The organism is Azorhizobium doebereinerae UFLA1-100, from assembly GCF_000473085.1.
Taxonomy (GTDB): domain Bacteria; phylum Pseudomonadota; class Alphaproteobacteria; order Rhizobiales; family Xanthobacteraceae; genus Azorhizobium; species Azorhizobium doebereinerae.
Genome location: NZ_AXBA01000032.1, coordinates 1 through 56422, shown reverse-complemented (window position 1 = coordinate 56422; position 56422 = coordinate 1). Strand labels below are relative to the sequence as shown.

Sequence of the window (56422 nt, the reverse complement as noted above, 5' to 3'; positions counted from 1 at the left end):
GCGGCGGGGATATCTTCCGCATCGGCCGGATGCTGGCCCAGGGCGACCTCAAGCTGCTCGCCCTCGCGCTGATCGCCGAGCAGCCGCGCCACGGCTACGAGATCATCAAGCTGATCGAGGAGAAGACCGCCGGCTGGTATTCGCCGAGCCCGGGCGTCGTCTATCCCACCCTGACCTTCCTGGAGGAGGCGGGCTATGTGACGGCCGAGCCGGACGGCGCCAAGAAGCGCTTCACCATCACCGACGAGGGCCGGTCCTATCTCGACGCCAACCGCGATTTCGCGGACGCGCTGATCGGCCGGCTGTCGGAGATCGGGCTCAAGATGGGCAAGATGCGCCGCTGGATGGGCCGGGGCGAGGACGCCGGCGAACAGTCCGAGCCGTCGGGCCTGCCGCGCCTGGTGGATGCGGCGCTGGAAAACCTGAAGGACGTGGCCAAGGCGAAGCTCGCCGAGAACCCGCGTGCGGAAACCCGCATCGTCGAGATCCTGGCCGGCGTCGCCAACGATCTGCGCGAAGTCTGATCGCGCGCGACGCCGGACGGGCCGGACGCGGCCCGCCCGGCGCCTGATCTTCAGACCGCTCAGGCGGCGGAGAACACCGCCGCCGCCAGCAGCAGCACGATGCCGAAGGTGGACAGCGACCACACCGCCGAGCGCACGTAGGGCAGGCCGCTGGCATAGAGCGGCACATAGAGCACCCGGCCCCAGAAATAGAGATGCGCCCCGCCGATGGTCAGGCCGTTGTGCACGCCGGTCGCCTGGGCGATCAGCACCGCCGCCGCGAACAGCGGGAAGGTCTCCATCAAATTCTTGAACGCCCGGTCGAGCCGCCCGGCATAGGTGCCGAGCGGCGGCACCGCCTTGTCGCGGGGGCCGGCGTTCCACGCCATGCCCCGCTCGCGCGTGGCGAGGCGCGCGGCCAGCATGAGCTGGAACAGCGCCAGCAGGATCGTGGCGGCGAGCAGAGCGAGTTCGTGGGTCACGTTGGGCTCCCGGTGGTGGCGAAGCCCGCCCGCTTCAGCCGCACGATGGCCAGATCCAGGGCGGACAGGAAAGCGGAACGGTCGCGCGGCGAGAACGGCCTCGGCCCGGACGTGACCTGCCCGGCCGAGCGCAGCTCGTCCATCAGGTTGCGGGTGGCGAGCGCGGGGCCGATGGTGGCTTCCGTATAGGCCCGGCCGTTGGGCGCGATCACGTCGGCGCCGGCCTTCACGCAGCGGGCGGCGAGCGGAATGTCGGCGGTGACCACCACGTCGCCGCGCGAGACCCGCTCGGCGATCCAGTCGTCGGCCACGTCCGGCCCGCTCGGCACCACCACGCGGTGGATCTTCTCCGAGCGGGGCAGGGCGATGGGCTGGTTGGACACCACATGCACGTCCAGCCCGTGCCGCTCGGCCACCTTGTACACCTCCGCCTTCACCGGGCAGGCGTCGGCATCGACATAAAGGGTGATGGGCTCGGGGCGCGGGGACATGCCTGCTGAATGGCAGGCCCACGCTCCGGCCGCAAGAGCGCGCAGGCCGCGTGGCCTGCCGTCGGCGGCCGAAAGCGGGGTTGACGGCTCGGGCGCGGCCATGCGGAGCTTGCCGCATGACCTTCCTCAGCCACTGCCACCGTCTTCTCTCCGGCATTCCCGGCGTCGGGAACCTGCTCAACCGGGTCAGCCGCATGGAGCGCGACACGCTGGTCGTGCTCGCGCTGACCGCCGGCGCCTTCTATTTGTTCCTCACCCTGGCGGACGAGGTGATGGAGGGCGACACCCGCAGCCTCGACGAGCGCATCCTGCTCGCCCTGCGGGTGCCGGGCGATCTCTCCAACCCCATCGGCCCGCGCTGGCTGGAGGAGAGCATGCGCGACCTCACCGCGCTGGGCGGCACCACCGTCCTCACGCTGATGACGCTCGCCGTGCTCTGCTTCCTGCTGATGGTCCGCAAGCACCAGACCGCCATCCTGCTGGCGGTCTCCGTGGCCGGCGGAGCCGTGCTGTCGTCGCTGCTGAAATGGGGCTATTCCCGCCCCCGGCCGGAGCTCGTGCCGCACGGCATGGATGTCTATTCGGCCAGCTTCCCGAGCGGCCATTCCATGATGTCGGCGGTGGTCTACCTCACCCTCGGCGCCATCCTGGCGCGCACCCAGGCGCGCTGGCGGGTGAAGGCCTTCCTGTTCGGCCTCGCCATCGCGCTCACATTGCTGGTGGGGGCCAGCCGGCTCTATCTCGGCGTCCATTGGCCGACCGACGTGCTCGGCGGCTGGACGCTGGGCGCCGGCTGGGCGGCGCTGTGCTGGCTGGTGATGCTCTATCTCCAGTCGCAGGGCGAGGTGGAGCCGGAGGAACCGGCTCCGGACCCCGCCGCCTGAACGGCGCCGCGCCCCCGAACGAAAACGGCCGGCCTCAAGGGCCGGCCGTTCGCAAACCGCAAGGTCGCGGCAGGTTCAGTCGAACAGGCTGGAGACCGATTCCTCGTGCGCGGTGCGCGCGATGGCTTCGCCGATCAGCGTGGCGATGGGCAGCACGCGGATGTTGCGGGCGACCCGCACGGCCTCGGTGGGCTGGATGGAATCGGTGATCACCAGTTCCTTCAGCTTGGAGGCGGTGATGCGGGCGACCGCGCCGCCGGACAGCACGCCGTGGGTGATGTAGGCGTGCACTTCCTTGGCGCCGCGCGCCAAAAGGGCGTCCGCCGCATTCACCAGCGTGCCACCGGAATCGACGATGTCGTCCACCAGGATGCAGGAGCGGCCGGAGACGTCGCCGATGACGTTCATCACCTCGCTCTCGCCGGGGCGCTCGCGGCGCTTGTCGACGATGGCGAGCTGGGCGTCGATGCGCTTGGCCAGCGCTCGGGCGCGCACCACGCCGCCGACGTCGGGGGAGACCACCATGGTGTTATTGAGCTCGAACCGCTCCTTGATGTCGCGCACCATCACCGGGGCCGAATAGAGATTGTCGGTCGGGATGTCGAAGAAGCCCTGGATCTGGCCGGCGTGCAGGTCCAGCGTCATCACCCGGTCGGCGCCGGCATGGGTGATGAGGTTGGCCACCAGCTTGGCCGAGATGGGCGTGCGCGGGCCGGGCTTGCGGTCCTGCCGGGCGTAGCCGAAATAGGGCAGCACGGCGGTAATGCGCTTGGCCGAGGCGCGGCGCAGCGCATCGATGATGATGAGCACTTCCATGAGGTGATCGTTGGTCGGGAACGAGGTGGACTGCACCACGAACACGTCCTCGCCGCGCACATTCTCCTGGATCTCGACGAAGATCTCCATGTCGGCGAAGCGCCGCACCACCGCCTTGGTCAGCGGCGTTTCCAGATAGGCCGCGATCGTCTCCGCGAGCGCGCGATTGGAGTTTCCCGCGACCAGTTTCATAGATGCGTTCTCATAGGGTATTCGGCGCTCCGCCGGGGACGGGGCCCAGAGGTCTTCTCGGATGTCCTGATAGGCGTGCCCGTCGCGTCTTGTAAAGCCGCAGATTCAGCGGGACGCGTATGCGAGCGCCGAGGTGTCCGCGCTCGCGGCGCCAAAGGGCGCGGCGCTCGCCACCGGGACGCCGCCATTGTCCAGCGGGCCGGGGCCGGGGGCCGCGGCGGGCGCCGGGTCGGCAGGCTGCTGGGCGACCGGGGCCGAGACCTCGGCCGGGCCGGCCGGTGCGGCCGCCGCCGTCGCGCCGGCAGCGCCCGTCGCGCCCACGCTGAGGGTTTCCGAAAGGCTGGCGATGGTGGTGTTGGCGATGCGGGTCAGCATCTGCTCGTCGCAGGCGGCCCAGGCGCCGCCCTTCACCGACTTGGTGGTTTCCTCGCCGGTGATGCGGGCCACGCGCTGCTTGTCGGCGTCGAACACGTCCCAGGCATAGGCCACCATGGTCTTGCCCTTCTCCGTATGCACGGAGAGATAGCCGCGGATGCGATAATTGGCCGGCTGGGCGCGGGAGACCACCGCCACCTGCTTGGTCTCGGCCTCGGTAGCGAGGCGGGTGACCAGCCGGTCGAACGTGTCCTTGGGCGGGCCGTCGATGGATTCGAAGGCGAGGGCGCGGCTCGCGGAACCGCCGTTGGAGGCGACGCCGGTGCCGTCCGTCTGGCATCCCGCCAGGGCCAGCCCGGTGCCGAGCAGCGCAAAACGGGCAACCCATCCCAGGATGGCGCCCCATCTCACGTAGCCCGTCGCGTCCGTCATGCCGGTGCCCCTGTTCACTCTTCGTTAAGAAGAAGGGGTACCGTGCTTCCGGCTTGAGGTCTAGGAGAACGGTTAAGGTATCGTTAATTGTGATCGGGACAGGCTTTGCGGGGCCTATTCCAGCACGATCGCCGCCACCATCCGGCCATAATCCGGCTCGTTGCGGTGGGTCGAGCGGCGGAAGCTGAAGAAGCGGGCCGGATCGGCATAGGTGTCGAGGCCGAGATCCTCCACGCTGTCGATGCCCGCGTCCCGCAGCCGGTGGGCGATGAAGCCCGGCAGGTCGAACAGCGCATGGTGCGGCCGGTCGGCCGGGGCGAAGAAGCGGGCGAAGCCACGATCCTCCGCCAGGAAGCGGCCGATGAAGTCCTCGCCCACCTCGTAGCTCGGCTGGCGGATGAGCGGGCCGATGGCGGCGCGGATGTCCGCCCGGCGGGCGCCCAGGCTCTCCATGCGGGCGACGGTGGCCTCGATGACGCCGCCGAAGGCGCCCTTCCAGCCGGAATGCGCCGCCGCCACCACCCGCGCCACGGGATCGGCGAACAGCACCGGGCCGCAGTCGGCCACCGTAATGGTGGCCACGAGGCCCGGAACGGCGGTGGCCACGGCATCCGCCTGCGGGGCGGTCTCGCGGGTCCACGGCGTCTCCAGCGCCACGCAGGTGGCCGAATGCACCTGCCAGCAGGCGACCACGTTGCCCGGGTCGGCCCCCAGCTCACGGGCCATGCGGGCGCGGTTCTCCAGCACGTTGGCGGGATCGTCCTTCGAGCCCAGCCCGCCGTTCAGGCTGTCGTAGAGCCCGGTGGAGACGCCGCCCCGCCGGGTGAAGAAGGCGTGGCGGATGCCCGGCAGCGCCGCAAGCGAGGAAGCCTCAACCTTCATGCCGTCCATTCCTCTTCCGCTGCGAAGCCCGGCGGCGGCCCGAGGCCCGGACCGCCGAGCGCCAGAACCTTGAACAGGGCGCCCATCTGGCCCTCCCCGCTGCCGGCAAGGCGGGCCTGCGCGGCGGCGATGGCCGTGCGCTGTGCCGCATCCGCCGCCTGCGTCAGCCGCGCGGCGCGGGCGTCCAGCCCCAGCCGGTTCAGGAAATCACCCTGGGTGAGCGGGCCGAAAGCCCGCGCCCCGACCGCCCGGGCCGCGTCCGCCAGCGCGGCGAAATCCACGTGCGCGGTGAGGTCGGCCTCGCCGGGCGCCGCCAGCGGATCGACGAAGCGATGGTCCTTCATGGCCTGGAGCGTATCCCCGAACCCGTGCCGGGCATGACCATAATCGATCACCAGCGCCCCGCCACCCTGCGCGGCGAGACGCCCCGCCAGGGCATGAACGGGGCCGCTCTCCAGCCGTTCCAGCACCGCCCCGTCGTGCGGGCGGGGAAAGTGCGCGGCCAGCGCCGCCAGGGCCGGGAAGGGGCGCGGATCGAGGCCGAAGGCGAGGCGGCCTTCCCCGTCGAGGCCCACGCGGCGCTCGTGCCAGCCGTCCGGCCCGCGCACGAACTGGTCGATGGGCAAGGCGTCGAAGAATTCGTTGGCGATGACGATGGCGGGGCCGTCCGGCACGTCCTCCAGCCGGTCGTGCCACCGCGGCGCGACGGCCTTGAGGGTGTCCGCCTGCCGTGCCCGCAGCACCGGGCTCATCTCGACGAGATGCAGGCTGGCGGCGGCGCCGAAGGCCGGCACGAGGCCCGCCGCGCGCAGCGCGTCGGCCATCAGCGTGCCGCGGCCGGGGCCGAGCTCGACCAGGCGGAAGGCGGCGGGCGCGCCCATCTGCTGCCAGGTGGCCACCGCCCACAGGCCGATCAGCTCGCCGAACATCTGGCTGATCTCGGGCGCGGTGGTGAAATCGCCCCGCGCGCCCAGGGGATCGCGGGTCATGTAATAGCCGTGCCGGGGATGGCCGAGGCAGAGCGCCATGTAGCGCCCGACCGGCATCGGCCCGTCAGTGGCGATCAGCGCCTTGATCTCGGCTGCGAGCGGCGTGGTCACGGGCGGGGGCGGCGCAGGGCGTAGACGACGAGGCCGGCGCCGGCCAGCACCAGCGGCAGCGACAGCAGCATGCCCATGGTGGTGCCGAGGAACAGGTAGCCCAGCTGCGGGTCCGGCTCGCGGAAGAATTCGCCGAAGATGCGGCCGAAGCCGTAGCCCATGCCGAAGATCCCCGCCGCCAGCGCCGGGCGCCGGAGCACGCCGAGCCGCACTGCCACCAGCATGACGATGAACAGCAGCAGCCCCTCGACGCCGGCCTCGTAGAGCTGGCTGGGATGGCGCGGGATGTCGCCGCCGGTGGGGAAGACCACGGCCCACGGCACGTCGGCGGGGCGGCCCCACAGCTCGCCGTTGATGAAATTGGCGAGGCGGCCGAAGAACAGGCCGACGGGGGCCACGACGCCGGCCACGTCCAGCAGCGAGAACACCGGGATGCGGCGGGCACGGGCGAACAGCACCAGCGCCAGGATGGTGCCGGCGAGGCCGCCGTGGAACGACATGCCGCCGTGCCAGAGCATGAAGATCTCGGCCGGGTGCTGGAGGAAATAGGCGGGGTTGTAGAACAGCACGTAGCCGGTGCGCCCGCCGAGGATGACGCCGAAGGTGGCCCAGAACAGCGCGTCGTCCAGGTCCTGCGGCTTCATCGGCGAGACGCCGCCCCACAGCGCCGGGCGGCTCACCAGGACGCGGGCGAGCTGCCAGCCGATCAGCAGGCCGGCGATATAAGCGAGCGCGTACCAGCGCACCGCGAACGGTCCCACCGCGAACAGCACCGGATCGATGGCCGGGAAGGGCAAGGCGAACTGGATCATCGGATCTCCGGACGCGGGCGGCGGCCCGGGGGACGGGAAGACGGGCCCGGCCGGCGGACGGTCGCGAGGTTCTAATACGCCGGCCGTGAATGCGCCTTTAAGACGCAAGGCGCCGAGGGCGGAACACGGCGGGCCATGTGCGCCGGGGCGTGCGGCGCGTCAAGCCGGAATGCGGGCCGGGCGGCCGGACCGTCCGTCCCCAGGAAATCGCGCCGCGCCGTGAGCGGGACGCGGCGCCTCCGGAGCCGGCCTTGCGGGCGCCATACAAGATGCCCATTGTGATTTGCGCGGGCGTGTTGCATTGCGCACGTCATCTCACACCCGGCGCGGAGGCCGACGACCATGACCCAGACCACGGGCCGTCTGTTCGACGAAATGTCCCGCTTCATGAACGACGCCGCGGGCGTGGCGCAGGGCGTGCGCCGCGAGGCGGAGACGGTCATGAAGGCCCAGATGGAGCGCTTCCTGCGCGACATGGACCTCGTAAAGCGCGAGGAGTTCGACGTGGTCAAGGACCTCGCCGCCGCCGCGCGCCTGGAGAACGAGCGCCTCGCCGCCCGGCTCGCCGAGCTGGAGGCCAAGGTGGCGGCGCTGTCCGGCCATGCGGCCGGCGACACCGGCTTCACCGGCACCCCCGGCGCGGGTCCCGGCCCGGTCTGAGCCGCAAGGCCCGGGACAGGCGGGCGATACAATCTGTCGTAGCGGCGCGATGCCGCGCCGCGATATAGTGGGTCCAGTGGCGATTCGTAGCCGGATCGTCGCGCGTAGCGCGACGGGGCGCAGCCTCGCCATGGCACGCCGTCCACGTTGGCCGGCGGAGCCGCCGGCACGCTGCGTCGCGAAATTGGCTGGCTTTAAGATCCGGGCTGGCTTTGAGTGCCGTGAGTGCCGAGTTCGACCGTCTCCGCGCCCCTCAAACCGCGAGGTCGAGGCATGTCTCTGATCGAAATCGAAACCGAATCGTCGGCCAATCCCGTCGATCTGGTCGAACAGCTCGCCGCCCTGCGCGACTGGTCCTTCGAGCGTTCCGCCGAGGACGAGATCACGCTCTCCCTCAACAATCGCTGGACCGACTGCCACGTCTCCTTCCAGTGGATGGATGAGATCGAGGCGCTGCATCTGGCCTGTGCTTTCGACGTCAAGGTGCCCGACAACCGCCGCGGGGAGGTGCTGAAGCTTCTGGCCCTGGTCAATGAGCAGATGTGGCTCGGTCATTTCGACATCTGGCCGCAGGAAGGCGTCATCATGTTCCGCCACGCCCTCGTGCTGGCCGGCGGCGCCACCGCCAGCGACCGGCAGTGCGAGGCGATCCTCGACGCGGCCATGGATGCGGTGGATCGCTACTATCCCGCGTTCCAGTTCGTGGTCTGGGCCGGCAAGACGGCGCGGGAGGCGATGGACTCCGCGCTTTTCGAGACTGCCGGAGAAGCTTAAGACAACGGAACTCCCTCGCGAGGAGCCCGGCCGCAGGGCAGGGCTCCTCCCCTTGCGTGCAGGTGTGCCGATGTCGCTGGATGTGTTGAAGAAGCTGGACGGCCCCGTGGTCCTCGTGGGCGCCGGCAAGATGGGCGGCGCGCTGCTCGACGGCTGGCTCGCCCTGGGGGTGGATCCCGCCCGCCTCGTCGTCCTCGATCCCAATCTTCCGGCCGATGCCGCCGCCGCGCTCGCGGCCAAGGGCGTCTCCGCCAATCCCGCCTATGACACCATTCCCTCCGCCGCCGTGCTGATCCTGGCGGTCAAGCCGCAGGTGGCGCCGGCGGTCATCGCCAGCGTGCGCGGCATCGTCGGCCCGCATTCCGTGGTGGTGTCCATCATGGCCGGCCGGACGCTGGGCTTCCTGCAGGAGGCCTTCCCGCGCGGCACCGCCGTGGTGCGCACCATTCCCAACACGCCGGCCGCCATTGGCCAGGGCATCACGGTCGCGGTGGCCAACGGCGGCGTCTCCGCCGACGCGCGCGAGGCGACCGCCGCTCTGCTGGGCGCGGTCGGCCCGGTGGAATGGGTGGAGGACGAGGCGCTGATCGACGCCGCCACCGCCGTGTCCGGCTCCGGCCCGGCCTATGTCTTCCTGCTCGCCGAGGCGCTGGCCCAGGCCGGCGCGGCCATCGGCCTGCCGGCCGACCTCGCCGACCGCCTGGCGCGGGCCACCGTGTCCGGCTCGGGCGCCTTGCTGGCCCAGTCCGGCATCGCCCCCGCCACGCTGCGCCAGAACGTGACCTCGCCCGGCGGCACCACCGCCGCCGCTTTGGCGGTGCTGATGGACGGGGCCACCGGCTTCGGCCCGCTGCTGGCCAAGGCCGTGGCCGAGGCCGACCGCCGCTCGCGCGAACTGGCCGGCTGAGGCGCGCGGCCTCCCGCACTTGTAGGGGCGCCGCGGCGCCCCTACGTCTGAAGGACTGTCAGCAGACGTCGGCGGGAGGATGCATGACCTCGGAAACCAGCCGTGATGCCGCGCTCCGCGCCTTCCTCCAGCTCCTGGAGGAGATGCCGTTCGAGCGGATCGACCTCGCCGACGTGGCGGAACGGGCCGGGCTGCCGCTGTCCGAGCTGCGGGCGGAATGCGCCTCCACGCGCGATCTGCTGGCCGCCTTCATGCGCGCCACGGACCGTCAGGTGCTGGCGGCAGGTCCCGCCGGCGAGGACATCACCGAGGAGCCGCCGCAGGAGCGCCTGCTCGAGGTGCTGATGCGCCGGCTGGATGCGCTGGAGCCGCATCGCGCGGCGGTGCGGTCGCTGTCGCGCTCCGCCCGGCGCAATCCGCTGCTGGCGCTGAAGCTGCTCGATCTCGGCACGCGCTCGCAGACCTGGATGCTGGCGGCCGCTGGGGTGCCGTCCACCGGGCTGGCCGGCGCGGTGCGCGCCCGGGGGCTCGCGGTGCTGTTCGCCCGCATCCTCGCCATCTGGCTCGACGACGAGGACCCCGGCCTGTCGCGCACCATGGCCGCTCTCGACCGGGAGCTGGCCAACGGCGGCAAGCTGCTGGGGATGATGGACGACCTCGCCTATATCGCCATCCCCGGCCGCACCCGCCGCCGCGCCGCCGCGACGGAGCGGCCGGACGCGGAGCCGGCGCGCGCGGATGCTTGACCCTGCCGGCCCCGGCCGCTTGAGTGGCGGCCGTTCAATCCAAGGAGATGGGCCATGGCGTCGGCTGTCCTGAGCGGCCAGATCGGGATCGAGGACTTCCTGAAGGTGGACGTGCGGGTGGGCACCATCCTGGAAGCCGAGGCGTTTCCGGAGGCGCGCAAGGCCGCCTACAAGCTCACCATCGATTTCGGCCCGCACATCGGCGTCAAGCGCTCCTCGGCGCAGATCACCGAGCATTACGCGCTGGAGGACCTGGTGGGGCGGCAGGTGGCGGGCGTGGTGAACCTTCCGCCGCGCCGCATCGGCCCCTTCCTGTCGGAAGTGCTGACCCTGGGCTTTCCCGACGCGGACGGCGCCGTGGTGCTGGTGACGCCGGGGGCGCAGGTGCCGAACGGCGCCCGCCTGTTCTGAAGGCCATCGCCGTCCGGGTGGCGGGGCTCACATCCGGGGCGAGGTCCATTTGTAATAGATGATGACGATGCGCGTGCCGAGGACGCCGAAGAAGGCGCCGATCAGCAGGTGGCGCACGGTGGCCGGGTCGGAATCCGGCGGCAGCGTCAGCAGCAGGGCGGTGACGGCAAAGCCCCAGATCAACGCGACCTCGGCGTAGAAGGAAGTTTTCAGCAGCGGGTTCTTCGCCTCCGGCCGCATCATGTCGCGGATGATGCCGCCGCCCGACGCGGACATGGCCGCGAACACCGGCCCCCAGAGCAGCAGGGGCTCCGGCGCGAAGTTGAAGGCCACGCTGACGCCGGTGAGGGTGAAGGCGGCGAGGCCGACGGCATCGGTCACCTGGAGCATCACCCGCGCCTTGATGCGCGAGGTCAGGCGCACATAGACGTGCACCAGATCGAAGAACAGCAGCGAGCGCCCGGCCAGTTGCTCTCCCAGCCGCAGCAGGACGAAGCCGCCGAGCACCACCCCGATCACCAGCAGCATGTACAGCGGGCTGGCGACGGCCACCGGCAGCGGGCGGTTGAGGATCACGTCGCGCATGATGCCGCCGCCCATGGCCGGCAGCGCGGCGAGGACGAAGGCGCCGTAGACCGAATAATGCTCCGTATGGGCGATGATGACGCCGGAGATGGAGAAGGAGATGATGCCGATGATCGCCACGGTCTGGAACCAGGGGGCGACCAGCAGCGTACCGAACGCTTCCTCCAAGGCTATCGACTGCATGTCGCCCCGTTCCCCGCGTCGCCCGTTGTTCCGCAGCATGCCGGAGTGCTGAGCGGCGGCCGCAAGAGTGCCGGTCCGGTCCCGTCGCGTCCACCGTTTTGAGGGCTTGAAACGACGCCGCGCCGGACCCGCCGGCGCCCGCGGATTCAGACCGGCAGGCGGATGGTGGCGCGGAGCCCGCCCAGCGGGCTGTCCGCCAGGATGACGTCGCCGCCATGGGCGCGGGCGATGTCGCGGGCGATGGACAGGCCGAGGCCCGAGCCGCCGGCATCCTGGTTGCGGGCGTCGTCGAGCCGCAGGAACGGCCGGAACACGTCCTCGCGCTTGTCCTCGGGAATGCCGGGGCCGTTGTCGTCCACCGTCACCACCAGCCAGCGCGCGTCGCGGGTGCCGGTGATCTCCAGGCGCCGGGCGTAGCGCACCGCATTGCCCACCAGATTGCCGATGCAGCGCTTCAGCGAATCGGCCTTCACCTGCACCAGGGGCGGGCCCATGAAGCTGGCGCTGGCCTCCGCGCCGGAGCGCTGGGCACCGACGCACAGGTCCTCGATCAATTGCGCCATGTCGGTGAGGGCGGTCTGCTCGCCGCCGTCGCCGCGGGCGAAGGCGAGATAGGCTTCCAGCATGCCCTGGAGTTCATCCACGTCCTTGCGCAGGGCATCCACCTCCGGCCCCTCGGGCAGGAAGGCCAGCTCCAGCTTGAAGCGGGTGAGGATGGTGCGCATGTCGTGCGACACGCCCGCCAGCATGGCGGTGCGCTGCTCGATCTGGCGCTCGATGCGCCGCTTCATCTCCAGGAAGGCCACCGCCGCGCGGCGCACCTCGCGGGCCCCGCGCGGGCGGAAGTTCTCCACGTCGCGGCCCTTGCCGAAGGCCTCGGCGGCGTCGGCGAGGTTCTCGATCGGGCGGATCTGGTTGCGCAGGAACAGGATGGCCACCGCCAGCAGGACCAGCGAGGTGCCGACCATCCACAGCAGGAAGATGTGGGAATTGGAGGCATAGGCGGCGCTGCGGCGGGCGAAGATGCGCAGCACCGTGTCCGGCATCTTCACCCGCACCTCGATGAGGTTCGAGCGGCCGACCGTGTCGATCCAGTAGGGCTGCTTCAGCTTCCGGCCGATCTCCCGCGACAGGGCGCTGTCGAGGATGGAGAAGAAGGGCCGCGGGCCCTGGGCGGGCAGCGGGTCCGGCGGCAGCAGGTCGATGGACAGCTCCAGGCTCTGCCAGGCGATGCGCCGGAGGGTGGCGAAGTCCTTCTCCTGCGGGAAGGCGGCGTAGAGGTCCACCACCGCCGCGATGTCCTGGCTCACCGCCGCCGAGAGGCGCCGGGTGACGGTGTTGTAGTGGCGCTCCATGAACACGAAGGCGACCACCGACTGGAGGATCACCATCGGCACCACGATGATCAGCAGCGAGCGCGGGAACAGGCCCTTGGGCGTGACGCGGTTGAACCAGGCGCCGATGCGGGCATTGGCCTCGGCCAGGAAATCCCCGACGCTGCGCAGGCCCGCCCGGCTCGCTTCCATGAAGGTCACGGCGTCACCACCAGCCGATAGCCGAGCCCGCGCACGGTCTGCACGAAGGAGGGATTGGCCGGATCGCGCTCCACCTTGCGGCGCAGGCGGTTGACCTGCACGTCCACCGCCCGCTCGCTGGCCGCGCCGCCGCCGGCGAGCGCGAGGCGCGGCACGGTCTCGCCCGGCTGCTCGGCCAGCGCGCGCAGCATGTCGCGCTCGCGCTCGGTGATGCGCACCGGCTCGCCCAGCCGGGTCAGCTCGCCGCGCCCGAGATGGAAGGTGAAGTCGCCGAAACGCACGGCCTCGATCGCCTTCTGCACCGGCGCTGCGCTACGCTTGAGGATGGAGCCGATGCGCAGCAGCAGTTCGCGCGGCTCGAACGGCTTGGCCACATAGTCGTCCACGCCCGCCTCCAGCCCGGTGATGCGGTCCACCGTCTCGGACCGGGCGGTGAGCATGAGGATGGGCACGGCGGAGGTGGTGCGCAGCCAGCGGGCGAAGTCGACGCCGGATTCCCCCGGCATCATCACGTCCAGCACCAGCAGGTCGAACTCCAGCCCGACCATGCTGCTGCGCGCTTCCAGCGCCGAGGCGGCGGTGGTGACGCGATAGCCGTGCTCGCTGAGGAAGCGCGAGAGCAGGGTGCGGATGCGGTTGTCGTCGTCCACCACGAGAAGATGCGGGGCATCGTCCGGCAGAACGGGCGGCGCGGGACGCGGAGCGGTCTCTGTCATGACGATCCTTCAGGCGGACGGAGCGCGGGCAGCCTGCGCCCGCTGGACCAGCCGTTCCACCGCCGCGCGATCCTCCCGGTCGATCATGGCGACAAGAAAGCGGCGGGCCGCCTCCTCGGCGCCGGGGCCGCATTCGGACAGCGCGCCGGCGATGCGCCGGCTCTGGATGGCGACGAAATCGCGGGCCAGGGCCTCGCCCTTGGCGGTGGGGTAGAGCAGCCGCTGGCGCCGGTCGGAGGCGCCCGCCCGGCTGTCCACGAAGCCCTCGTCCACCAGCTCTCGCAGCACCCGGCCGAGGCTTTGCTTGGTGATGCGCAGGATGTCCAGGAGCTCCGTCACACGCATGCCTGGGTTGCGGTTCACGAAATGCAGGACGCGATGGTGCGCCCGGCCGAAGCCGAAGGGGGTGAGGATTTCGTCGGGGTCGCCGACGAAGTCACGGTAAGCAAAGAAGAAAAGCTCGATGAGCTCGACGAATGTCTGGTCCGGGGCGGGCGTCGCCGCCGGTCCCGCCGCGCGAGCGGGCGCCGGATCCATGAGGTGATTTATGTCAGTCATGTTGACTTTTTTCGGTCCGATCGTTACTCACGGGGCGTCAGCGACGAAATGATCGGTCTCGAACGCGACCTCGGGTGTTCGATCATTGCGCTTTCTGAGAGCTCAGCCCATATCCTTGGGTGTTGAAAATATCGATAACCTTACGTCCCTGCAAAGCGGAGACGCAAAGGGAGCAAGGGCCGCCTGGAAGACGTGCCCAACCAGGAGTGAAGATCATGAGTGGAGAGCCTTTCGACAAACGTGACGGCTGGATCTGGTACGACGGCGCGCTGGTGCCGTGGCAGGATGCCAAGCTGCACGTACTCTCCCATGGTCTGCATTATGCCAGCTGTGTGTTCGAGGGCGAGCGCGCCTATGGCGGCGAGATCTTCAAGACCTCGGAGCATTCCGAGCGCCTGCGCCTCTCCGCCGAGATGCTGGACTTCACCATTCCCTATTCGATCGCCGAGATCGATGCGGCCAAGCGCCTGACGTTGGAGAAGAACAATCTCGTCGATGCCTATGTCCGCCCGGTGGCGTGGCGCGGCAGCGAGATGATGGGCGTCTCCGCGCAGCACAACAAGATCCACCTCGCCATCGGCGTGTGGGAATGGCCGAGCTATTTCGACCCCGAGCAGCGCCAGAAGGGCCTGCGCCTGGATCTGGCGGAATTCCGCCGCCCCGATCCGGCGACGATCCCCTGCAAGGCCAAGGCGTCGGGCCTCTACATGATCTGCACCATCTCCAAGCACAAGGCGGAGCGCCGCGGCTATGCCGACGCGATGATGCTGGATTATCGCGGCTTCGTGGCCGAGTGCACCGGCGCCAACATCTTCTTCGTGAAGGACGGCGTCATCCACACGCCCAAGCCCGACTGCTTCCTGGACGGCATCACCCGCCGCACGGTGATCGAGCTGGCCAAGCGGCACGGCCTCGAAGTGGTGGAGCGGCACATCAAGCCGGAAGAGCTTTCGGACTTCACCGAATGCTTCATCACCGGCACCGCCGCCGAGGTGACGCCGGTGGGCGAGATCGCCCAGTGGAAGTTCACGCCGTCGGGCATCACCCATCAGCTGATGGACGCCTATACGGCGGAGAGCCGCCCCAAGCAGGTGGCCGCCTGATCGCTCCGGCTGTTGCCGGACACGGGAAATGACAAGGGCCGCCCCGGGGATTTCCTCGGGGCGGCCCTTTGCTTTTGGATCACGGCCGCTGGATCACGGCTGCCTGAAGCGGCGGCGGGTTCAGGCCGCGCCCGCGCCCCAGCGCTCGGCGGCATCGTCGTCGGTGGCCTTCGCCTCCACCCAGGCGCCGTCGTCCGGCGCGCCGGGGCGCTCCTCCTTCTTCCAGAAGGGGGCGCTGGTCTTCAGCCAGTCCATCAGGAATTCCGCTGCCGCGAACGCCGCGCCGCGATGGGGCGAGGCGGTGACCACCAGCACGATTCCCTCGCCCGGCACGATGCGGCCGTGGCGGTGGACGATCCGCGCGCCTTGCAGCGGCCAGCGGGCGCGGGCCTCGTCGAGGATGCGGCCCATCTCCGCCTCGGCCATGCCGGGATAATGTTCCAGATGCAGCGCCGTCAGCGGCCCGTCGGCGGTCTCGTCGGCGCGGCAGAGGCCGGTGAAGGTCACGACCGCGCCCACGTCGGTGCGCCCGTGCGCCAGCGTGGCGGCCTCGCGGGTGGCATCGAAGGCGTCCGCCTGGACGCGGACCGAGAAGGCGTCGGATGCGGGCGGGCCGTCGGCCATGGCTCAGCCTCCGGTCATGGGCGGGAAGAAGGCCACCTCGCGGGCGCCGGCGAGCGGGGCGTCGGGCTTCACGTGCCTGCGGTCCAGCGCGGCGCGGACCACGGCGGGATTCTCGAACGCATGGGCATGCCCGCCGCCCCGCGCCTGAAGCCAGCGGGCGAGGTCGGCCACCGTGTGCACGTCGGCGGGCGGGTCCACCTCTTCCTCGGTGAGGCCGACGCGCTCGCGCAGCCAGGCGAAATACAGCACCTTCACGGGCGGTCTCCCGCCACCAGGTGCCGGCCGCCGGCGCGGAAATAATCATAGCCGGTGTAGAGCGTCAGCACCGCCGAGATCCACAAAAGGGTCAGGCCGGACAGGGTGACGCCCGGCACCAGCCGGTCGCCGGCCTCGCCCGCCAGGAGGAAGCCCACGGCGATGAGCTGGAGCGTGGTCTTCCATTTGGCGAGCCGCGACACCGGCACGCTGACGCGCAGCTCGGCGAGGAATTCGCGCAGGCCGGAGACCAGGATCTCGCGGCACAGGATCACCGCCGCCGCCCAGATCGACCAGCCCCGGATGGTGCCGTCGGAGGCCAGCATGAGCAGCGAGGTGGAGACCAGCAGCTTGTCGGCGATGGGGTCCAGCATGCGGCCGATGGCCGATTGCTGCGACCACGCCCGCGCCAGATAGCCGTCGAAGAAGTCGGTCACCGCCGCGGCGATGAACAGGCCGAGCGCCACCCAGCGCAGCGAGACGCCGCCGTGCAGGATGTCCGACCAGAACAGGCAGGCGGCCACCAGCGGCACCGCCGCGCAGCGCGAATAGGTGAGGATGTTCGGCAGCGAGAATGCGAGGTTCCGCGCCGGTGCGGGTGGGGTGGGGCGGGTCGCTGCGTCGGCCATGCCTGCTCGGCTCAATTCCGGATTGGGGTGTCAGGTCGCGTTGCCAGATGGGCGTGCCATGCCAGTTGCCACGTCCGGATGCGTCACCATGCGCGTGAAAGCGGGCGAGGTCGAGGCCGCCTCACGTGCCGATGCGATCATGGAAATACTCGTAGATGGCCCGTGCCGTCGAGGCATTTACGCCCGGAACCTGCTCAAGATCGGCCAGCGAAGCCCGCTCGATCGCCTTGAGGGTACCGAAGTGCCGCAGCAGCGCGCGCTTCTTGGTCGGCCCGATGCCCGGGATGGCCTGGAGGCCGGCGTCGGAGATGTCCTTCTTGCGCCGGGCGCGGTGCGAGCCGATGGCGAAGCGGTGGGCCTCGTCGCGCAGCCGCTGGATGAAATAGAGCACCGGGTCGCGCGGCTCCATGCGGAACGGCGGCTTGCCGGGCAGGAAGAACTGCTCGCGCCCGGCTTCGCGGTCGAGGCCCTTGGCGATGCCGACCAGGGGCACGTCGGTGATGGCCAGTTCCTCCATCACCACCCGCGCCGCGTTGAGCTGGCCGAGGCCGCCGTCGATCAGCACAAGGTCCGGCCAGGGCGAGGCGTCGTCGTCGGGTGCCTCCGGCGCATCGTCGAGCGCCGGCGGGGCGGCGGTGGGGTCCACCGGCACCTCGCCCGGCTCGCCCCGCCGGCGCCAGTCGGCCTCCGCCATGGCGGGCGGCGCGGCGGCTGCGGTGTCCGGGGCGGCGGCCGGGACGGGCGGCACGATGGCTGCGTCGTCCGCGGCAGCGTCCGGGAGCGCGGCCGCCTCCGGCGCGGCGCGGGGTGCCTCGCGCAGCAGGCGGGAGAAGCGGCGCCGCAGCACCTCGCGCATCATGCCGTAATCGTCGCCGGGCACGAGGTCGGCCGACTTGATGTTGAACTTGCGATACTGGCTTTTGCGGAAGCCTTCCGGCCCGGCCACGATCATGCCGCCCACCGCATTGGTGCCCATGATGTGGGAGTTGTCATAGACCTCGATGCGCCGGGGCGGGCGCGGCAGGTGGAAGGCCTGGGCAAGGCCCTCCAGCAGCTTGGTCTGGGTCGCGGTCTCGGCCAGCTTGCGGCCGAGCGCCTCGCGGGCGTTCTGGAGCGCGTGGTCCACGAGGTCGCGCTTCTCGCCGCGCTTGGGGGCGGCGATCTCCACCTTGTAGCCGGCCTTCTGCGACAGCGCCTCGGCGATGAGGTCCTGCTCCTCCACCGCGTGGCTCAAGAGGATGAGGCGCGGGCAGGGCTTGTCCTCGTAGAATTGCGACAGGAACGGGCCGAGCACGTCCTTCTCGTCCAGCGAGCGGTCGGCGCGCGGATAATAGGCGCGGTTGCCCCAGTTCTGGCCGGTGCGGAAGAAGAACACCTCGATGCAGGTGGCCCCGCCCTGCTGGTGGCAGGCGAACACGTCCGCCTCCTCCACCGAGCGCGGGTTGATGCCCTGGCTGCCCTGCACGGCGGAGAGCGCGGCGAGGCGGTCGCGCAGCTTGGCGGCGCGCTCGAACTCCAGCTCCTCGGCGGCGGCCTCCATCTCCTTGGCCAGTTCCTCCTTGATGGCGCGCGAGCGCCCGGCGAGGAAGGCGCGCGCCTCGCGCACCAGCTCGGCATAGTCGGCCGGCGAGATCTCGCCCGTGCACGGGCCGGAGCAGCGCTTGATCTGGTAGAGCAGGCAGGGGCGGGTGCGGTTCTCGTAATAGCTGTCCGAGCAGGAGCGCAGCAGGAAGGCGCGCTGGAGCGCGTTGATGGTGCGGTCCACCGCCCAGACGCTGGCGAACGGGCCGTAATAGTCGCCCGGCCGCGAGCGCGCGCCGCGATGCTTGAGGATCTGCGGGGCGTCGTGGTCGGCGGTGATCAGGATGTAGGGGAACGACTTGTCGTCGCGCAGCAGCACGTTGAAGCGCGGCTTCAGCTGCTTGATGAGGTTGGCCTCCAGCAGCAGCGCCTCGGGCTCCGTGCCGGTGGAGACGAACTCCATGCCGGCGGTGGCCGCGATCATCCGGGCGATGCGGTTGGTGTGCCCGATCAGCCGCGTGTAGCTGAGGATGCGCTTCTTGATGCTCTTGGCCTTGCCGACGTAGAGCACCGTGCCGTCGGTCGCCAGCATGCGGTAGACGCCGGGCCCGTTCGGCGCGTGCTTGGCCGCGCGGGCGATGACGGCGCGGCCGGTGGCCAGCGGGCCGTCGGCGGGCACGCCCTCCTCGGCCTCGTCGGTCAGGACGAGGGTGGCTTCGTCTTCGGCCTCGGCAAGGTCTGCGTCTTCCGTAACGTCGGGCTGGTCGAGCGGGGGGCGGGACATCATGGGCGGAACGTAGGCATTCGCAACTGGAAGGGCCAGTGGGTGCGGAATCCGTCGCGACGCACGTGGACATTCCGCGGAAAATTACTACCAATCGCCCCTGCACGTGCCGGGGGGCTTCATGTTCGGGTTCTTGTCCATCCGCTCGAAGGTTCTGGCGATGCTGCTTCTGTGCGGGATCGGCTGCCTGATCGCCACCAGCTACGTGGCGACGCGAAGCGGGATCAACACGCTCAAGACCACCATCTTCGAGCAGCTCACGACGCTGCGGTCCGCCAAGACCGCGCAGGTGGCGAGCTGGTTCCAGGATGTCTCGGACGATTTCAGCGACATTTCCCAGGACACGCCGAGCGAGGCCGGGGTGGTGGCCTTCTCGCAGGCCTTCGCCGCGCTGGGGCAGGGCGCTCCGGCGGCCGCCGACCCGGCGCTCGTGGCCTATTACAAGGACAAGGTGCTGCCCACCTTCGCCAGCCTGGTGGACGCGCCGCTGGTGCCCGCCGGCTTCCTGCCCGCCAATCCGGCGGCGCTGCGCCTCCAGGCGGCCTATGTCGCCCGCAACCCCGACCCGGTAGGCACCGGCGGCATCGCCCTGAGCGGCATCACCTCCGGGCCGAACGGCACCGCCTCGGCCTATGACGAGGCGGTGGCCCGCTTCCAGCCCTTCTTCCGCCGCTCGGTGGAAACCCACGCGCTGGAAGACATCCTGCTGGTGGACGCCAAGACCGGGACCATCGTCTACACCGTGGCCAAGCGCACCGATCTCGGCGCCAGCCTGACAGCCGGCCCGCTCTCCACCTCCGGTCCCGCCCGGGTGTTCCAGCGCATCATCGAAGGCGGCGGCGTGCCGGGACGCACGGTGCTGGAGGACTTCACGCCTTATGTGCCCGCCGGGCTGCGGCCGTCGGCCTTCATCGGCGCGCCGGTCTTCGCCGACGGCAACCTCGTCGGCGTGCTGATCGGGGTGCTGTCGGTGAAGCAGATCGACGCTTTGATGACCAACGACCGGCACTGGGTCGAGGCCGGGCTCGGCAAGACCGGCGAGGTCTATCTGGTGGGGGTGAGCGACCTGCTGATGCGCTCGCCCTCGCGCTTCCTGATCCAGACGCCGGAGGCCTATTACAAGGCGCTGGCGGCCACCGGCGTCGAGCCGGAGACGATCGCGCGCATCAAGCATTTCAATTCGCCCATCATGGCGCAGAGGGTGAATACGGAGGCCTCGCGCGACGGGCAGAGAGGCCAGTCCGACACCCGGATCGTCGCCGACTACCGGGGCGTCTCCACCTTGAGCTCCTGGGGGCCGGTGACCGTGCAGGGCCTGCACTGGATCGTCATCGCCCAGCAGGACGAGGCCGAGGCGCTGGCGCCGGTGCAGGACCTCAGGCATTCGATCCTGGTGGTGGCGGCGCTGGCGGCGGTGCTGCTCACCATGGTCTCGGTGGTGCTGGCCAGCGCCTTCACCCGCCCGATCCATGCGGTGCTCAAGGGGGTCAACACGCTGGCCGGGGGCGACGAGAGCGTGCGGATCGCGGTCAAGGGCCGCGACGAGTTCACCGACCTCGCCAAGGCGTTCAACGCCATGGCCAACGAGATCGCCGAGCGCTCCGCCCGCATCGAGCAGAAGACCGTGGAGTACGAGCAGCTCCTGCGCAATTTCTATCCGGACCTGATCGCCGACCGGGTGCGGCTGGGCGAGAACGCCTTCTCCGAGCGGGTGCGCAACGTGTGCGTCGTGGTGCTCATCATCGACGGCTTCGAGGGGCTGGTGCGCGGCGCGGCGGGCGAGACGCTGGAGCGGGTCAATGCCGTGGTGAGCGACATCGACGAGGTCTGCGCCGCCAGCGGGCTGGAGAAGATCCGCACCATCGGCGAGACCTATATCGCCGCCTGCGGCCTGTCCGCGCCGCGGCTGGATGCGGCACAGCGCAGCCTGGCCTTCGTGGCCCAGGTCAGCGTGGGGCTGGAGCGCCTGTCGCGCCTCTATGGCGTGCCGCTGGACGTGCGGGCCGGCATCGCGCTGGGCGACGTGGAAATCGGCATCGTGGGGCGGCACCGCATGCTCTACGACGTGTGGGGCCTGACCATGCTCCAGGCCCGGCGCATCGTGTTCGAGGCGGAGCCCGGCACCTTGCGCGTGACCGCCGCCGTGCTGCCCCAACTGGGCAGCCGCGAGGGCTTCGCGCGCATGCCGGACATCGCCCTGTTCGACGATACGCCGGTGGAAACGTGGCAGCGGCCCGCCGGCGGCGCGGCCGGCGCAGCCGGGTGAGGCGCGCATGCTGCAGGCCATCAACCAACAGGAACTGCGCTGGACCCTGCTGATCGTCCTCGGCTTCCCGCTGCTGACGGTGGTGCTGATCGAGCTGTCGCGGCGCTTCGCGCTGCCGTCCTCGCCGCTGCGCCGGCCGCTGCGGGCGCTCCAGGTCATCGTTCTGCCGGCGGGCGTGCTGTGGATCATCGTCCACGAACTGCTGCACCTGCCCACCGACGGGCTCACCGTGAAGGTGGTGGACACGGTGGTGGGCATCCTGCTGCTCCATGCCGTCTTCACCATCCTCCAGAGCCTGCTGATCGCCTTCAGCGAGACGGTGGGCCGGCTGCCGGCGCCGCGCCTGTTCTACGAACTGGCCTCGTCGGCCATCGTGGCGGTGGGCGCGGCGATCATCGTCTCCACCATCTGGGACGTGGACCTCGGCAGCCTGCTGGGCGCGCTGGGCATCGGCTCCGTGGTGCTGGGCCTTGCGCTGCAAAACGTCATCGGCGGGCTGGTGGCGGGCGTCATCGTCTTCTCCGGCCGCCACTTCAACCTGGGCGACTGGCTGACCATCGACGGCGCGCCGGCCAGGGTGGTGCAGATCGACTGGCGGGCGATCACCGTGGAGACGCTGGCCGGGCAGAGGGTGGTCATCCCCAGCGCCACCATGTCCGGCGAGGTGATGCGCATCATCCGCGCGCGCCAGCCGGTGTGGGTCAAGGCCGAGGTCATCCTGCCGCTGACCACGACGCCCGACGCGGCCAAGCAGGCCTTGCGGGAGGCTGCGCTCGACGTGCCGCAGCTCATGGAGCCGCAGCGCCTGTCCTGCCGCATCGGCGCGGTGGGGGCGGACGGGATGCATTATGAGGTGAGCTTCCTGGTGGCCGACGCCACCCAGGTGTCCGCGGCGCGGGACGTGTTCCTGCACCGCCTGTGGTACGTGGGCCAGCGGCACGGCCTGCCCATCGGCGGGCCGGACCAGGACGCGGCCATGCTCTATGGCGCGGATACACCGGAGCTGCGGGCCGCGGCCCTGGCCGCAGGCGGCACGTTCGGCCTCGGCGCGGCGGACCTGCTGGACCTGGCGGCCGCCTCCCGGATGCAGACCTTCGCGCCGGGCGAGACGATTCTCCGCCACGGCGTCAGCGCGCTCGACTTCCTCGTGCTGCTGGCGGGCGAGGCGCGGGTGGTGCTGCCGCTCGCCGACGCCCCGGTGCTGGAGCGCCTCGCGGCGGGCGATCTCTACGCCACCCGCGACGTGTTCCGCGGCACGGCGTCGAAGGTGCAGGTGATCGCCGACAGCGAGGTGCGGCTGCTGCTGGTGCCGGTCGGCGCCATGGAGCATCTGCTCGACCGCAACCCGGCCCTGGCCCAGGCGGTGGAACTCATCCTCGAAAAGCACACCGGCGCGCTGGCGGCGGCGGGCGCGCCGGGCCGAGCCGCCTGACGGCACCCGGCTCCCTCCCAATTCACGCCCGATTCACCATGCCGGTGCGGCGCGGCCGCGCGGCGACATTTCCTTTGCCATTGGAGGTCTAACTCCGGCTGACGGCGCGGCCTGCCCGCGCGTGCCAAGAGGAGACCCGAATGAAGATGCGTACTCTGGCGGGGTTTGCCGCCCTGGCCCTGGCGGCGGGCCCGGCGGCCGCGGCGGACCTGTCGGCCAGCTACGGCTACGCGCCGCAGCCGGCGGCGCTGCCGTCGTCCTGGACCGGCTTCTATATCGGCGCCAATGCCGGCTACGGCTGGGGTTCGGCGGCGGGCGAGAGCCCGAACGGCTTCCTGGGCGGCGTGCAGGCCGGCTACAACCTGCAATTCGCCGGTTCGCCCATGGTGATCGGCCTTGAAACCGACTTCGACTGGTCCGGTGTGAGCGCCGGATCCTTCAAGATGAACTATTTCGGTACCGTTCGCGGCCGCGTCGGCTTCGCTGCGGACCGTTTTCTGGTCTATGGCACGGGCGGCCTAGCCTATGGCGAGGGCGAGTACCAAGTTTTCGGCCTCAGCAACACCCAGACATCCTGGGGTTGGACATTGGGCCTCGGCGCGGAATACGCGATTGACCGTAATTGGAGCGCGCGAGCCGAGTATCTGTACGTGGATCTAGGCAATTCTACGTATGGTTCATTCGTGGGTCCCACGACGATCGGCTATGACGGCAATGTTGTTAGAGCTGGAGTGAACTATCGTTTCTGAACGGTTAAGCTCGCTTGATCCAACGGAAAGCCAGGAAAACCAAGCACTCAACCCAGGCTTGAGGACGAATTGTGTTCTGATGTAGACTCGCAGTCGCAATTTCGCCCTCCTTTCCGAAGGCGGTGTTGCATCGCGGTCACAGACGGGGCGGGCCACTCGATGTATGGTCCGCACATTCTGGTTCTTCGTCGAATGAAAAAAGGTGTTCTCATGTTGAAGCGCGCTCTCGCCGGGGTCTCCGCCCTGGCCCTCCTCGGCTGCGGCGCCGCCTCTGCGGCTGACCTCGCCACCAAGTATCCCGTCAAGGCCGTCGTGCCGGTGGTTCCCGTGTTCTCCTGGACCGGCTTCTACATCGGTGCCAACGTCGGCTACGGCTGGGGCAACAACAACTACGACTTCCGCACCGCGGCTGGCGTGCCCTACAACTACAACATCGGTGGCGGCGACGGCTGGCTCGGTGGTGGTCAGATCGGCTACAACTACCAGTTCGCCAACAACGTCGTGCTCGGCGTGGAAGCCGACATCGACTGGACCGGCGTTGGCGACACCAACACCATCACCGTCGGCCCGCTGGCCAACCGCACCAACACCCAGGGCGCCACGCTCGACTACTTCGGCACCATCCGTGCCCGCGTCGGCTACGCCTTCGACCGTTGGCTGCCGTACATCACCGGCGGCGCCGCCTGGGGCCGCACCAGCTTCGGCACCTACTACGGTGCGGACACCGCCTCCACCAACTGGGGCTGGACCGTCGGCGCTGGCCTCGAGTATGCCATCACCAACAACTTCACGGCCAAGATCGAGTATCTGTACGTGGATCTGGGTGGCAACAACTACATCTTCCCGAACCTCTCCACCCTCGACACCTCGTTCGACATGAGCGTGCTCAAGGTTGGCGTGAACTACAAGTTCTGATCTTAAGCCCTCGGGCTTTCGAGAACCCCGGGCGCGAGCCCGGGGTTTTTTTATGCCTGCGCGGACAGTCGGCCCCCGGCCGAATGACCGCGCGGCACCCCGATGCCGCCCCGACACCGTCTCCCGCCGCGCGCGCCATCGCTCCATCTCAACTCTTGCGTGTGAACTGTGCCCCTACGGCAACGCATGTAGGACGGGCGGACTACCCAGGTAGGCAGCTGCCGAGCCGCCGTCACGCCGGGGGCGATCCATTGCCACGTCTTTGCCGCTGATGGGCCATGGCCCTGCCGACCTCGTCGGACAGAGTGCCGGCCGTATTTATCTGCAAAGGGACGCAGCCATGAAGTCGGTACTGGTCTCGGGCGTTCTGGCGAGCGCTCTGCTCGCGGCCCCCGCGATGGCGGCCGATCTCGCCCGCGCGCCGACGCCCGCTCCGGCCATCGTCACCGCCGCGCCGCCGGCCTTCTCCTGGACCGGCTTCTATATCGGCGCCAATGCCGGCTATGCCTGGGGCTCGGGCACCGGGGCCGCCGACGCCAACGGGCTCAATCCGGACGGCTGGCTGGGTGGCGGCCAGGTCGGCTACAACTACCAGTTCCAGAACAACATGCTGGTGGGCCTGGAAGCCGACGTCCAGGGCTCGGACATCGGCAGCAGCAACGGCGCGCTGTCGTCCAAGCTGGACTATTTCGGCACCGTGCGCGCCCGCCTCGGCTACGCCTTCGACCGGGTGCTGCCCTATGTCACCGGCGGCTTCGCCTGGGGCAACAACAAGATTTCCACGCCCGGCATCAGCGAATCCAACACTCTCACCGGCTGGACCGCCGGCGCGGGCGTGGAATATGCGTTGACCAACAACTGGACCGCGCGGGCCGAGTATCTCTACACCGACCTGGGCAAGGGCAATTACAACGCCATCGGCGAGGCCGGGGTGAACGCCTCCACCGCGCGGCTCGGCGTGAACTACAAGTTCTGATCGCGGCTGCATCCCGGCCCATGGCCCCGGACGCAGCGGAACGCGGGAGTTTGGAAGGACGCGGCGCCCGCCGCGTCCTTTTTTGTGGGCCGCCCGGTAACACGGCGATGCAATTCTTGAACGGCCACAACGGGCCGGAATTGCGCCAGCGCCTCGCTTTGGTCCGCTCCCCCGTGATAGGAGCCGGTCCGAAGTTCAGATGAAGAGGGCTGAAATGGCTCGTGATTCGGCGGCGTCCGAGATTCGTCCCCTGCGCGTAGGGGTGACCGGCATTGGCATCATGGGATCGAACCATGCGCGCGTCCTGGCGGAACTGCCGGGCGTGGAACTGGTGGCGGTGGCGGATCCGGACGAGGCCCAGGCCAGGCGCGTGGCCGATGTGCTCGGCTGCCAGGCCGTGGGCACCCACCATCAGTTGCTCGACCTCGGCCTCGACGCGGTGATCGTGGCGGCCCCGACCCATCTGCACCATCCGGTGGCGCTGGACGTGATCGCCGCCGGCTGCTCGGTGCTGGTGGAGAAGCCGGTGGCCTCCACCGTGGAACAGGGCCGCGAGATCGTCGCCGCGGCCAAGGCCAAGGGCGTGACCCTGATGATCGGCCATGTGGAGCGCTTCAACCCGGCGGTCCAGGCGGTGAAGAAGGCCATCGAGGGCGAGGAACTGCTCTCCATCGCCATCACCCGCGTCGGCCCGTTCCCGCCGCGCATGTCCAACGTGGGCGTGGTGATCGACCTCGCGGTGCACGACATCGACCTGATCCGCTGGTTCACCGGCTCGGACATCGTCGAGGTGCAGCCGCAGACCTCCAGCGCCATGGCCGAGCGCGAGGACATCGCGCTGCTCCAGTTCCGCACCGCTTCCGGCGTGCTGGCCCACATCAACACCAACTGGCTGACGCCGTTCAAGGCGCGCACGGTGCATGTGGCGACGCGCAAGAAATACGTCATCGGCGACCTGCTGACCCGGCAGGTGACCGAGTGCTTCGACTACCGGCCGGACGGCTCCTATTCCATGCGCCACCTGCCGGTGGCCTATGCGGAGCCGCTGCGCAGCGAGCTGACGCAGTTCCTCGATGCCGTGCGCGCGGGGAGCAAGCCGCCGGTCAGCGGCGAGGAGGGCGTCGCCAGCCTGGAAATCGCCATCTCCTGCCTCGCCGAGCGGGTGGAAGCGGCGGCCCGCGCCCAGGTGCGGCGCGCGAGCTGAGCCCATCCGGGGGCATTCATACGACCGATGGGCGGCGGCCGCTGGCCGTCGCCGGAAGAGGCTTGCCCCGCGCTGATGGCGCGTGTGGGCCATCACGCAAGGACGCGATACCCATGACTTCGCCTGCCGCCCAGATTCGCCCCGCGCCGGCGTTCGCCTCGCCGATTCCCTTCATCGATCTCGCCGCCCAGAAGGCCCGCCTCGGCGCCGGCGTGGACAAGGCCGTGCAGGCCGTGCTGGACAGCTGCCGCTTCGTGAACGGGCCGGAAGTCGGCAAGTTCGAGGCTGAACTCGCCGCCTATGCCGGCGCCAGATATGCGGTCTCCTGCTCCAGCGGCACCGACGCGCTGGCCATGCTGCTGATGGCCTGGGGCGTCGGCGCGGGCGACGCGGTGTTCTGCCCGGCCTTCACCTTCTGCGCCACCGCCGAAGTGGTGCCGTGGGTCGGCGCCACCCCGGTATTCGTGGACGTGAAGGCGGACACCTTCAACGTGGACCCGGCGAGCCTGGAGCAGGCCGTCGCGGTGGCCAAGGCGAAGGGCCTCACCCCCAAGGTGGTCATCCCTGTCGACCTGTTCGGCCAGCCGGCGGACTATGACGCGCTCCTGCCCATCGCCGAGGCCCACGGTCTGAAGGTGCTGGCGGACACCGCCCAGGGCTTCGGCGGCACCTGGAACAACAAGCGCACCGGCTCGATCGGCGATGCCACCGCCACCTCCTTCTTCCCGGCCAAGCCGCTCGGCTGCTACGGCGACGGCGGCGCCATCCTGACCGACGACGCCGACCTCGTGGCGGTGCTGAAGAGCGTGCGCGAGCACGGCCAGGGCGTGGACAAGTACGAGAATGTCCGCATCGGCATGACCGCCCGGCTCGACACCATCCAGGCGGCGGTGCTGCTGGAGAAGCTGGCCATCTTCGAGGACGAGATCGCCGCCCGCGAGGCGGTGGCCCGGCGCTACAACGCGGCCCTGGCCGACATCGCCACCGTGCCGTTCGTGGATCCGCGCGCCACCTCGGTGTGGGCGCAGTACACGCTGCGCTTCGCCCCCGGCGTGCGCGACGGCCTGGCCGAGGCGCTGAAGGCGGAGGGCATCCCCACCGCCGTCTATTACCGCATCGCCATGCACCGCCAGCCGGCCTATGCGCACTTCCCGGCGGCGGCGGACAGCCTGCCGGTGGCCGAGGCGCTGTGCGCGGAAGTCATCAGCCTGCCCATGCACGCCTATCTGGACGCGGAGACGCAGGACAAGATCATCGCCGCCGTGCGCCGCGCCGTCGGCAAGTGAGCGCGGGCGGCCGCGCCGCCCGACGCCGTGAGACTGCTCCGCCGCCCTTCCGGGCGGCGGTTTCGTTTCCGGCCGCCGGGCGCGCGTTTGCCAGCGGCTCGGCACCTGCTTTACGGTCGCCGCCATCGCGCCCGGGAACCGGAGTCCCATGTTCCGCAACATTCTCTCTGTCGGCGGCTTCACCCTGCTGTCGCGGCTGGCCGGTTTCGTCCGCGACGTGGTCATGGCCGCCGTGCTCGGCGCCGGGCCGGTGGCGGATGCCTTCCTCATCGCCTTCCGGCTGCCCAACCATTTCCGCGCCATCTTCGCCGAGGGGGCGTTCAACGCCGCCTTCGTGCCCACCTATGCGCGGCTGAAGGCGCAGGGCGGTATTCCGGCGGCGCGGGGCTTCGCCGACGAGGTGCTGACCGCCATGGCCTGGGTGCACGGCCTGCTGCTGGCCCTGGCGCTCGGCTTCACGCCGCAGTTCGTCGGCCTGCTGGCGCCGGGCCTCGCCGATGATCCGCAGCGCTTCGACCTGGCGGTGACGCTGACCCGCATCACCTTTCCCTATCTCGCCCTCATCTCGGTCGCGACGCTGATCTCCGGGGCGCTCAATGCCTCCGAGCGCTTCGCCATGGCGGCGGCCTCGCCCATCCTGCTCAATGTCTGCATGGTCGGCACGCTGCTCGCCGCCGCCTCCTTTCCCACCGCCGGCCATGCCGCCGCCTGGGGCGTGCTCGCCTCCGGCGTGCTCCAGGTGCTGCTGGTGGCGTGGGATGCGGAGCGCAGCGGCATCGGCCTGCGATTCGGCACGCCGCGCCTCGATCCCGGCACGCGGCAGTTCCTCAAGGCGCTGGGGCCGGCGATCATCGGCTCGGCCGGCGTACAGATCGCCATGTTCGCCGACACCATCATCGCCACCTTCCTGCCCGCCGGCGCCCTGTCGGCGCTGTATTATGCCGATCGCATCAACCAGTTGCCCATCGGCGTCGTGGGCATCGCCATCGGCACCGTGCTGCTGCCGGAGATGGCCCGGCGGCTGGCGGCGGGGGACGATGTGGGGGCGGCGGAGGCACAGGCCCGCTCGGTGGAACTGGCGGTGCTGCTCGGCCTGCCCTTCATGGTGGCCTCGCTGCTGATTCCCGATCTGACCATGCGGGCGCTGTTCGCGCGCGGCGCCTTCACCCGCGGCGACGCGGCGGAGGCGGCCGCCACCCTCCAGGCCTATGGCATCGGCCTTCTCGCCTTCCTGGTGGTGCGGGCCTTCGTCTCGCCGTTCCAGGCGCGCGGCGACACGGCGACGCCGATGAAGGCCTCGCTGACCGCCGTGGCACTCAACGTGGCGCTCAAGTTCGCGCTGACGGGCGTGCTGGCGCAGGTCGGGCTGGCGCTGGCCACCGCCGTCGGCGGCTGGATCAATGTGGGCCTGCTGATCTGGTTCGCGCGGCGCAAGGGCTTCCCGGTGGGCGACCGGCTGCTGGGGGGGCACCTGCTGCGGCTGGCGGCCTGCGGCATCGTGCTGGCCGTGGCGCTGGTCGGGGCCTACCAGCTCTCCGCCATGCTGACCGCGCGCATGACCGAGGCTCGCGACGAAGTGATGTTCTGCCTCGTCGTCGCCGCCGGCGGCCTTGCCTATCTGCTTGCCGTTGCGGCACTTTTGGGGCGTGGTTTCCTGGCCGGGCTGGTCGGTCGCCGCCGCCTCCGCGATCCGGCCTGAGGGAAGAACCGAGCCGAACCCATTTTGCAACGCGGGAAGCTGTGCTATCGACCGTTTCCTGAAAAGAACGGCTCGTCAGTTGCGGGAGGCGCCGTTCGCTCGATAAACCGCCGCATTGGCGCCCTTCCGGAGCCCCCTGTATGTCCGTATTGGCTCGCCTTCCGCTCAAGGCCCTGGCCGCCGTGCCGCTGTTCGCGCTCGCCGCGTGCGGCCAGCCGCAGCAGCAGGCCGGCGCGCCGCCGGCTCCGGCGGTCACCGTCGCCAAGCCGCAGCCGCGCACCATCACCGATTACGACGAATATGTCGGCCGCTTCATCGCGGTGGATGAGGTGAACGTGCATGCGCGGGTGTCCGGCTATCTGTCGGAGATCCATTTCACCGACGGCCAGCTGGTGAAGAAGGGCGACCCGCTGTTCACCCTCGACCAGCGTCCGTTCAAGATCGCGCTCGACCAGGCCAAGGCCAACCTCGCCCAGGCCCAGGCCAACCTCGATTTCGCCCAGACCGACCTGGAGCGCGCCAAGACCCTGCTGCAGGACCGCAACTCGACGGCGATCTCCAAGCAGACCTTCGATCAGCGCACCCAGACCGAGCGTACCGCCGCCGCCACCTTGCAGGCGCAGGAAGCAGCCGTCGCCTCCGCGCAGCTCGACCTGGAATTCTCCGCGCTCACCGCCCCGGTGGCCGGCCGCATCGGCGACCGCCGCGTGTCGATCGGCAATTACGTGATCGGCGCCAGCGGCGGCACGCCCACCCTGCTGGCGGTGATCGTCTCCACCGACCCGATCCGGTTCGAGTTCACCTTCGATGAAGGCTCGCTGCTGCGCTACAAGACCAGCGGCAGCGCCGACACCGGCATGCCCGTGGACCTGAAGCTCCTCGACGAGAAGACCTTCGACCACAAGGGCAAGATGGACTTCCTGAACAACGTGGTGGACACCGCCACCGGGACCATCCGCGGCCGCGCCGTGTTCGACAATCCCAACGGCCTGTTCCGCCCCGGCATGTTCGCGCGCATCCGCCTCGCCGCCAGCAAGCCCTATGAGGCGCTCACCGTGCCCGACAGCGCCATCGGCTCCGAGCAGGTGCGCAAGTTCGTCTATGTGGTCGGCCCCGAGAACGCCATCGGCATGAAGTTCGTGGAACTCGGCCCGGTGGTGGATGGCCGCCGCTCGATTAAGTCCGGCCTCTCGCCGGATGACGTGGTGGTGGTCAACGGCCTGATGCGCGTGCGTCCGGGCGTGAAGGTCACCCCGCAGGAAGAGAAGCCGGCGGCGCCTGCCGCGGGCGCCACACCGGGTAACGCCGCCGCCCCGGCCAAGTGAGGAGCGACACACCATGCGCTTCTCCCACTTCTTCATCGACCGGCCGATCTTCGCCTTCGTCATCTCCATCGTGGTGATGATCCTGGGCGCGGTGTCCTACGTGCGCCTGCCGGTGGCGCAATATCCCGAGATCGCCCCGCCGGTCATCACCGTGACCGGCCAGTATCCCGGCGCCAGCGCCGAGACCGTGGCCGATACCGTCGTCGCGCCGATCGAACAGCAGATCAACGGCGTGGAGGGGATGCTCTATCTCTCCTCCAACTCCTCCGCCGACGGCCGCTTCACCATCTCGGTCACGTTCGATCTCGGCACCAATCTCGACATCGCCCAGGTGCAGGTGCAGAACCGCGTGGCCATCGCCTCGCCGCGCCTGCCCTCCGAGGTGCAGCAGATCGGCGTGGTCACGGCGAAGAGCTCGCCGGACATCCTGATGGTGGTCAGCCTCTATTCGCCCGACGGCTCGCGCGATCCGCTGTTCATCTCCAATTACGCCAACGTCCAGATCAAGGACGTGCTGTCGCGCATCGACGGCGTCGGCTCCATCACCGTGTTCGGCGGCCGCGACTACGCCATGCAGGTGTGGCTGGACCCGCAGCGGCTCCAGACGCTCAACCTGACGGCGGCGGAAGTGGTGACGGCCCTCCAGGGCCAGAACGTGCAGGTGGCCTCCGGCGTGCTGAACCAGCCGCCGGTCTCCAATCCCGGCGCGTTCCAGATCGCGGTGCGCACCCTCGGCCGCCTCACCACGCCGGAAGAGTTCGGCAACGTGGTCATCAAGCAGACCGCCACCGCTTTGGTGCGGCTGAAGGACGTGGCCAAGGTCGAGATCAGCGCGCAGGACTATTCCTCCACCTCCTATCTCGACAAGGACATCTCCATCTCGCTGGGCGTGTTCCAGCGGCCGGGTTCCAACGCGCTCGCCACCGGTAACGCCGTGCTGGCGAAGATGGAGGAACTGGGCAAGGTGTTCCCGCAGGGCCTGAAGTACGCCATCTACTACAATCCCACCGAGTTCATCTCGCAGTCGGTCGAGGCGGTGATCCACACCATCTTCGAGGCTGTGGTGCTGGTGGTGATCGTGGTGGTGCTGTTCCTCCAGACCTGGCGGGCGGCGATCATCCCGATCCTCGCCATCCCGATCTCGCTGATCGGCACCTTCTTCGTGATGAAGCTGTTCGGCTTCTCGCTGAACAACCTGTCGCTGTTCGGCCTGGTGCTGGCCATCGGCATCGTGGTGGACGACGCCATCGTCGTGGTGGAGAACGTGGAGCGCAACATCGCGGCCGGCCTTTCGCCGCGCGATGCCGCCTACAAGACCATGGACGAGGTGGGCGGCGCGCTGGTCGCCATCTCGCTGGTGCTGTCGTCGGTGTTCATCCCCACCGCCTTCATCACCGGCATCTCCGGCCAGTTCTACCAGCAATTCGCGCTCACCATCGCCGGCTCGACGCTGATCTCGCTGCTGGTGTCGCTGACGCTGTCGCCCGCCATGTGCGCGCTGCTGCTGAAGCCGCATGCCACCGGCCACCACCATGTCGCCTGGTACGCCAAGCCGGTGATGGGCTTCTTCAACCTGTTCAACCGCAGCTTCGAGGCCCTGGGCAACGGCTATGCGGCCGTGGTGTCCCGCCTGGTGCGGGTCGTGGCCCTGGTGCTGATCGTCTATGCCGGCATCGTCGCCTTCGGCGGCTACCTGTTCGTCTCGACGCCGCAAGGCTTCATTCCCGACCAGGATCGCGGCTACCTCATCGTGGCGGCCCAGCTGCCGCCCGGCTCGTCCATGTCGCGCACCGACGACGTGATGAAGCGGGCGGCGGACCTGGTGCTCGGCACCCCGGGCGTCGGCCACATCGTGAACATCGTCGGCTTCTCGGGCGCCACCTTCACCAACGCCCCGAACGCCGGCGCCATGTTCGTGATCCTGGAGCCGTTCTCCCAGCGCGCCGGCGATCCCACCCGGACCGCCAGCGCGGTGCAGCGGGCGCTGTTCGGCAAGCTCGCCGCGATCCAGGATTCGCTGCTCATCGTGGTGCAGCCGCCGCCGGTCAACGGCATCGGCAATGCCGGCGGCTTCCGCATGATGATCGAGGATCGTGACGGCCAGGGCCCGCTGGCGCTGCGCAACGCGGTCTATGCCATGATGGGCGCGGCGGCCCAGACGCCGGGCCTCCAGCAGGTGTATTCGCTGTTCGAGACCTCGACCCCGCAGGTCTATCTCGACATCGACCGCGCCAAGGCGCAGCTCCTGCGGGTCAACGTCTCCGACGTGTTCAGCGCTTTGCAGAGCTACATCGGCTCGACCTATGTGAACGACTTCAACCTGTTCAACCGGACGTTCCGCGTCCAGATCCAGGCCGACAGCCCGTTCCGCAAGGAGGTCAAGGACATCCTCGCCATCCGGGTGAAGAATGCCGACGGCGACACGGTGCCGCTCGGGTCGTTCACGACGGTGCAGGACATTTCCGGCCCCTACCGCGTGCCGCGCTACAACCTCTATACGGCGGCGGAACTGGATGGCAGCCCGGCTCCGGGCTACTCCCAGGGCCAGGCCATCCAGACCATGCAGCAGCTCGCCGCCAAGGTGCTGCCGCAGGGCTTCGCCTATGAGTGGACGACGCTGGCCTTCCAGCAGCAGCGGGCCGGCAACACCGCCGTCTTCGCCTTTGCCCTGGGCGTGGTGTTCGTCTTCCTGGTGCTGGCGGCGCAGTATGAAAGCCTGACGCTGCCGCTGGCCGTGGTGCTGATCGTGCCCATGTGCCTGGTGGCGGCGCTGGGCGGCGTCATCCTGCGCGGGATGGACAACAACATCCTGACCCAGGTGGGCTTCATCGTGCTCATCGGCCTCGCCGCCAAGAACGCCATCCTCATCGTCGAGTTTGCCAAGCAATTGGAGGACCAGGGCATGGGGCGGCGCGAGGCGGCGGTGGAGGCGGCCCGGCTGCGTCTGCGCCCGATCATCATGACCTCGCTGGCCTTCATCCTCGGCGTGGTGCCGCTGGTCTGGGCGGTCGGCGCCGGCGCGGAACTGCGCCAGGCGCTGGGCACGGCGGTGTTCTCCGGCATGATCGGCGTGACCTTCTTCGGCCTCATCTTCACGCCGGTCTTCTATGTGCTGGCCCGCTGGATCGCCTCCTTCACCGAAGGCAAGAAGGAAGAGGACCAGGCCCCCGACCACCCCGCCCCGGCGGAGTGAGGACGCCTTCGTCAATCAAGCGGCGCCGGTCTCCGGCGCCGCTTTCGTTTCAACGACCTGTCCCGAGTGCCCATGTCCGTTCAGAACCCCACCGGCCTGCCGTTCGATGACATCCGTCATCTCGTCGCCACCATGCCCGCCGCCGACACGGCGGCCGGGGACGCCGCGCGGGTGCGCCAGATCGACCTGCTGAAGCCGCCGGGCGCGCTTGGGCGCCTGGAAGAGATCGCCATCCACCTCGCCACCTGGCAGGGCAAGGCCATGCCCACGGCGGACCGGCCCATGGTGGCGGTGTTCGCCGCCACCCATGGCATCGCGGACCGCGGCGTGTCGCCCTATCCGGGCGCGGTGACCAAGCAGATGGTCGGCGCCTTCACCAACGGGAAGGCGGCGGTCAACCAGATCTGCTCCACCTTCGATGCCGGCCTCAGGGTGTTCGATCTCGCGCTCGACATGCCCACGCCCGACATCACCCAGGACGCGGCGCTGGACGAGCGCGCCTGCGCCGCCACCATCGCCTTCGGCATGCAGGCCATCGCCGGCGGGGCGGACGTGCTGGCGCTGGGCGAGATGGGCATCGGCAACACCACCATCGCCGCCGCCATCTGCACCGCGCTCTACGGCGGCGCGGCGGAGGACTGGGTCGGCGCCGGCACCGGCGCCACCGGCGCCGTGCTGGAGCGCAAGCTGGAGGCGGTGCGCGCCGCCATCGCCTTCCACGGGGCCGCCCTGTCGGACCCCTTGGAGGTGCTGCGCCGGGTCGGCGGCCGGGAGCTGGCCGCCATGGCCGGCGCCATCCTGGCCGCGCGCCACGAGCGGGTGCCGGTGGTTCTCGACGGCTATGTGGTGACGGCGGCGGCGGCGGTGCTGCATGCGCTCGATCCTTCCGCGCTCGACCATTGCCTCGCCGGCCATGTCTCCGGCGAGCGGGCCCATCGCCAGTTGCTGGATCAGCTGAAGCTCAAGCCCATCCTCGATCTCGGCATGCGGCTCGGCGAGGGCTCCGGCGCGGCGCTGGCGCTGGGCGTGGTGAAGGCGGCGGTGGCCTGCCACACCGGCATGGGCACCTTCTCGGAAGCCGGCGTCGCCAACAAGGACTGAGCGGGCTTGGCGGCGGTGCGGGCCTGACGCCTATTCGGCGGCGGCGAGGAGCGCCGCCGGCCGGAGCGGCTCGGCCGGCGCGGCTGCCTCGCCGAGGCGCCGCGCCACCGGGAAGGTGAGGGTGGCCCGCGTGCCACCCGCCGCGCGGTCGGAAAAGTCCAGCCGGGCGCCGTGCAGGCCGGCGAGCCCCTGGACGATGGCAAGGCCCAGCCCCGCGCCACGCCCGCTCGCCGGATCGAGCCGGCTTTCGCGATGATGCGGCGACGGGGTCAGCGGCAGTTCCGCCTCGCCCATGCCGGGGCCGGTATCTTCCACCGCCAGGCAGGGCGCGCCGTCCGGAGCGCAATCCACCACGAGGCGCACGGTGCCGCCCTCGGGCGTGAACTTCACCGCATTGGACAAGAGGTTCAGCACCATCTGCCGCACCGCCCGCTCGTCCGCCCACAGGCGGGGGCGGGCGGCTTCCTCGACCTCCAGGGCGATGGCCCGCCCGGTGGCGGCGAGGCGCATCATGTGGGCGCAGTCCTGCGCCAGGGTTCCGAGGCTGACGGCGGTCTCGAACAACTGGCGGTGCCCTGTCTCGATGCGGGCGAGGTCCAGGATGTCGTCGGCGAGCGAGAGCAGGTGCCGGCCGGAGGCGTGGATGTCCTGCGCATAGTCGCGATAGGCGGGCACCTGGTGGGGGCCGAGCACCTCCTGCGCCATCATCTCGGAAAAGCCGATCACCGCGTTCAGCGGGGTGCGCAATTCGTGGCTCATCTCGGCCAGGAAGCGTGACTTGGCCCGGCTTTCCGCCACGGCGGCGGCGAGCCGCGCGGCCTCGGCCTCGCCCGCCTGCGGGCGCGCGGCGGCGAGGCGCTGAAGGGTGCGGCGCAGGGTCAGCAGTTCCAGCCCGGCGAAGGCGAGCGGGGTGGCGGCGAGCCAAAGCAGGGGCGTGTGGAGGCGGGCGAGCAGCAGGCCGGCGACGAAGGCGATGAGCGCCCCGGCGAGCCAGCGCACGGAGCGGCGGGCCTCGGTCATCAGGGCATCGAATCCGTCCGCATCCGCCGCGGGAGCCCGGTCGGGCGCGAGGGCGCGGGGTGCGCGATCCGTGTGGGGCCCTGTCATATGCCCGAACCTTTTGCGCCTCGGCAGGCGGCTTAGTCCACCGGCACAGGCTCGGCCACGACTCCTGCGCCAGCAGGGTTTATGAAAGGTTAACGGCGGGCTTCGGCATTGACGCCACGCACCGGAATCGGGTTTGCGGAAGGCCATGCGCCTGCGTCCCCTGTCCACCGCCGATCTTGTCCTGGCCTTCGCGCTTCTGGCCGGCCTGTTCCTGCTGGCGGGTGGCCTGTCCGAGCACGTGAGCGGGAGGACCGAGGTGCTGGGCCCGGCGTTCGCCGTGGACGGCGACACGCTGGATGTGCGGGGCACGCGGATCCGCCTTGCGGGTATCGATGCGCCGGAACGGCACCAGACCTGCGGCGGCGCCACGACCTGGCCGTGCGGGGAGGCCGCCCAAACCGCGTTGCAGACCGCTCTGGCCGCCGGCGTCGCCCATTGCGAGGGCCGCGCGCGGGACGTCTACCACCGCCTCGTGGCCAGTTGCCGGGTGGGGGAGGTGGACATTGCGGAAAGCCTGGTGCGGGCGGGGCTCGCCTTGTCCACCGGCCGCTATTCCGCCTCCGAGCTGGAAGCGCGGGTGACGCGCCGGGGCCTGTGGAGCGGGCCGTTCGTGCGCCCCTCGGACTGGCGCGCCGAGCATCCGCGCTGATCCGGAGGCCGCCCGGCGCTGCCGTGCGGATCTGCCTGATCCGACCTGCTTGACTCTCGGCGGGGGAGGGGAGAGGCTAGAACAAAATAGGAACATGACCCATGCGCGCGACGGCTGAACAGCTCCGGGCGCTCCGCCAGGAGGTGGCCGGCCTCGAACGATGGCAGGCGGAGGCGCAACCACGGCGGGTGGCCCTCGGCCATCCGGAGATGGATGCCGCCTTGGGCGGCGGGCTGGAGCCGGGGCGGCTGCATGAGGTGTTCGCCGCCGAGCCGGGCGATGCCGCCAGCGCCTCGGGCTTCGCCGCCATGCTGGCGGCCCGGCTCGGCGGCGGCATCCTGTGGCTGCGGCAGGAGCAGGCGGGGCGGCAGGGCGGGGCGCTGCACGCGCCGGGCCTGTGCGAGATCGGCATCGATCCGGCCCGGCTGATCCTCGGCGTCCTGCCCGATCCCCTGGCGGTGCTGACGGCGGCGGGGGAGGCCGCCCGCTGCCCCGGCGTCGGGGTGGTGGTGGCCGAGCTGTGGCGCACCCCGCGCGTGCTCGACCTCACCGCCACCCGCCGCCTCTCGCTGGCGGCGGAAACCTCCGGCGCCAGCGTGCTGCTGCTGCGCGTGGAGGCGGAAGCCAGGCCCACGGCCGCCCAGAGCCGCTGGTCGGTGGGCACGGCGGCCTCGGTGCCGCTGGAGGCGGGCGCGCCGGGCTATCCGGCGCTCAGCGTGGCGCTGACGCGGCACAGGGGCGGCCCGCCCGGCGGGCCATGGCAGGTGGAGTGGGATCGTGATGGAGCATCTTTCCGGGCGTGGGGCGGGGGCGGGGCGGCGCTATCTGGCCCTCCACTTCCCGCTGCTGCCCACGGATAGGCTGCGCCGCCGCGGGATCGGCGCCGACGCGCCGCTGGTGGCGGTGGAGACGCAGCGCGGCGCCATGCGCATCGTGGCGAGCGACCGGCGGGCACTGGCGCTCGACATCATGCCGGGCCTTGCCTTGGCCGATGCCCGCGCCCGCGTGCCGGACCTCCTGGCCGAGGCGCACGACGCCCATGCGGACCGGCTCTGGCTGGAACGCCTGGCGGAGCTGTGCGACCGCTACACGCCCATGGTGGCGCTCGCCGCGCCCGACGGCCTGCTGCTGGACGTGACCGGCTGCGTCCACCTGTTCGGCGATGAGGCGGGCCTCGCCGCCGATGCCGCGCGGCAGATGGCCGGGCGGGGCCTGCATGTGCGCAAGGCCTTCGCCGGCACGCCGGAGGCGGCCCTCGCCCTGGCGCGCTTCCATCGCGGCCCGGTTGTGGACGAGGCGCAGGCCGTCCGCGGCCTGCCGGTGGCCGCGCTCCATCTGCCGGCGGACACCGCTCTGGCGCTGCGCCGGGCCGGGCTGGCCACCATCGGCGACCTCGCCGCGCGCCCCACCGCGCCGTTGAGCGCGCGCTTTGGCGCGGAGACGACCACGCAACTCGCCCGGCTGCTCGGGCGCGCGGACAGCCGCATCACGCCGCGCCGGGCGCCGCCAGCCCTGGTCTTCGCCCATCCCTTCGCCGAGCCGGTGGGGCGGATGGAGGCCGTGCTCGGCGCGCTCGGCGAACTGGCGGCGGCGGCCGGCGCCGCCCTGGAGGCCCGCGGCATGGGCGGCCGCCGCTTCGAGGCCCGCCTGTACCGCAGCGACGGGGAGGTGCGCGACCTGGCGGTGGAGACCGGCGCGCCGATCCGCGACCCCGCCGTGCTGCTGCGCCTGTTCGACGCCCGCATCGATGCCCTGGCCGATCCCATCGATCCCGGCTTCGGCTTCGATCTCGTCCGGCTCTGCGTGCCGGCCATCGAGCCGCTCACCGTCGCGCAGCTCGCTCTGGGGGAGGCGGCCGATCCGCAGGGCAGCCTGTCGGCCTTGGTGGATCGCCTGAGCACGCGGTTCGGGCGCGAGCGCTTCCGCCGCTTCCTGCCGCGCGACAGCCATATCCCCGAGCAGGCCCAGCGTGCCGTTCCCGCGCTCGCCGCCGGGCCGGCGCACTGGCCGGCGCCCGAGGCGGGCGAGCCGCCGCTGCGCCCGCTGCACCTGTTTCATCCGCCGCAACCCATCGAGGTGCTGTCGGAAGTGCCGGAGGGGCCGCCGCTGCGCTTCCGCTGGCGCGGCGGCACCCACGACGTGTTGCGCCAGGAAGGCCCCGAGCGCATCGGCGCGGAATGGTGGCACGACGTGCGCCGGCCGGGCGAGCCGCGCGATTACTACCGGGTCGAGGACAAGCGCGGCCGGCGCTTCTGGATCTTCCGCCACGGCGTGCACCAGGCGGCGCCCGCGCCCCGCTGGTACCTGCACGGGCTGTTCCCGTGAGCGGTTTCGCCGAGCTGGTGGCGGCCAGCAACTTCTCCTTCCTGCACGGCGCCTCCCATCCCGCCGAGATGGTCGGGCAGGCGGTGGCGCTCGGCCTTGCCGGGCTCGGCATCGCCGACCGCAACACGGTGGCCGGCGTGGTGCGCGCCCATGTGGCCCTGCGCGACGCGCCCAAGCGGGCGCGGGCCCTGCTGCTGGACGAGAAGGCGAAGCGGGGCGAGGCGCTGGTGCTCAGCGCGGCGGAGGAAGCGTCCTGCACCATCCCAGTGCGGCTCGCGGTGGGCGCGCGGCTGGTGTTCGCCGACGGCACGCCGGACATCGTCGCCTATCCGGCCACGCGCCTCGGCTGGGGCCGTCTCACCCGCCTGCTCACGGTGGGCAACCTGCGCGCCGTGAAGGGCGGCTGCATCCTGCGCTTCGAGGACCTGCTGGAATATCTCGATGATCTCCTGCTCATCGTCATGCCCGCGTCCACCGCCGCCCCGCAGGAGGCGCATCGCGCGCCGGTGGACTATGCCTTCAAGGACGAAGGCTGGACGGCGCCCCGGCTCAGCCTCGTGCCGCCCCCGGTGCCGCAGGGGCTGGAGGCTGTGCTGGCGCGCCTCGCTGGCGCGGCGCCGGAGCGGGTGTGGCTGGGCGCGGCCCTGCACCGGCGGGGCGGCGACGCCCGGCACCTGGCGCGGCTGCGCCGCATCGCCGCCGCCGCCCGCGTGCCGCTGCTCGCCACCAACGACGCGCTCTATGACGAGCCTGAGCGGCGTCCGCTGCACGATGTCCTCTCCTGCGTGCGCGCGGGGGTGACGATCGCCGTGGCGGGCCGGCGGCTGGAGGCCAATGCGGAGCGCCACCTGAAGGCGCCGCAGGAGATGGCGCGCCTGTTCCGCGCCTGCCCGGAGGCGGTCCGGGAGACGCTGCGCCTGCTGGCCCGCATCCATTTCACGCTGGACGACCTGAAGTATGAATATCCGCACGAGCCGGTGCCAGAGGGCTGGGCGCCGCAGGACTGGCTTGAGCATCTGGTCACCACCGCCGCGCACGCGCGCTACGGCGCGGTGCTGCCGGAAAAGGTACAGGGGCTGATCGCGGAGGAGTTCGCCCTCATCCGCAAGCAGAACTATGCCTATTACTTCCTGACCGTCCACGACCTCGTGACCTTCGCCCGCGCCCAGGAGCCGCCCATCCTGTGCCAAGGGCGCGGCTCGGCGGCCAATTCCATCGTCTGCTTCCTGCTCGGCATCACCTCGGTGGACCCGGAGCGGCACAATCTGCTGTTCTCCCGCTTCGTCTCCGAGGAGCGCCACGAGCCGCCGGACATCGACGTGGATTTCGAGCACGAGCGGCGCGAGGAGGTCATCCAGTACATCTACCGCCGCTACGGCCGACACCGGGCGGGCATCGCCGCCACCGTGATCCATTACCGCGCCCGCAGCGCGGTGCGCGAGGTGGCCAAGGTGCTGGGGCTGAGCGAGGACGTCTCCGACCGCCTCGCCGGCCTGGTCTGGGGCAGCCATTCCGACGCCATGGACGCCAAACGCATGGCGGAAGCCGGCTTCGACCCCGACAATCCGGAGATGGAGCGGCTGCGCTTCGTTCTGCGGCCGCTCCTCGCCATGGCCTTTCCGCGTCACCTCTCCCAGCACGTGGGCGGCTTCGTCCTGACCGAGAACCGGCTGGACGAGACCGTGCCGATCCACCACGCCGCCATGGAGGGGCGCAGCTTCATCGAATGGGACAAGGACGACATCGACGCGCTGAACCTGATGAAGGTGGACGTGCTGGCGCTCGGCATGCTCACCTGCATCCGCAAGGCCTTCGCGCTGATGCGGCAGCACGGGCTGGGCGCGCACACGCTGGAGGTGGACCTCACGGCCGACGACCCTGCCGTCTACGACATGCTGTGCGCCGGCGACAGCATCGGCGTGTTCCAAGTGGAGAGCCGGGCGCAGATCAACATGCTGCCGCGCCTGAAGCCCCGCAAGCTCTACGACCTCACCATCCAGGTGGCCATCGTGCGGCCCGGCCCCATCGAGGGCGACATGGTGCACCCCTATCTGCGCCGGCGCAGCGGGGAGGAGAAATGGGGCTTTCCCTCGCCGTCCCCGCCGCATCCGCCGGACGAGTTGCACGCGCTGCTCGGTGAGACCTTCGGCGTGCCGCTGTTCCAGGAGCAGGCCATGAAGCTCGCCATCACGGCGGCCAGCTTCACCCCCGGCGAGGCCAACCAGCTGCGCCGCGCCATGGCCACCTTCCGCAATGTGGGCACCATCCATACCTTCCGCGAGAAGATGGTGGAGGGCATGGCGGCGCGCGGCTACGAGCGGGCCTTCGCCGAGCGCTGCTTCAAACAGATCGAGGGCTTCGGCAGCTACGGCTTTCCGGAGAGCCATGCCTTGTCCTTCGCCCGGCTGGTCTATGTCTCGTCCTGGATCAAGTGCCACCACCCGGCGGTGTTCGCCTGCGCGCTGCTCAACTCCCAGCCCATGGGCTTCTATGCCCCGGCGCAGATCGTGCGGGATGCGCGCGACCACGGCGTGGAGGTGCGTTGCGTCGATGTGAACGCCAGCCTGTGGGACAACAGCCTGGAGCCGGCGGCGGGCGGGCGGCTGGCGCTGCGCCTCGGCTTCCGCCAGGCGGAGGGGTTCCGCGAGGACTGGGCGGAACGCCTCGCCGCGGCGCGGGCGCAGGGGCGGTTCGAGGGCATGGAGGCGCTGGCGCGGCGCGCCCGCCTGCCGTCCGGCGCGCTCCGCCTGCTGGCCGATGCGGACGCCTTCCGCTCCCTCGGTCTGGAGCGCCGCGCCGCGCTGTGGGAGGTTCGGCGCCTGCCGGAGGCGGAACTGCCGCTGTTCGCCTCCGCCCAGGCGCGGGAGCTGGGGACGGAGGCGGACATGGCCCTGCCCGCCATGTCCGATGCCGAGCATGTGGCCATCGACTACCAGACCACCCGCCTGTCCCTGAAGGGCCACCCCATGGCCTTCCTGCGCCCGGCCTTCCACGCGGCGGGGGTGCTCAGCTGCACCCAGACGTCGCAGGCGCGCAACGGCGCGCGGGTGCGCACGGCGGGCATCGTGCTGGTGCGCCAGCGGCCGGGGAAGGGAAACGCCATCTTCGTCACCCTGGAGGACGAGGGCGGCATCACCAATGTGCTGATCTGGGCCCGCCTGTTCGAGACGCTGCGCCGCCCGATCATGGCCGCGCGCCTGATGCTGGTGGCGGGCGAGGTGCAGCGCAGCCGCGAGGGCGTGGTGCATCTGATGGCGCGCCACGTGGAGGATTGCACGCCGCTGCTCGACCGGCATTTCGCGGCGGACGCGCCGGCCGCCGCCCCGCCGCGCCCCACCCATCCCCGCGACGTGCGCATCCTGCCGAAGTCGCGCGACTTCCACTGAGCGCCGGCTCGGGCGTGGGGCCCCGTCCGGGCCGGATCGGCAGCGGATGACCGCCGCGATCTGCTTGCCGAGCCAGGCGGGCTGTTCCGGGCATGGCGGGAATGGCCCCGGCAAAGGGGGGGCATTCCCCGCTCGTGCCGGGCGCGGGTCATACTGATCCCCCGATCAGCCATCGCACTCGCGTGCCCGGCGCGGGCGCTGGAGCCCGGCCGGAGAGCCGGGCAAAAAAAAGGATGCCCCGCCTTGGCGGGGCATCCTGTCCTTTACAGCGGGCGCAGTCAGCCGGCGCGAAGGTTGCGGACCACGCGTTCCACTTCCACCTGCAACTGCCCGGCCTGCCCCGCCAAAGCGGAGGACAGCGACATGAGCTGGGTGGAGGCGGCGCCGGTCATCTCGGCGGCGCGGCCGACGCCGCTGATGTTGTGGTTCACCGTCCCGGTGCCCTGCGCCGCCTGCTGGGTGTTCACCGCGATCTCGCGCGTGGCCGCGCCCTGCTCCTCGACCGCCGAGGCGATGGCCGAGGACGAGGTGCGGATGTCCGAGATGGTGGAGACGATGCGGTCGATGGAATCGACCGAGCGGTTGGTGGCCTGCTGGATCTCGCTCACCTTGGAGGCGATCTCCTCGGTGGCCTTGGCGGTCTGGGCGGCGAGCTGCTTGACCTCCTGGGCGACCACGGCGAAGCCCTTGCCCATCTCGCCGGCGCGCGCCGCCTCGATGGTGGCGTTGAGCGCCAGCAGGTTGGTCTGGCCGGCGATGTTGGTGATGAGGTCCACCACCTCGCCGATCTTGGCCGCCGACTGGGACAGCTCGTTGATCTCGGACTGCGTGCGGCCGGTCTCCTCGGCCGCCGCCGCGGCGATGCGCGCGGCGTTGGACACCTGGATGCCGATCTCGCGGATCGAGGCGCTCATCTCCTCGGTGGAGGCGGCGACCGTCTCCACGTTCGTGGACGCCTCTTCCGCCGCATGGCCCACGGCCTGCGCCTGGCGGGAGGTTTCCTCGGCGGTGGAGGAGAGGTTGCGCGCCGCCTCGGAGACTTCCGAGGACGACTTGGTGAAGGCGGTGGCGAGCGCGCCCATGGACGCCTCGAACGTGTCGGCGATGGCGTGGCGTTCCGCGCGCAGGCGCTCGGCGGCGCGCTGCTCCTCCAGCCTGGCGGCCTCGCGCATATGCTCGGCCTCCACGAGGCCCTGGCGGAAGATCTCGACGCCCCCGGCCAGCCGGCCGATCTCGTCGCGGCGGTCGGTGCCGGGAACCTCGACCTTCAGCTCGCCCTTCTCCAAGCGGCCCATGACACCGATGACCAGGGCCAGCGGCTGGACGATGCCGTAGCGCGAGATGAGGAAGGCCAGGACGAGGGAGACGAGGATGGCGGCGGCGGTGCCGCCGGAGAGAACGAGGATTTCGCGGCCGGAGGCGGCCTCCAGGGCGACGATATTGGCGTCCACACTCGCGGTGGTGTCGTCGACGACCTTGACGACCTCCAGGGCCACCTGCTGGATGGCGGGCGCGCAGACGGTGTTCATAAGGGCCGTCGCCTGCTCGATGGCCGACATGTCGGTGCTGTCGAGGGCGAGGCGCATCGCCTGGCCGCACTTGTCGGCGAAGCCGGCCAGGATCTTGGCGTGCAGCCGGTCGAACTCCCCGGCGCGCTCCGGCAGCGCGGCCTTGGCCGCCTCGAAGCGCTGGCGCAGGACCTCCTGGCCGTTCTTGAAATTGGTCTCGGCGGTCTTGTTGCCCTCCGCCGTGGTGGCGGTGATCGCCTGGAAGATGCTGCGCTCCATATAGGCGATCTGCCGGCTGACGCGGGCCAGGGCGACGTTGGCGCGGGCCTCGCCCTTCAGCAGGCCCTGATATTCGGTCGCCTGCCCCCGCAGCATCTGGGCGCTGATGAATGTCGCGAGGCCGGCGCAGCCGCCCAGGATCAGGATGACGAGGGCGATCTTGCCCATGATGGGCCAGTGTTTCAGCGACATGGAACTTCCCGCTACAGGCTCGCCCGCGCAGGCTGGAAGGTCGCGGACGTGACGAATTACCCCCCGGAATGGAGTGGTATCATGCAGCAGACCGTAGGCGTCGCAGCTTGCGTGGGGACTGCGCGACGTCTCAAGTTATTACACTTTATGCGCGAAACGGGCGTTGCGTGGCCAACTGGAGGTCGGGCCGCCTGTATCCGAAACGGCGCCTGTCAGCGCCCCTGACGTTTCCGCGCGGCCGAACGCGACGGCACGATCGCGCCCGGAGGGCACGGCGGTCGATCGGTCAGGAAGGGGGGCGGGCGATCAACGCCGGGCGATGATGAACAGGCGGGGGAAGGCCAGCAACACCTTGCCGTCCGCGCGGCGCGGATAGTCCTGCGTCAGGCGGGCCTTGTAGGCTTCGAGGAAGGCGGCCTGCTCGTCTGGGTCCAGGGGCTCCAGGAACGGGCGCAGCCCCGTGCCCTTCATCCATTCCACCACAGCCGCCGGATCGTTGAGCGGGTGGTGGTAGGTGGTGCGCCAGATATCGACCTTCGCCGCCAGCGGGCTCAGCAGGTCGTAATAGCTTTCCGTGGGGGGCAGCACCGTGCGCGCCGCGCTCGCCTGCGCCAGCTTGTCCGCCCATGGCCCCTCGGCGGCCACCCGGCGCATGCCCACATGGGTGGGTTCGTTGAGATTGTCCGGCATCTGCGCGGCGAGCACGCCGCCCTCGGAGAGCTGGGAGAGCAGGTGGGGAAACAGGGTGGCGTGGCCCGGCACCCATTGCAGCACGGCGTTGGCGAGGATCACGTCGGCCGGCTGGGCCAGCCGGAAGGTCGCCACGTCCGCCTCAATGAAGGTGGTGTGCGGCATGCGCCGGCGGGCCGTGTTCAGCATGTCCAGCGAGGTATCGACGCCGATGACCTCCGCCTCGGGATAGCGGTTGGCGAGGATCTCGGTGGAATTGCCGGGACCGCATCCCAGATCGACCACCCGGCGCGCCGCTTCCAGCGGAATCTGCGCCACGAGGTCCCGGGCGGGCCGGGTGCGCTCGTCCTCGAAGGTGAGATAAAGCCGCGCGTTCCAATCCGCGATCATGTCCCCTCCCGAAATGAAAACGCCCGCCGGAGACTATCCGGCGGGCGTGCAATCAACGCGAGAACTTTTTGTACTGGATCCGCTTCGGGATCGTTGAATCGATACCAAGCCGGCGCTTCTTGTCTTCCTCGTAATCCTGGAAGTTGCCCTCGAACCATTCCACGTGGCTGTCGCCCTCGAAGGCCAGCATGTGGGTGGCGATGCGGTCCAGGAAGAAGCGGTCATGCGAGATGATGACGGCGCAGCCGGCATAATCCTCCAGCGCCTCTTCCAGCGCCCGCAGGGTGTCCACGTCGAGGTCGTTGGTGGGCTCGTCGAGGAGCAGCACGTTGCCGCCCTCCTGCAGAACCTTGGCCAGATGCACGCGATTGCGCTCACCGCCCGAGAGCATGCCGACCTTCTTCTGCTGGTCGCCGCCCTTGAAGTTGAAGGCCGCGCAATAGGCGCGCGAGGGGATTTCCTTCTTGCCCACGTAGATCACGTCGAGGCCGCCGGAGATTTCCTCCCACACGGTCTTCTTCGGGTCGAGGGCGTCGCGGCTCTGGTCCACGTAGCCGAGCTTCACCGAATCGCCGATCGTGATGGTGCCGTTGTCCGGCTTCTCCTGGCCGGCGATCATCTTGAACAGCGTGGTCTTGCCCGCGCCGTTCGGCCCGATGACGCCGACGATGCCGCCCGGCGGCAGCTTGAACGACAGGTCGTCGATCAGCATGCGCTCGCCGAACGACTTGCTGATGCCGTCGAAGCCGATGACGTTCTGGCCGAGGCGCTCGGCCACGGGGATGACGATCTGGGTGGCGCTGGGGGTGCGCTGGGAGGCGCGCTCCAGCAGGTCCTCATAGCGCTGGATACGCGCCTTGTTCTTGGCCTGGCGGGCCTTGGGCGAGGCGCCGATCCATTCCTGCTCGCGGGCCAGCGCGCGCTCGCGCGCCTCGTCCTCGCGGCCTTCCTGGTGCAGGCGCTTCTGCTTCTGCACCAGCCAGGAGGAATAATTGCCCTCGTAGGGAATGCCGCGGCCGCGATCCAGCTCCAGGATCCAGCCGGTGACATTGTCGAGGAAGTAGCGGTCATGGGTGACGATCAGGATCGCGCCCGGATAGGTCCGCAGATGGCCTTCCAGCCACGCCGTGGTCTCGGCGTCCAGATGGTTGGTGGGCTCGTCCAGCAGCAGCAGTTCCGGCTGCTCCAGCAGCAGGCGGCACAGCGCCACGCGGCGGCGCTCGCCGCCCGAGAGCTTGGTGACGTCCGCGTCGTCCGCCGGGCAGCGCAGGGCGTCCATCGCCTGGTCCACCTTGCTGTCCAGGTCCCACAGGCCCTGCGCCTCGATCTCGTCCTGGAGGCGGGTCATCTCGTCCGCCGTCTCCTCGGAATAGTTCATGGCGAGGTCGTTGTAGCGGGCGAGGATCGCCACCTGCTTGGCCACGCCGTCGAGCACGTTCTCGCGGATGGACTTGGTGGGGTCGAGCTGCGGCTCCTGGGCGAGATAGCCGACGCGGATGCCTTCCGCCGGGCGCGCCTCGCCGGAGAATTCCTTGTCCATGCCGGCCATGATGCGCAGCAGGGTGGACTTGCCCGAGCCGTTGTTGCCCAGCACGCCGATCTTGGCGTCGGGGAAGAACGACAGGTGCACGTTCTCCAGCACCTTCTTGCCGCCGGGATAGGCCTTGGTCAGGCCGTGCATGTGATAAGCGTATTGATAGGAGGCCATGCGCCACCGGCTCCGGAGAAGGGCTGCGTGAGTTTGGCGCCGTTCTAGCCGGACCCGGAGCGGGCGGCAAGCAAGGCGCGGCATGGGCCGTAAGCGGGAGGTATAATATGGGTGACCATCACGACCATCACGACCATGTTCACCCGGCATCGGGCGCGGTGGACTGGCGCGAGCATGGGGTGAAGGTGGTGCCGGGCGATCAACTCGACCCCAACACCGCCCAGACGCCGGGGATGAACCGGGCCACCGCCATCAACCGGGCGCGGGCGGGGGCGGAGAAGCTGTGGGCCGGCACGGTGCATATCCACCCCGACGCCAAGACCGGCGCGCACCACCATGGCGACCTGGAGAGCGTGATCTTCGTGGTGAAGGGCCGCGCCCGCATGCGCTGGGGCGACCATCTGGAATTCACCGCCGAGGCCGGGCCGGGCGACTTCATCTATGTGCCGCCTTATGTGCCGCACCAGGAGATCAACGCCTCGCCGGACGAGGTGCTGGAATGTGTGCTGGTGCGTTCCGGCCAGGACCCGGTGGTGGTCAATCTCGACATCGCGCCGGTGGAGGCGCCGACCACGGTGAAATGGATCGACCCGATCCACAAGGCGTGAGCCCGGCCGCTGGCCGGCGCGCGGCGCGCCTCTGTCCACAGGGCGATCCTTTTGCGGCAAAGGGTTTTTCGCCTGCCGGCGAAAACAAGCGAGAAGCGCTGTTGCAATCCAGATCGGCTTTTGGCATAGAGACGCACCGCCGCAGGGGCTTTGGCCCCGCCGGCAGCTGGATGCGGGCGTAGCTCAGGGGTAGAGCACAACCTTGCCAAGGTTGGGGTCGAGGGTTCGAATCCCTTCGCCCGCTCCAAATTTCCCTAGGGAAATCAGAGCGTTATGAGAAGGCCGCCGCGAGGCGGCCTTTCGCTTTTCCGCCGTGGTGTCCACATGGTGTCCACCACGATGCGAGTGCGGACACGTTGTGCTCCCGCCTCGCGGCCACGCTACATACGATCTTGCCGGGCGGCAGCCCAGTCGCCACCTCATTGCAGAATCCATTATGAAGGCCGAGGCCGCCTACCAGCCATGAGCACCCCTCTCACCGCGTCCGAACTCGCTTTCGAGCATTGGTGCCAGATCCAAGGCATCGAGTATCGGCGTGTCCGCGAGGCGAACGCGCAGGGCCATAAGCGGCCCGACTACGTCATGAGGGTGATACCGCACCTGTGTTTCGTCGAGATCAAGGAACTCGCCGAGACACCCGCTGAGGTGGATATGATGCATGAGTTGCTGTCCGGCAAGCCGTCCTTGCGCTGGATTGACCCCGGCGTGCGGCTCCGCCAATCCATCAAGGATTCGGCCGCACAGTTGCGGAAATTCTCGTATCGCGGATTTCCCACAGTGGTGTGCTTCTTCGATACTACCGCTGGATTCCATCTGGAGCGGGTCCACGTCACCCAAGCGATGTTCGGCCGGGAGACCTTGCACTTCGAGGTTTCCAGCGACCCGGCACATGAGCCACGGTACTTGGGAATGTGGCACGGCAAGAGGGCGACGCTGACGAGCCGCAACAATACCTCCATCAGCGCGGTTGCGGTCTTGCGCCAACCGTTCGGGTCGGACCTGGTGATCGACCTCCATCATAATCCGCACGCCCGCGTGCCGATCCCTCCCACCCTTTCGGCACCCTTTGTGCGCAAGCAGTATGCGAAAGGACTTGACGATCCGGACCGGCGTGAGCCCTCGGTTCTTGACCTGATGCAAAGCGCCGAGTGGCAGGAGTGGCTCGACGACCCCGAGGGCAAGTGCGATCGGGAGGTTGAGAAGTGCCTAGGCGAGTTTCGCGCTAACCAGGCGCCATTATGATCTGGGCTGACGTCTCACCAACCTGGCGACATCGATGACAGCGATCAGCCAACCCTCGAAGGACGAGGCAATCCGGCTCATGCGTGGCGGTTTGGCCAAGGCGTTGATGGAGACCGCCGCAAAATACGTGATGCCGATCTGCTGGATCACTGCCCGGGATCGCAAACCTTGGATCATCGACAGCGGGTCCGCCTTCATCCTGGATTGCGGTACTGGACCGTTTCTGGTCACGGCGAACCACGTCTATCAAGGCTTTCTCGTCGACCGGCAATCCTACCCCGATGCCGTCTGTATCCTCGGCGAATTGCGCTTCGACCTCGCCGGCCGCTGTATCGCGTCCGATTCCGCCTATGACGTAGCAACCTTTCGGATCGAGGCAGATGAGATCGGCAAGCTTGCCAACTACGCCAATGGCAAAGCTATCCTCACCGGAAGCCAGAAATCATGGCCGCCCGGCCCCCCCCAAGTCGATCGGGGCATCTTCTTCGTTGGATTTCCGGGTGACGGCAGGGAAATGCGTCCCTATCGGGGAAACTCCTTGGTTGAGATAGACTGGCTCGGCTACACCGCCCTGGCTGTGGCAAGCGGCGTCAGCGACACCGACATCACGCTGGTGTTTGACCATGAGCAGGACTTTGACGTGGGGCTCCGGCCGACCACTCCGAGCGAGTGGGCGCTTGGCGGGTGCAGCGGGGCGCCGATACTGACCTTTATCGAGCATAACGGCATCTTTAGCTGGCGCCTCGGCGGGATCATCTACGAATCTAGCAGCCTCATCCTTAAGGCATCTCGAGCAAATTGCTTGAACATTGACGGCACATTGAATCCCTATCCCAATCCCATGGCCTATCACACGCGCAGGCAGTAGGCTGCCAAACGCCTCCCGCTAAAGCGAGAGACGGAGGGGAAAATCGGGGAAACCATGGCGACGCCGAAAATCATGCCGCGCGTGCCTCGCAGCCATTTGTCGGTGCGCGTTCCTTGGCATGATGCCGGTTGGGACGGCACCGTCTGTCGCGCGCCCAGGCAGAATTCGAGCTGCCTGGCGCTTAATCGCATCGGCGCCGCAAAGAGGGACGAGACAGAAGAGCGGCACACGGGGCAGTTCCTCGATTCGGTGCCGCACGACGAAGCGCCGCCATGTTTTTCGGAGCGCGTTAGCTTCCTGTCGGCCAGACCACAGCATCGTCTTGCCCGCCATGCCTATGCGCGAACCAGCAATGACCATCGGCATATCCGCGACACCCTCTTTCTTCATCCCGCCTTTTCAGCGGCCGCCACCCCCTTCGGCTGGCTTCTGAAGGACCGCGCATGGGGTGAAAAATGGAAGAAGGGCTCGATCGACGCCAACGCTCTTGCCGAGCGCTGGGGCATCGACTCACATCCCGAATATGAACCCGACGCTCCCGACTGGCTTCACGATCGGCCCTGGATCCAAGGCCATCGCAACCAGCAGGGCCTGCTAGACGCCTTCTTCTCGGCCATCGAACCGAAGGAGAGTCTCGTCTTCTTCTACGCCAAGCGAACGCCGCTGCTCGACGATGATCAATGGATCATCGTTGGGGCCGCCAAGGTGACGTCGATCGGCGACTTGCGCGAATGGGATTACGAGAGCGGCGCCACCAGCCCGATCCGCTCCTATCTGTGGGAGCGAAGCGTCTGTCATAGCCTGCGCCCCGACGGGTCGGGTGGTGTTCTCCTTCCCTTGCACGAGTTGCTCAAGCAGGCCGAGGCCGATCCGGCCCTCGACATCAGCGACTGCATCGCCTTCGTGCCGCCTGAATATCGGTCGGAATTCTCCTACGCGAGTGAGCTTGTCTCGCAGGGCACCGCGATCTCTGCCCTGCTGGCAATGAAGGAGGCGCTCGCGACTTTCGGCCGTCGCTTCGGCGGCGCTTGGGGGTCGCAGCTCAAATGGATAGATGAACGACTTGGCGAACTTTGGGAGCTTCGCGGGCCGTATCCTGGACTAGGATCGCTTCTCACAGCGCTCGGCGTCCCGCACGGCCATCAGCTCGCTCAGCACGCCTGGTCACTCGCCGGCAAAAATGGCGACACTTGGACTGCGCTCGGCAAGCTTGTTGCGGCTCCGGCCACGGCGCCGCGTGATCTCGTACCCCAGCTTGCTGCGCTCAAGGATATCTGGACCTACCTGCATTCAAATGCAGGCGCCAAACGGCAGACGCTGGCCAAGCTGCTGGCCAGGGTCAGTCTGTCATCGGAGCAGGCAGCGCGCTGGTGGGATCCAGCCGCGCGCAGCGCCGCGGAATTGAGCTATCTCGGCAAACCGATCGCAGACGACGCGATCGTCATTAATCCCTATTTGCTGTTCGAATGCGATCGAGGACAGGTCGATCCGATTGCCTTCCGCACAGTCGACCAGGCCGTCTTCCCTCAAGCCGCCGTGCTCGACGCCCATCCGGTGCCGGTGCCGTCGGCCATGACGGGACCGGTCGACGGCCGGCGTCTGCGCGCAGCGACCCTTTCGGCGCTCGAAGAGGCCGCCAACGACGGGCATACGCTCCTGGGTCGCGACATGGTCCTCGCTGCGGTCAAGGGTCTCGCCATCGAGCCTCCACTTCCAGCAACCACCGATCACTTCGAGATTCATGGCGAGGCCCTTAAGCCGCAGATCGAGCATTGCACGCTCGATGATGGCGCCCCCGCATTCCAGCTTGACCGCCTCGCGGCGGCACGGACGCTCATCGAGCGAACGGTCATCAAACGTGTACGGCAAGGCAAACGCCTCGACGTTCCCGTCGATTGGCGCGCCATGCTCGACAGTAATCTCCCAGGATCCGCGCCAAAAGGGTCGCTCGAGGACCAGGGCCGCAACGAAAAGGCGGCGGCGCTTCGCGAGCTTGCGGCGTCTCGGCTTTCGGTTCTGATCGGTGCCGCCGGCACCGGCAAAACCACCCTGCTACGGTTTCTCTGCCAGGCGGCCCCGATCAAGAATGCGGGCGTGCTCCTGCTCGCGCCAACAGGCAAGGCGCGCGTCAGACTGCAGACGCAAACCGGAATTTCGGCAAAGACTCTTGCACAATTTTTGCGGCCACGGCGATATCGCGAGGCGACGCAAAGCTACCATGTGATTGGCGATCTGGAGCGCTCCTCAGGACAAAAAACAGTGATCGTCGACGAGGCGTCGATGTTGACCGAAGAGCAGTTGGCAGCGCTCATTGACGCGTTGAGTTCAGTCGACCGCATCATATTGGTGGGCGACCCCAGCCAGTTGCCGCCAATCGGCGCGGGTCGCCCGTTCGTCGATATCGTCTCGTTGCTCGCCCCTGAAACCGTCACGCCAGGCACGCCAAGGGTCGCGCCTGGTTATGCGGAGTTGACTGTCGGTAGCCGGCAGCGCGGCGCTGACCGCAAGGACCTCGAGCTTGCCGATTTGTTCAGCGGGCGAGCTTCAGGCCCCGCGAGCGACGAGATCATTTCGCACCTCTACACCGGCTATAACGGAGACCATCTGCGCCTCTGCCTGTGGTCGTCCCCCTCTGATCTCGCATCCCTTCTTCCCCAGATCATGGCGGAGGAACTCGGCATTGATCCGGCCGATCGCGAGGCGTCTTTCTCCGAGCTTGCACTCGGCGGCACGCGCAGTGGCACCCATGTCTATTTCAACTTTTGGTCCTCCGGCCCGGCTGCGGACAAATGGCAGATCTTGTCGCCGCTGCGCGGCGACGCCGCCGGTACGCTGCTGACCAACCGGCTCGTCCAGAAATATTTTCGGGGCGAGACCCGCAAAGCCGCTGAACTGGCCGATCGTCGCTACGCCAAAGTTTCGCCGCCGATGGGCAATGACGGGATCATCTACGGCGACAAGGTGATCAACCTTGGAAACCATAGAAGAACCTGGGTCTATCCGGAGGCGGACTCGGACGGCAACACCTCGCTTTGCTACGTCGCGAATGGCGAGATCGGTATCGCGACCGGACCCTTTAGAAAGAAGGGCAAAAAGACGAACCTCAACAACGTCCGCGTCACTTTCTCCTCGCAAACCGGCTTTGAGTACACCTATTGGCCCAGCGATCTCGGCGAAGATGGCAGCCTGCTCGAACTGGCTTACGCGCTGACCGTCCATAAGGCCCAGGGCAGCGAGTTCGACACGGTGTTCGTGGTCTTGCCCAATCCTTGCAGAATCCTGTCCCGTGAACTTCTCTACACGGCGCTGACCCGTCAAAGTCGACGGCTCGTGATCCTGTGCCAGGGCGACCCGCATCGGCTGGTTGATTTCCGGCATCTGTCGGACGCGGCCCGTCGCCTCACCAATCTGTTTGCACCACCCCGACCGATCGTGGTTGGCACGCAGATCTTCGATGGAAAACACATTCATCGCTCGCGCCGAGGCGAACTGATGATCTCCAAATCGGAAGTGATCATCGCCAACGAGCTGCAAAGCGCCGGTCTTGATTACGCCTATGAGCGACCGCTGATCGTCTCGGACGGCAGCCGACGATATCCAGATTTCACCATCGAGGACGCTGAAACCGGCAACATCTGGTACTGGGAACATCTCGGCATGAAAGGGGACGCCGAATATGATCGGAAGTGGGCGCTGAAACTCCGATGGTATCGGGACAACGGCATCTTGCCGGACCAGGAGGGCGGCGGCCCCAACGGCATCCTTGTCACGACGGAAGAGTTTGGTGGGATTCAGACCGGCCAGATCACGGCGCTCATCTCAAAGATCAAGGAAGGAGCCTAGACTAGGCGGCTCGCCACCTAGTTTGCGGCGGGTGTGCGCACAATGTAATACTGTCGCGATGGGAAAGACGTGACGATGACGACGGGCACGCTACTGGCTGCATAGATGGACTCCCTTCGGCCGCCCAAAATTGGCGTCATTCTACGTATGAAATCGGAACGACGGATTCGGCGTCACGTTGTCGGAAAGCTCCGTCATTATCTCACCGACCTTCTTCGCAAATAGCAGGGTGACCGGGAGGCGCGTGATACCGTCGCTCGAATTCCAATTCATCTTGGACAACGTCAGTATTTCCCGTGATCGCGCCTCGATGTCCGTCGGTCCTGCCGACCCGATTTGAAGTGGCGCGGGAATGTGAGCTCCCGGGAATTCGTCCCACCAGGGCACGTATCCGCTCGTGAACAGATAGGAGTCGCCTTCGATCTGGCACAATGTGCCACGCCAAGGCTCCTCGGTGCCCTTTCGGACCATGCGGAACGATGTCTGCCGCAGCCAAACGAGATCGCAATTGGGAACGATGCCCTTGGCTCCATCGCGGAAACCCTCTTCTTCCTCCGGCTGATACATCGACGTCTTATGTACCACGACACGTTTTGGCTTCACGCCCGTCCGCAGTTCGTAGCCGTGCAAGATGTCTCGCATCATCCCGAATGCCTGATCCTTGTTGAGATAGGGCTGGCGATCTCTGCGCTGGTCGTGGTCGACATGCGCGCCCTTCAGGCAGAATGGTTCGTGATCCGATGAGAATGCCTGCGCCACACTGGCGTAGACGAGATGACCGCCGCGCTTCTTGAGATGATGGAACGACACCCCGATGAAGCAGACCCCATCGGGCAGATCCGCCGGGCGCCAGGGCAGGCCGCCGGCCTTGTAGTATAGCGCCGTCGCAAAGTTCCAAGCTCGTGTGGCTTGACTGTGCCCGGCGTCTTCAGGGCGGTCGATCGTGCCTCGGCGCAATACCTGGACCGGCACAGCGTTTTCGTACTTGTGCACCTTCGCCTTGAGTGCGCGGTAGAACGACCGAAAGAGAAGGTCTTCGGCTGTCGTGCGCAACGCTTCGGCTTCTGCGAGTTCCTCTTCCGTCGGTGCAAACAGATCGCCTTGCAGGCTTTCCTCTTCGGATTTGAGGATCTCCAGAGCCCTGCGTTCCTTTGCGGACAGCTCCGGGTTTTGAACGCGCAGATCACCCAGTGCATCTGGAATGCACACGACGATGCAGTCGGGGCGGATATCGCCGAACATGCTGCTCATGGGTCCCTCATAGAGTTCCACCAGCGCATCGAATTCGGCTGCTCTCATATGGTCACGGAACAACCGATCATGCTGAGCCTTGTCGATTGTCCGCACGAACTGAGGGTCAATCTCAAACCTAGCGCCGAGAGCCTTCTCACTACCCGGCCAGTCACGATAGCGCCGCGCATTTCGCTCGCGGGCCGGCCTGAACGCCGCCATGCTCGTGATCCAAGCGCTTGCCGCGTTTGTCTCCTCTGCCAGGCCGATCAAGCCCACGCGGATCGTTCGCAATCCACGGTGATCCGCAGGACCGTTTGCCGCAAGCGCCCGGCGAGGATCGAGATCTCGCCTCCCGTTACTGAACTGCAGTTCAGGCTCGGGCAGGCATTTGATCTTTATCGCCGTCGCCATCGATCAGTCCTTCCTCTGGAACATCGAGCGAAACAAACGCGCCCTCGAGCAGGAGATCCTCAATGGGCCCCCGGCCTAGATTGAGCACTGGCGCGCCCTGAGAAACGAACCGGGCCCAGAAAGTCAGGTCACTTTCGACGCTTTGATTGCGGTCGTACTTCATCCGCCGCGTGGCTTTTGCCGTCCTGGCATAGCCGGGCAGTGGTGTTCGGGCATCCGGCCCAGTGAACATATAGAACGGCTTCACTCGCACGCCCCACAGCGATCCGAGGCGGGCGATCTCATATGCAATGCCCTCGTTCTCAAACCACACACGCGGACGCTCCCCGCGCTGCTTCACGACCTCGCGTTCGACGCTTCGCTTGGCTGGCGTATCGTAGACCAGCAGCCGAGAGCCGCTGCGCTCGCCGAAGAAATACGCGCGCCTGTTCGTGCGCCTTTCCGCCTCGAGCATCAGGCCGCGGCCGTGAAGGCTCCGCAACTGGCCCTCGAAATGCTTTCGCAGCAGCCACGACAGCACGCGCGCGAGGTCGGGATCGGCTTCAATCTCCTCCCTCCGGCTTTCGCGGACCTTGGCCTCTTTCATCACGGGTTTAAGCACCGTCTGCACTAGGTGGTGTGGACAGTTACCTGATCCACAGGACGATGGCAGCGATTGTGACGATGGCGAGGTAGTTTCGCGCGGTCTTCTCGAAGCGGGTCGCGACACGCCTGAACTGCTTGAGCTTGGAGAAGCAGCATTCGATCAGGTGGCGCTGAGCGTAGAGGTGCCTGTCGAGGCTATGCTTCCTGGCGCGGGATGGATTGGACGGGATGACCGCCTGCGCGTTCCTTGCCGCGATTGTGGCGCGCAGGGCGTCGCTGTCATAGGCGGTAT

At 68.8% G+C, this 56422-nt stretch carries 49 protein-coding genes and 1 tRNA gene (1 of these 50 cut by a window edge); 28 read left to right on the top strand and 22 right to left on the bottom strand.

The annotated features are described in order from the left end of the window. Positions 1–524, top strand: partial view of a PadR family transcriptional regulator gene (locus YU1_RS0120450; RefSeq protein WP_051357076.1) — the 3' portion only. 37 nt of this gene lie to the left of the window's left edge; 524 of the gene's 561 nt are visible here — the last part of the coding sequence; its start codon lies off the left edge, out of view; it ends in the stop codon at positions 522–524. Between the two features lie 59 nt (positions 525–583). On the opposite strand, the gene YU1_RS0120445 is transcribed toward YU1_RS0120450, so the two are convergent. Further along, a complete protein-coding gene (locus YU1_RS0120445; RefSeq protein WP_029005669.1) occupies positions 584–985 on the bottom strand; it encodes an MAPEG family protein in 402 nt (133 codons plus the stop codon). Beyond that, positions 982–1476 carry a YaiI/YqxD family protein gene (locus YU1_RS0120440; protein WP_029005668.1) on the bottom strand — a complete coding sequence of 165 codons (495 nt, stop codon included), beginning with the start codon at positions 1474–1476 and terminating at the stop codon, positions 982–984. The genes YU1_RS0120445 and YU1_RS0120440 overlap by 4 nt, the downstream gene beginning before the upstream one ends. 116 nt (positions 1477–1592) lie before the next feature. On the opposite strand from YU1_RS0120440, the gene YU1_RS0120435 reads away from it, so the two are divergent. After that, positions 1593–2360, top strand: a complete 768-nt coding sequence (locus YU1_RS0120435; RefSeq protein ID WP_029005667.1) for a phosphatase PAP2 family protein — start codon at positions 1593–1595, stop codon at positions 2358–2360. A gap of 75 nt (positions 2361–2435) precedes the next feature. On the opposite strand, the gene YU1_RS0120430 is transcribed toward YU1_RS0120435, so the two are convergent. The 5 genes from YU1_RS0120430 to lgt form a co-directional block, all read right to left on the bottom strand. Further along, positions 2436–3368 (bottom strand): ribose-phosphate pyrophosphokinase, encoded by a 933-nt coding sequence (locus YU1_RS0120430; RefSeq protein ID WP_029005666.1) that lies wholly within the window; start codon positions 3366–3368, stop codon positions 2436–2438. A gap of 105 nt (positions 3369–3473) precedes the next feature. After that, on the bottom strand, positions 3474–4175 hold the full coding sequence (locus YU1_RS30430; RefSeq protein ID WP_051357075.1) for a hypothetical protein: 702 nt from the start codon (positions 4173–4175) through the stop codon (positions 3474–3476). A gap of 114 nt (positions 4176–4289) precedes the next feature. Then, on the bottom strand, positions 4290–5057 hold the full coding sequence (gene pgeF, locus YU1_RS0120420) for a peptidoglycan editing factor PgeF (protein ID WP_029005665.1): 768 nt from the start codon (positions 5055–5057) through the stop codon (positions 4290–4292). Continuing rightward, positions 5054–6103, bottom strand: a complete 1050-nt coding sequence (locus YU1_RS0120415; RefSeq protein ID WP_051357082.1) for a class I SAM-dependent methyltransferase — start codon at positions 6101–6103, stop codon at positions 5054–5056. The genes pgeF and YU1_RS0120415 overlap by 4 nt, the downstream gene beginning before the upstream one ends. A 50-nt stretch (positions 6104–6153) precedes the next feature. Next, a complete protein-coding gene (lgt, locus tag YU1_RS0120410; protein ID WP_029005663.1) occupies positions 6154–6969 on the bottom strand; it encodes a prolipoprotein diacylglyceryl transferase in 816 nt (271 codons plus the stop codon). A 342-nt stretch (positions 6970–7311) separates the two neighbouring features. On the opposite strand from lgt, the gene YU1_RS30425 reads away from it, so the two are divergent. From YU1_RS30425 to YU1_RS0120385, 5 genes are all read left to right on the top strand, one after another. After that, entirely contained in the window at positions 7312–7629 is a 318-nt protein-coding gene (locus YU1_RS30425; protein WP_051357074.1) for an accessory factor UbiK family protein, read from the top strand. A gap of 273 nt (positions 7630–7902) precedes the next feature. After that, a complete protein-coding gene (locus YU1_RS0120400; RefSeq protein WP_029005662.1) occupies positions 7903–8403 on the top strand; it encodes a type III secretion system chaperone family protein in 501 nt (166 codons plus the stop codon). Between the two features lie 70 nt (positions 8404–8473). After that, positions 8474–9310, top strand: a complete 837-nt coding sequence (proC, locus tag YU1_RS0120395; protein WP_029005661.1) for a pyrroline-5-carboxylate reductase — start codon at positions 8474–8476, stop codon at positions 9308–9310. Positions 9311–9393: 83 nt separating this feature from the next. Then, positions 9394–10056 carry a TetR family transcriptional regulator gene (locus YU1_RS30420; RefSeq protein WP_035716101.1) on the top strand — a complete coding sequence of 221 codons (663 nt, stop codon included), beginning with the start codon at positions 9394–9396 and terminating at the stop codon, positions 10054–10056. A 54-nt stretch (positions 10057–10110) separates the two neighbouring features. After that, positions 10111–10467 (top strand): tRNA-binding protein, encoded by a 357-nt coding sequence (locus tag YU1_RS0120385; protein WP_029005660.1) that lies wholly within the window; start codon positions 10111–10113, stop codon positions 10465–10467. A gap of 27 nt (positions 10468–10494) precedes the next feature. Here YU1_RS0120385 and YU1_RS30415 read toward each other — a convergent pair whose 3' ends face one another. From YU1_RS30415 to YU1_RS0120365, 4 genes are all read right to left on the bottom strand, one after another. Next, positions 10495–11235 (bottom strand): trimeric intracellular cation channel family protein, encoded by a 741-nt coding sequence (locus tag YU1_RS30415; RefSeq protein WP_029005659.1) that lies wholly within the window; start codon positions 11233–11235, stop codon positions 10495–10497. Between the two features lie 146 nt (positions 11236–11381). Then, entirely contained in the window at positions 11382–12770 is a 1389-nt protein-coding gene (locus YU1_RS0120375) for an ATP-binding protein (protein ID WP_029005658.1), read from the bottom strand. Beyond that, positions 12767–13486 carry a response regulator gene (locus YU1_RS0120370; protein WP_029005657.1) on the bottom strand — a complete coding sequence of 240 codons (720 nt, stop codon included), beginning with the start codon at positions 13484–13486 and terminating at the stop codon, positions 12767–12769. Before YU1_RS0120370 ends, YU1_RS0120375 begins: the two co-directional genes overlap by 4 nt. Positions 13487–13495: 9 nt before the next feature. Then, positions 13496–14044: a MarR family winged helix-turn-helix transcriptional regulator gene (locus YU1_RS0120365; protein WP_029005656.1), complete on the bottom strand. Its 549-nt coding sequence runs from the start codon at positions 14042–14044 to the stop codon at positions 13496–13498. Between the two features lie 215 nt (positions 14045–14259). On the opposite strand from YU1_RS0120365, the gene YU1_RS0120360 reads away from it, so the two are divergent. Beyond that, complete coding sequence (locus YU1_RS0120360; protein WP_029005655.1) at positions 14260–15147, top strand: branched-chain amino acid aminotransferase; 888 nt, start codon at positions 14260–14262, stop codon at positions 15145–15147. Positions 15148–15267: 120 nt separating this feature from the next. On the opposite strand, the gene YU1_RS0120355 is transcribed toward YU1_RS0120360, so the two are convergent. From YU1_RS0120355 to uvrC, 4 genes are all read right to left on the bottom strand, one after another. Continuing rightward, complete coding sequence (locus YU1_RS0120355) at positions 15268–15771, bottom strand: molybdenum cofactor biosynthesis protein MoaE (RefSeq protein ID WP_029005654.1); 504 nt, start codon at positions 15769–15771, stop codon at positions 15268–15270. 3 nt (positions 15772–15774) lie between these two features. Beyond that, positions 15775–16026, bottom strand: coding sequence for a molybdopterin converting factor subunit 1 (gene moaD, locus YU1_RS0120350; protein WP_029005653.1), 252 nt, complete (start codon positions 16024–16026; stop codon positions 15775–15777). After that, entirely contained in the window at positions 16023–16655 is a 633-nt protein-coding gene (gene pgsA, locus YU1_RS0120345) for a CDP-diacylglycerol--glycerol-3-phosphate 3-phosphatidyltransferase (protein WP_029005652.1), read from the bottom strand. The genes moaD and pgsA overlap by 4 nt, the downstream gene beginning before the upstream one ends. A 121-nt stretch (positions 16656–16776) precedes the next feature. Further along, positions 16777–18960: an excinuclease ABC subunit UvrC gene (gene uvrC, locus YU1_RS0120340; protein ID WP_425339170.1), complete on the bottom strand. Its 2184-nt coding sequence runs from the start codon at positions 18958–18960 to the stop codon at positions 16777–16779. Positions 18961–19081: 121 nt separating this feature from the next. On the opposite strand from uvrC, the gene YU1_RS0120335 reads away from it, so the two are divergent. The 11 genes from YU1_RS0120335 to cobT all read left to right on the top strand — a co-directional run bounded on the left by YU1_RS0120335 (position 19082) and on the right by cobT (position 35106). Next, positions 19082–21226, top strand: coding sequence for an adenylate/guanylate cyclase domain-containing protein (locus tag YU1_RS0120335; RefSeq protein ID WP_156922307.1), 2145 nt, complete (start codon positions 19082–19084; stop codon positions 21224–21226). A 7-nt stretch (positions 21227–21233) separates the two neighbouring features. Beyond that, a complete protein-coding gene (locus YU1_RS30410) occupies positions 21234–22658 on the top strand; it encodes a mechanosensitive ion channel domain-containing protein (protein ID WP_035716098.1) in 1425 nt (474 codons plus the stop codon). Positions 22659–22798: 140 nt separating this feature from the next. Further along, entirely contained in the window at positions 22799–23407 is a 609-nt protein-coding gene (locus tag YU1_RS0120325; RefSeq protein ID WP_029005649.1) for an outer membrane protein, read from the top strand. Positions 23408–23617: 210 nt separating this feature from the next. Further along, positions 23618–24322 (top strand): outer membrane protein, encoded by a 705-nt coding sequence (locus YU1_RS0120320; protein ID WP_051357073.1) that lies wholly within the window; start codon positions 23618–23620, stop codon positions 24320–24322. A 340-nt stretch (positions 24323–24662) separates the two neighbouring features. Then, positions 24663–25298 carry an outer membrane protein gene (locus YU1_RS0120315; RefSeq protein WP_029005647.1) on the top strand — a complete coding sequence of 212 codons (636 nt, stop codon included), beginning with the start codon at positions 24663–24665 and terminating at the stop codon, positions 25296–25298. Between the two features lie 214 nt (positions 25299–25512). Next, complete coding sequence (locus tag YU1_RS0120310; RefSeq protein WP_029005646.1) at positions 25513–26502, top strand: Gfo/Idh/MocA family protein; 990 nt, start codon at positions 25513–25515, stop codon at positions 26500–26502. Between the two features lie 113 nt (positions 26503–26615). Continuing rightward, entirely contained in the window at positions 26616–27788 is a 1173-nt protein-coding gene (locus YU1_RS0120305) for a DegT/DnrJ/EryC1/StrS family aminotransferase (RefSeq protein WP_051357072.1), read from the top strand. Between the two features lie 148 nt (positions 27789–27936). Next, complete coding sequence (gene murJ, locus YU1_RS0120300; protein ID WP_029005644.1) at positions 27937–29487, top strand: murein biosynthesis integral membrane protein MurJ; 1551 nt, start codon at positions 27937–27939, stop codon at positions 29485–29487. 140 nt (positions 29488–29627) lie between these two features. Next, positions 29628–30812, top strand: coding sequence for an efflux RND transporter periplasmic adaptor subunit (locus YU1_RS0120295; protein ID WP_029005643.1), 1185 nt, complete (start codon positions 29628–29630; stop codon positions 30810–30812). A 13-nt stretch (positions 30813–30825) separates the two neighbouring features. After that, a complete protein-coding gene (locus tag YU1_RS0120290) occupies positions 30826–34005 on the top strand; it encodes an efflux RND transporter permease subunit (RefSeq protein WP_029005642.1) in 3180 nt (1059 codons plus the stop codon). 72 nt (positions 34006–34077) lie between these two features. Beyond that, complete coding sequence (gene cobT, locus YU1_RS0120285) at positions 34078–35106, top strand: nicotinate-nucleotide--dimethylbenzimidazole phosphoribosyltransferase (RefSeq protein WP_029005641.1); 1029 nt, start codon at positions 34078–34080, stop codon at positions 35104–35106. Between the two features lie 30 nt (positions 35107–35136). Here the strand turns inward: cobT and YU1_RS30405 are convergent, their stop codons facing one another. After that, positions 35137–36126, bottom strand: a complete 990-nt coding sequence (locus tag YU1_RS30405) for a sensor histidine kinase (protein ID WP_051357071.1) — start codon at positions 36124–36126, stop codon at positions 35137–35139. A gap of 232 nt (positions 36127–36358) precedes the next feature. Between YU1_RS30405 and YU1_RS30400 the strand changes: the two genes are divergently transcribed. The 4 genes from YU1_RS30400 to YU1_RS0120260 all read left to right on the top strand — a co-directional run bounded on the left by YU1_RS30400 (position 36359) and on the right by YU1_RS0120260 (position 42573). Continuing rightward, complete coding sequence (locus YU1_RS30400) at positions 36359–36862, top strand: thermonuclease family protein (protein WP_035716109.1); 504 nt, start codon at positions 36359–36361, stop codon at positions 36860–36862. A 101-nt stretch (positions 36863–36963) separates the two neighbouring features. After that, positions 36964–37722, top strand: coding sequence for an ImuA family protein (locus tag YU1_RS30395; RefSeq protein WP_035716095.1), 759 nt, complete (start codon positions 36964–36966; stop codon positions 37720–37722). After that, positions 37643–39187 carry a Y-family DNA polymerase gene (locus YU1_RS34505; protein WP_084540001.1) on the top strand — a complete coding sequence of 515 codons (1545 nt, stop codon included), beginning with the start codon at positions 37643–37645 and terminating at the stop codon, positions 39185–39187. The genes YU1_RS30395 and YU1_RS34505 overlap by 80 nt, the downstream gene beginning before the upstream one ends. Next, the gene (locus tag YU1_RS0120260) at positions 39184–42573 is read left to right on the top strand and encodes an error-prone DNA polymerase (protein WP_035716092.1); all 3390 of its coding nucleotides are present in this window, start codon (positions 39184–39186) and stop codon (positions 42571–42573) included. The genes YU1_RS34505 and YU1_RS0120260 overlap by 4 nt, the downstream gene beginning before the upstream one ends. A gap of 278 nt (positions 42574–42851) precedes the next feature. Here YU1_RS0120260 and YU1_RS0120255 read toward each other — a convergent pair whose 3' ends face one another. The 3 genes from YU1_RS0120255 to ettA all read right to left on the bottom strand — a co-directional run bounded on the left by YU1_RS0120255 (position 42852) and on the right by ettA (position 47340). Then, entirely contained in the window at positions 42852–44552 is a 1701-nt protein-coding gene (locus YU1_RS0120255) for a methyl-accepting chemotaxis protein (protein ID WP_029005638.1), read from the bottom strand. A 306-nt stretch (positions 44553–44858) separates the two neighbouring features. Continuing rightward, positions 44859–45629: a trans-aconitate 2-methyltransferase gene (gene tam, locus YU1_RS0120250; RefSeq protein ID WP_029005637.1), complete on the bottom strand. Its 771-nt coding sequence runs from the start codon at positions 45627–45629 to the stop codon at positions 44859–44861. Between the two features lie 55 nt (positions 45630–45684). After that, positions 45685–47340 carry an energy-dependent translational throttle protein EttA gene (gene ettA / locus YU1_RS0120245; protein ID WP_029005636.1) on the bottom strand — a complete coding sequence of 552 codons (1656 nt, stop codon included), beginning with the start codon at positions 47338–47340 and terminating at the stop codon, positions 45685–45687. Positions 47341–47447: 107 nt separating this feature from the next. Here ettA and YU1_RS0120240 point away from each other — a divergent pair, with 107 nt between their 5' ends. From YU1_RS0120240 to YU1_RS30390, 5 genes are all read left to right on the top strand, one after another. Further along, entirely contained in the window at positions 47448–47948 is a 501-nt protein-coding gene (locus YU1_RS0120240) for a cupin domain-containing protein (RefSeq protein ID WP_029005635.1), read from the top strand. 172 nt (positions 47949–48120) lie between these two features. Next, a tRNA-Gly gene (locus YU1_RS0120235) sits at positions 48121–48195 on the top strand. 215 nt (positions 48196–48410) lie between these two features. Beyond that, positions 48411–49190 (top strand): hypothetical protein, encoded by a 780-nt coding sequence (locus YU1_RS0120230; RefSeq protein ID WP_029005634.1) that lies wholly within the window; start codon positions 48411–48413, stop codon positions 49188–49190. 34 nt (positions 49191–49224) lie between these two features. After that, positions 49225–50058 carry a hypothetical protein gene (locus tag YU1_RS0120225; RefSeq protein WP_029005633.1) on the top strand — a complete coding sequence of 278 codons (834 nt, stop codon included), beginning with the start codon at positions 49225–49227 and terminating at the stop codon, positions 50056–50058. A 54-nt stretch (positions 50059–50112) separates the two neighbouring features. Continuing rightward, positions 50113–53901: an AAA family ATPase gene (locus YU1_RS30390; RefSeq protein WP_035716089.1), complete on the top strand. Its 3789-nt coding sequence runs from the start codon at positions 50113–50115 to the stop codon at positions 53899–53901. A gap of 141 nt (positions 53902–54042) precedes the next feature. Here the strand turns inward: YU1_RS30390 and YU1_RS0120215 are convergent, their stop codons facing one another. From YU1_RS0120215 to YU1_RS0120205, 3 genes are all read right to left on the bottom strand, one after another. After that, complete coding sequence (locus tag YU1_RS0120215) at positions 54043–55545, bottom strand: argonaute/piwi family protein (protein ID WP_156922303.1); 1503 nt, start codon at positions 55543–55545, stop codon at positions 54043–54045. Further along, positions 55505–56131, bottom strand: coding sequence for a hypothetical protein (locus YU1_RS0120210; protein WP_156922301.1), 627 nt, complete (start codon positions 56129–56131; stop codon positions 55505–55507). The genes YU1_RS0120215 and YU1_RS0120210 overlap by 41 nt, the downstream gene beginning before the upstream one ends. Before the next feature lie 40 nt (positions 56132–56171). After that, positions 56172–56422, bottom strand: a 251-nt coding sequence (locus YU1_RS0120205) for an IS5/IS1182 family transposase (protein ID WP_029005630.1), incomplete at its 5' end; no start/stop codon positions are given.

Excerpts from the sequence above, each read along its gene's own strand:
- YU1_RS0120365 (WP_029005656.1), bottom strand. The coding sequence starts at position 14,044 with ATGACTGACATAAATCACCTCATGGATCCGGCGCCCGCTCGCGCGGCG.
- YU1_RS0120355 (WP_029005654.1), bottom strand. The coding sequence starts at position 15,771 with ATGGCCGACGGCCCGCCCGCATCCGACGCCTTCTCGGTCCGCGTCCAG.
- YU1_RS30420 (WP_035716101.1), top strand. The coding sequence starts at position 9,394 with ATGACCTCGGAAACCAGCCGTGATGCCGCGCTCCGCGCCTTCCTCCAG.
- YU1_RS0120435 (WP_029005667.1), top strand. The coding sequence starts at position 1,593 with ATGACCTTCCTCAGCCACTGCCACCGTCTTCTCTCCGGCATTCCCGGC.
- YU1_RS0120240 (WP_029005635.1), top strand. The coding sequence starts at position 47,448 with ATGGGTGACCATCACGACCATCACGACCATGTTCACCCGGCATCGGGC.
- pgeF (WP_029005665.1), bottom strand. The coding sequence starts at position 5,057 with ATGAAGGTTGAGGCTTCCTCGCTTGCGGCGCTGCCGGGCATCCGCCAC.
- YU1_RS0120400 (WP_029005662.1), top strand. The coding sequence starts at position 7,903 with ATGTCTCTGATCGAAATCGAAACCGAATCGTCGGCCAATCCCGTCGAT.
- YU1_RS0120385 (WP_029005660.1), top strand. The coding sequence starts at position 10,111 with ATGGCGTCGGCTGTCCTGAGCGGCCAGATCGGGATCGAGGACTTCCTG.
- YU1_RS0120335 (WP_156922307.1), top strand. The coding sequence starts at position 19,082 with ATGTTCGGGTTCTTGTCCATCCGCTCGAAGGTTCTGGCGATGCTGCTT.
- YU1_RS0120215 (WP_156922303.1), bottom strand. The coding sequence starts at position 55,545 with ATGGCGACGGCGATAAAGATCAAATGCCTGCCCGAGCCTGAACTGCAG.
- YU1_RS0120310 (WP_029005646.1), top strand. The coding sequence starts at position 25,513 with ATGGCTCGTGATTCGGCGGCGTCCGAGATTCGTCCCCTGCGCGTAGGG.
- YU1_RS0120255 (WP_029005638.1), bottom strand. The coding sequence starts at position 44,552 with ATGTCGCTGAAACACTGGCCCATCATGGGCAAGATCGCCCTCGTCATC.
- YU1_RS0120440 (WP_029005668.1), bottom strand. The coding sequence starts at position 1,476 with ATGTCCCCGCGCCCCGAGCCCATCACCCTTTATGTCGATGCCGACGCC.
- YU1_RS0120370 (WP_029005657.1), bottom strand. The coding sequence starts at position 13,486 with ATGACAGAGACCGCTCCGCGTCCCGCGCCGCCCGTTCTGCCGGACGAT.
- YU1_RS0120325 (WP_029005649.1), top strand. The coding sequence starts at position 22,799 with ATGAAGATGCGTACTCTGGCGGGGTTTGCCGCCCTGGCCCTGGCGGCG.
- YU1_RS0120295 (WP_029005643.1), top strand. The coding sequence starts at position 29,628 with ATGTCCGTATTGGCTCGCCTTCCGCTCAAGGCCCTGGCCGCCGTGCCG.
- YU1_RS30395 (WP_035716095.1), top strand. The coding sequence starts at position 36,964 with ATGCGCGCGACGGCTGAACAGCTCCGGGCGCTCCGCCAGGAGGTGGCC.
- lgt (WP_029005663.1), bottom strand. The coding sequence starts at position 6,969 with ATGATCCAGTTCGCCTTGCCCTTCCCGGCCATCGATCCGGTGCTGTTC.
- YU1_RS30400 (WP_035716109.1), top strand. The coding sequence starts at position 36,359 with ATGCGCCTGCGTCCCCTGTCCACCGCCGATCTTGTCCTGGCCTTCGCG.
- cobT (WP_029005641.1), top strand. The coding sequence starts at position 34,078 with ATGTCCGTTCAGAACCCCACCGGCCTGCCGTTCGATGACATCCGTCAT.
- murJ (WP_029005644.1), top strand. The coding sequence starts at position 27,937 with ATGTTCCGCAACATTCTCTCTGTCGGCGGCTTCACCCTGCTGTCGCGG.
- YU1_RS30390 (WP_035716089.1), top strand. The coding sequence starts at position 50,113 with ATGGCGACGCCGAAAATCATGCCGCGCGTGCCTCGCAGCCATTTGTCG.
- YU1_RS30430 (WP_051357075.1), bottom strand. The coding sequence starts at position 4,175 with ATGACGGACGCGACGGGCTACGTGAGATGGGGCGCCATCCTGGGATGG.
- YU1_RS0120360 (WP_029005655.1), top strand. The coding sequence starts at position 14,260 with ATGAGTGGAGAGCCTTTCGACAAACGTGACGGCTGGATCTGGTACGAC.
- proC (WP_029005661.1), top strand. The coding sequence starts at position 8,474 with ATGTCGCTGGATGTGTTGAAGAAGCTGGACGGCCCCGTGGTCCTCGTG.
- YU1_RS0120320 (WP_051357073.1), top strand. The coding sequence starts at position 23,618 with ATGTTGAAGCGCGCTCTCGCCGGGGTCTCCGCCCTGGCCCTCCTCGGC.
- YU1_RS30410 (WP_035716098.1), top strand. The coding sequence starts at position 21,234 with ATGCTGCAGGCCATCAACCAACAGGAACTGCGCTGGACCCTGCTGATC.
- YU1_RS0120430 (WP_029005666.1), bottom strand. The coding sequence starts at position 3,368 with ATGAAACTGGTCGCGGGAAACTCCAATCGCGCGCTCGCGGAGACGATC.
- YU1_RS0120230 (WP_029005634.1), top strand. The coding sequence starts at position 48,411 with ATGAGCACCCCTCTCACCGCGTCCGAACTCGCTTTCGAGCATTGGTGC.
- YU1_RS30425 (WP_051357074.1), top strand. The coding sequence starts at position 7,312 with ATGACCCAGACCACGGGCCGTCTGTTCGACGAAATGTCCCGCTTCATG.
- YU1_RS0120225 (WP_029005633.1), top strand. The coding sequence starts at position 49,225 with ATGACAGCGATCAGCCAACCCTCGAAGGACGAGGCAATCCGGCTCATG.
- YU1_RS0120210 (WP_156922301.1), bottom strand. The coding sequence starts at position 56,131 with ATGAAAGAGGCCAAGGTCCGCGAAAGCCGGAGGGAGGAGATTGAAGCC.
- YU1_RS30405 (WP_051357071.1), bottom strand. The coding sequence starts at position 36,126 with ATGACCGAGGCCCGCCGCTCCGTGCGCTGGCTCGCCGGGGCGCTCATC.
- YU1_RS30415 (WP_029005659.1), bottom strand. The coding sequence starts at position 11,235 with ATGCAGTCGATAGCCTTGGAGGAAGCGTTCGGTACGCTGCTGGTCGCC.
- YU1_RS0120305 (WP_051357072.1), top strand. The coding sequence starts at position 26,616 with ATGACTTCGCCTGCCGCCCAGATTCGCCCCGCGCCGGCGTTCGCCTCG.
- YU1_RS0120290 (WP_029005642.1), top strand. The coding sequence starts at position 30,826 with ATGCGCTTCTCCCACTTCTTCATCGACCGGCCGATCTTCGCCTTCGTC.
- ettA (WP_029005636.1), bottom strand. The coding sequence starts at position 47,340 with ATGGCCTCCTATCAATACGCTTATCACATGCACGGCCTGACCAAGGCC.
- uvrC (WP_425339170.1), bottom strand. The coding sequence starts at position 18,960 with ATGTCCCGCCCCCCGCTCGACCAGCCCGACGTTACGGAAGACGCAGAC.
- pgsA (WP_029005652.1), bottom strand. The coding sequence starts at position 16,655 with ATGGCCGACGCAGCGACCCGCCCCACCCCACCCGCACCGGCGCGGAAC.
- YU1_RS0120415 (WP_051357082.1), bottom strand. The coding sequence starts at position 6,103 with ATGCCGGTCGGGCGCTACATGGCGCTCTGCCTCGGCCATCCCCGGCAC.
- YU1_RS0120315 (WP_029005647.1), top strand. The coding sequence starts at position 24,663 with ATGAAGTCGGTACTGGTCTCGGGCGTTCTGGCGAGCGCTCTGCTCGCG.
- YU1_RS34505 (WP_084540001.1), top strand. The coding sequence starts at position 37,643 with ATGGAGCATCTTTCCGGGCGTGGGGCGGGGGCGGGGCGGCGCTATCTG.